General features: G+C 69.8%; 50 protein-coding genes, 1 tRNA gene and 1 pseudogene (2 of these 52 running past the window's edge). 26 read left to right on the top strand and 26 right to left on the bottom strand.

From position 1 onward, the window contains the following. Positions 1–1,431: the 3' portion of a non-homologous end-joining DNA ligase gene (gene ligD / locus GIY23_RS19520; RefSeq protein ID WP_154077985.1), read on the top strand. 159 nt of this gene lie to the left of the window's left edge; only the last 1,431 of its 1,590 coding nucleotides appear in the window; its start codon lies beyond the left edge, outside the window; it ends in the stop codon at positions 1,429–1,431. 66 nt (positions 1,432–1,497) lie between these two features. After that, positions 1,498–1,572: transfer RNA gene (locus GIY23_RS19525), tRNA-Val, on the top strand. A gap of 282 nt (positions 1,573–1,854) precedes the next feature. Here the strand turns inward: GIY23_RS19525 and GIY23_RS19530 are convergent. Then, positions 1,855–2,958 carry an alpha/beta hydrolase gene (locus GIY23_RS19530; protein ID WP_154077986.1) on the bottom strand — a complete coding sequence of 368 codons (1,104 nt, stop codon included), beginning with the start codon at positions 2,956–2,958 and terminating at the stop codon, positions 1,855–1,857. A gap of 214 nt (positions 2,959–3,172) precedes the next feature. On the opposite strand from GIY23_RS19530, the gene GIY23_RS19535 reads away from it, so the two are divergent. The 3 genes from GIY23_RS19535 to GIY23_RS19545 all read left to right on the top strand — a co-directional run bounded on the left by GIY23_RS19535 (position 3,173) and on the right by GIY23_RS19545 (position 6,319). Then, entirely contained in the window at positions 3,173–3,739 is a 567-nt protein-coding gene (locus tag GIY23_RS19535) for a TetR/AcrR family transcriptional regulator (RefSeq protein WP_187351944.1), read from the top strand. 396 nt (positions 3,740–4,135) lie between these two features. Continuing rightward, positions 4,136–5,701, top strand: a complete 1,566-nt coding sequence (locus tag GIY23_RS19540) for an SLC13 family permease (protein WP_154077988.1) — start codon at positions 4,136–4,138, stop codon at positions 5,699–5,701. Positions 5,702–5,755: 54 nt separating this feature from the next. Beyond that, positions 5,756–6,319 (top strand): GNAT family N-acetyltransferase, encoded by a 564-nt coding sequence (locus GIY23_RS19545; protein WP_154077989.1) that lies wholly within the window; start codon positions 5,756–5,758, stop codon positions 6,317–6,319. 46 nt (positions 6,320–6,365) lie between these two features. Here the strand turns inward: GIY23_RS19545 and GIY23_RS19550 are convergent, their stop codons facing one another. Further along, complete coding sequence (locus tag GIY23_RS19550) at positions 6,366–6,584, bottom strand: DUF4177 domain-containing protein (protein WP_228717398.1); 219 nt, start codon at positions 6,582–6,584, stop codon at positions 6,366–6,368. A 62-nt stretch (positions 6,585–6,646) separates the two neighbouring features. Next, positions 6,647–7,027, bottom strand: a complete 381-nt coding sequence (locus tag GIY23_RS19555; protein ID WP_154077990.1) for a VOC family protein — start codon at positions 7,025–7,027, stop codon at positions 6,647–6,649. Between the two features lie 540 nt (positions 7,028–7,567). Between GIY23_RS19555 and GIY23_RS19560 the strand changes: the two genes are divergently transcribed. Further along, on the top strand, positions 7,568–8,602 hold the full coding sequence (locus GIY23_RS19560; RefSeq protein WP_228717399.1) for an MBL fold metallo-hydrolase: 1,035 nt from the start codon (positions 7,568–7,570) through the stop codon (positions 8,600–8,602). Positions 8,603–8,888: 286 nt separating this feature from the next. After that, positions 8,889–9,323, top strand: coding sequence for an acyl-CoA thioesterase (locus tag GIY23_RS19565; protein WP_228717400.1), 435 nt, complete (start codon positions 8,889–8,891; stop codon positions 9,321–9,323). On the opposite strand, the gene GIY23_RS19570 is transcribed toward GIY23_RS19565, so the two are convergent. Further along, positions 9,324–9,626 (bottom strand): SH3 domain-containing protein, encoded by a 303-nt coding sequence (locus GIY23_RS19570; RefSeq protein ID WP_228717401.1) that lies wholly within the window; start codon positions 9,624–9,626, stop codon positions 9,324–9,326. A gap of 522 nt (positions 9,627–10,148) precedes the next feature. Here GIY23_RS19570 and GIY23_RS19575 point away from each other — a divergent pair. After that, complete coding sequence (locus tag GIY23_RS19575) at positions 10,149–11,369, top strand: MFS transporter (protein ID WP_154077992.1); 1,221 nt, start codon at positions 10,149–10,151, stop codon at positions 11,367–11,369. A 154-nt stretch (positions 11,370–11,523) separates the two neighbouring features. On the opposite strand, the gene GIY23_RS19580 is transcribed toward GIY23_RS19575, so the two are convergent. After that, the gene (locus GIY23_RS19580) at positions 11,524–12,744 is read right to left on the bottom strand and encodes an NADP-dependent isocitrate dehydrogenase (RefSeq protein ID WP_154077993.1); all 1,221 of its coding nucleotides are present in this window, start codon (positions 12,742–12,744) and stop codon (positions 11,524–11,526) included. A gap of 234 nt (positions 12,745–12,978) precedes the next feature. Between GIY23_RS19580 and GIY23_RS19585 the strand changes: the two genes are divergently transcribed. The 5 genes from GIY23_RS19585 (at position 12,979) to GIY23_RS19605 (ending at position 16,557) form a co-directional block, all read left to right on the top strand. Next, the gene (locus GIY23_RS19585; protein ID WP_154077994.1) at positions 12,979–13,668 is read left to right on the top strand and encodes a DUF3800 domain-containing protein; all 690 of its coding nucleotides are present in this window, start codon (positions 12,979–12,981) and stop codon (positions 13,666–13,668) included. Between the two features lie 134 nt (positions 13,669–13,802). Beyond that, the gene (locus GIY23_RS19590) at positions 13,803–14,636 is read left to right on the top strand and encodes a metal-dependent hydrolase (RefSeq protein ID WP_154077995.1); all 834 of its coding nucleotides are present in this window, start codon (positions 13,803–13,805) and stop codon (positions 14,634–14,636) included. A 106-nt stretch (positions 14,637–14,742) separates the two neighbouring features. Beyond that, the gene (locus GIY23_RS19595; RefSeq protein WP_154077996.1) at positions 14,743–15,120 is read left to right on the top strand and encodes a hypothetical protein; all 378 of its coding nucleotides are present in this window, start codon (positions 14,743–14,745) and stop codon (positions 15,118–15,120) included. A 158-nt stretch (positions 15,121–15,278) separates the two neighbouring features. After that, positions 15,279–15,461 (top strand): DUF1918 domain-containing protein, encoded by a 183-nt coding sequence (locus tag GIY23_RS19600; protein WP_154077997.1) that lies wholly within the window; start codon positions 15,279–15,281, stop codon positions 15,459–15,461. 241 nt (positions 15,462–15,702) lie between these two features. Further along, complete coding sequence (locus GIY23_RS19605; RefSeq protein ID WP_228717402.1) at positions 15,703–16,557, top strand: DUF4253 domain-containing protein; 855 nt, start codon at positions 15,703–15,705, stop codon at positions 16,555–16,557. 391 nt (positions 16,558–16,948) lie between these two features. On the opposite strand, the gene GIY23_RS19610 is transcribed toward GIY23_RS19605, so the two are convergent. The 4 genes from GIY23_RS19610 to GIY23_RS19625 are packed head-to-tail and all read right to left on the bottom strand — an operon-like array spanning position 16,949 to position 20,381. Next, complete coding sequence (locus GIY23_RS19610) at positions 16,949–17,248, bottom strand: DUF3017 domain-containing protein (protein ID WP_154077998.1); 300 nt, start codon at positions 17,246–17,248, stop codon at positions 16,949–16,951. Positions 17,249–17,271: 23 nt separating this feature from the next. Continuing rightward, positions 17,272–18,123 carry a bifunctional methylenetetrahydrofolate dehydrogenase/methenyltetrahydrofolate cyclohydrolase gene (locus GIY23_RS19615; RefSeq protein WP_154077999.1) on the bottom strand — a complete coding sequence of 284 codons (852 nt, stop codon included), beginning with the start codon at positions 18,121–18,123 and terminating at the stop codon, positions 17,272–17,274. A 6-nt stretch (positions 18,124–18,129) separates the two neighbouring features. Beyond that, positions 18,130–19,134 carry a DMT family transporter gene (locus GIY23_RS19620; RefSeq protein ID WP_187352211.1) on the bottom strand — a complete coding sequence of 335 codons (1,005 nt, stop codon included), beginning with the start codon at positions 19,132–19,134 and terminating at the stop codon, positions 18,130–18,132. Continuing rightward, positions 19,131–20,381 (bottom strand): MFS transporter, encoded by a 1,251-nt coding sequence (locus GIY23_RS19625; protein WP_228717403.1) that lies wholly within the window; start codon positions 20,379–20,381, stop codon positions 19,131–19,133. The genes GIY23_RS19620 and GIY23_RS19625 overlap by 4 nt, the downstream gene beginning before the upstream one ends. 365 nt (positions 20,382–20,746) lie before the next feature. Here GIY23_RS19625 and GIY23_RS23255 point away from each other — a divergent pair, with 365 nt between their 5' ends. Next, positions 20,747–23,794 carry a TNT domain-containing protein gene (locus tag GIY23_RS23255; RefSeq protein WP_187351945.1) on the top strand — a complete coding sequence of 1,016 codons (3,048 nt, stop codon included), beginning with the start codon at positions 20,747–20,749 and terminating at the stop codon, positions 23,792–23,794. 53 nt (positions 23,795–23,847) lie between these two features. On the opposite strand, the gene GIY23_RS19635 is transcribed toward GIY23_RS23255, so the two are convergent. Both GIY23_RS19635 and GIY23_RS19640 read right to left on the bottom strand, forming a co-directional pair. Beyond that, positions 23,848–24,489 carry a pentapeptide repeat-containing protein gene (locus tag GIY23_RS19635; protein ID WP_228717404.1) on the bottom strand — a complete coding sequence of 214 codons (642 nt, stop codon included), beginning with the start codon at positions 24,487–24,489 and terminating at the stop codon, positions 23,848–23,850. 254 nt (positions 24,490–24,743) lie between these two features. Further along, complete coding sequence (locus tag GIY23_RS19640) at positions 24,744–25,205, bottom strand: universal stress protein (RefSeq protein WP_228717405.1); 462 nt, start codon at positions 25,203–25,205, stop codon at positions 24,744–24,746. Between the two features lie 55 nt (positions 25,206–25,260). Between GIY23_RS19640 and GIY23_RS19645 the strand changes: the two genes are divergently transcribed. Then, positions 25,261–26,526, top strand: coding sequence for an ArgE/DapE family deacylase (locus GIY23_RS19645; protein ID WP_154078003.1), 1,266 nt, complete (start codon positions 25,261–25,263; stop codon positions 26,524–26,526). Between the two features lie 95 nt (positions 26,527–26,621). Here GIY23_RS19645 and GIY23_RS19650 read toward each other — a convergent pair whose 3' ends face one another. The 12 genes from GIY23_RS19650 to GIY23_RS19705 all read right to left on the bottom strand — a co-directional run bounded on the left by GIY23_RS19650 (position 26,622) and on the right by GIY23_RS19705 (position 42,954). Further along, positions 26,622–26,837, bottom strand: a complete 216-nt coding sequence (locus tag GIY23_RS19650) for a hypothetical protein (protein WP_154078004.1) — start codon at positions 26,835–26,837, stop codon at positions 26,622–26,624. Between the two features lie 11 nt (positions 26,838–26,848). Next, positions 26,849–27,040, bottom strand: coding sequence for a hypothetical protein (locus tag GIY23_RS19655; RefSeq protein WP_154078005.1), 192 nt, complete (start codon positions 27,038–27,040; stop codon positions 26,849–26,851). Positions 27,041–27,540: 500 nt separating this feature from the next. Further along, on the bottom strand, positions 27,541–30,843 hold the full coding sequence (locus GIY23_RS19660) for an error-prone DNA polymerase (RefSeq protein WP_154078006.1): 3,303 nt from the start codon (positions 30,841–30,843) through the stop codon (positions 27,541–27,543). After that, positions 30,840–32,435, bottom strand: coding sequence for a DNA polymerase Y family protein (locus GIY23_RS19665; protein WP_154078007.1), 1,596 nt, complete (start codon positions 32,433–32,435; stop codon positions 30,840–30,842). The genes GIY23_RS19660 and GIY23_RS19665 overlap by 4 nt, the downstream gene beginning before the upstream one ends. Then, positions 32,432–33,178 (bottom strand): hypothetical protein, encoded by a 747-nt coding sequence (locus GIY23_RS19670; protein WP_228717406.1) that lies wholly within the window; start codon positions 33,176–33,178, stop codon positions 32,432–32,434. Before GIY23_RS19670 ends, GIY23_RS19665 begins: the two co-directional genes overlap by 4 nt. Before the next feature lie 390 nt (positions 33,179–33,568). After that, positions 33,569–35,149 (bottom strand): bifunctional phosphoribosylaminoimidazolecarboxamide formyltransferase/IMP cyclohydrolase, encoded by a 1,581-nt coding sequence (gene purH / locus GIY23_RS19675; RefSeq protein ID WP_154078008.1) that lies wholly within the window; start codon positions 35,147–35,149, stop codon positions 33,569–33,571. Beyond that, positions 35,146–35,793: a phosphoribosylglycinamide formyltransferase gene (gene purN, locus GIY23_RS19680; RefSeq protein WP_154078009.1), complete on the bottom strand. Its 648-nt coding sequence runs from the start codon at positions 35,791–35,793 to the stop codon at positions 35,146–35,148. The genes purH and purN overlap by 4 nt, the downstream gene beginning before the upstream one ends. 112 nt (positions 35,794–35,905) lie before the next feature. After that, entirely contained in the window at positions 35,906–37,411 is a 1,506-nt protein-coding gene (locus tag GIY23_RS19685) for a cell division protein PerM (protein ID WP_154078010.1), read from the bottom strand. A gap of 168 nt (positions 37,412–37,579) precedes the next feature. Continuing rightward, positions 37,580–38,749: a DUF5336 domain-containing protein gene (locus GIY23_RS19690; protein WP_154078011.1), complete on the bottom strand. Its 1,170-nt coding sequence runs from the start codon at positions 38,747–38,749 to the stop codon at positions 37,580–37,582. Positions 38,750–38,977: 228 nt separating this feature from the next. Further along, complete coding sequence (sucD, locus tag GIY23_RS19695; RefSeq protein ID WP_154078012.1) at positions 38,978–39,862, bottom strand: succinate--CoA ligase subunit alpha; 885 nt, start codon at positions 39,860–39,862, stop codon at positions 38,978–38,980. A 3-nt stretch (positions 39,863–39,865) separates the two neighbouring features. After that, entirely contained in the window at positions 39,866–41,035 is a 1,170-nt protein-coding gene (sucC, locus tag GIY23_RS19700; RefSeq protein WP_154078013.1) for an ADP-forming succinate--CoA ligase subunit beta, read from the bottom strand. Between the two features lie 158 nt (positions 41,036–41,193). Further along, positions 41,194–42,954 carry a hypothetical protein gene (locus tag GIY23_RS19705; protein ID WP_154078014.1) on the bottom strand — a complete coding sequence of 587 codons (1,761 nt, stop codon included), beginning with the start codon at positions 42,952–42,954 and terminating at the stop codon, positions 41,194–41,196. Positions 42,955–43,622: 668 nt separating this feature from the next. On the opposite strand from GIY23_RS19705, the gene GIY23_RS19710 reads away from it, so the two are divergent. The 3 genes and pseudogenes from GIY23_RS19710 to GIY23_RS23145 all read left to right on the top strand — a co-directional run bounded on the left by GIY23_RS19710 (position 43,623) and on the right by GIY23_RS23145 (position 45,199). Then, positions 43,623–44,339, top strand: a complete 717-nt coding sequence (locus GIY23_RS19710; RefSeq protein ID WP_228717407.1) for a M23 family metallopeptidase — start codon at positions 43,623–43,625, stop codon at positions 44,337–44,339. 123 nt (positions 44,340–44,462) lie between these two features. Continuing rightward, positions 44,463–44,669, top strand: a pseudogene (locus GIY23_RS23140) (class I SAM-dependent methyltransferase); the annotation flags it as partial. Between the two features lie 188 nt (positions 44,670–44,857). Continuing rightward, positions 44,858–45,199 (top strand): hypothetical protein, encoded by a 342-nt coding sequence (locus GIY23_RS23145; RefSeq protein WP_228717760.1) that lies wholly within the window; start codon positions 44,858–44,860, stop codon positions 45,197–45,199. 240 nt (positions 45,200–45,439) lie between these two features. Here the strand turns inward: GIY23_RS23145 and pcrA are convergent, their stop codons facing one another. Continuing rightward, on the bottom strand, positions 45,440–47,848 hold the full coding sequence (gene pcrA, locus GIY23_RS19720; RefSeq protein WP_154078016.1) for a DNA helicase PcrA: 2,409 nt from the start codon (positions 47,846–47,848) through the stop codon (positions 45,440–45,442). Positions 47,849–48,007: 159 nt separating this feature from the next. Between pcrA and GIY23_RS19725 the strand changes: the two genes are divergently transcribed. Beyond that, positions 48,008–48,670 carry a DedA family protein gene (locus tag GIY23_RS19725; RefSeq protein ID WP_154078017.1) on the top strand — a complete coding sequence of 221 codons (663 nt, stop codon included), beginning with the start codon at positions 48,008–48,010 and terminating at the stop codon, positions 48,668–48,670. A 276-nt stretch (positions 48,671–48,946) separates the two neighbouring features. Beyond that, positions 48,947–49,231: a chorismate mutase gene (locus GIY23_RS19730; RefSeq protein ID WP_154078018.1), complete on the top strand. Its 285-nt coding sequence runs from the start codon at positions 48,947–48,949 to the stop codon at positions 49,229–49,231. A gap of 92 nt (positions 49,232–49,323) precedes the next feature. Here the strand turns inward: GIY23_RS19730 and GIY23_RS19735 are convergent, their stop codons facing one another. Further along, positions 49,324–50,634, bottom strand: a complete 1,311-nt coding sequence (locus GIY23_RS19735; RefSeq protein WP_154078019.1) for an MFS transporter — start codon at positions 50,632–50,634, stop codon at positions 49,324–49,326. A 27-nt stretch (positions 50,635–50,661) separates the two neighbouring features. Continuing rightward, positions 50,662–51,456 (bottom strand): 3-hydroxybutyrate dehydrogenase, encoded by a 795-nt coding sequence (locus GIY23_RS19740; RefSeq protein WP_154078020.1) that lies wholly within the window; start codon positions 51,454–51,456, stop codon positions 50,662–50,664. Positions 51,457–51,604: 148 nt separating this feature from the next. Here GIY23_RS19740 and GIY23_RS19745 point away from each other — a divergent pair, with 148 nt between their 5' ends. From GIY23_RS19745 to GIY23_RS19770, 6 genes are all read left to right on the top strand, one after another. Beyond that, entirely contained in the window at positions 51,605–51,925 is a 321-nt protein-coding gene (locus GIY23_RS19745) for a hypothetical protein (RefSeq protein ID WP_154078021.1), read from the top strand. Between the two features lie 155 nt (positions 51,926–52,080). After that, positions 52,081–52,827 (top strand): PIG-L deacetylase family protein, encoded by a 747-nt coding sequence (locus GIY23_RS19750; RefSeq protein WP_154078022.1) that lies wholly within the window; start codon positions 52,081–52,083, stop codon positions 52,825–52,827. A 40-nt stretch (positions 52,828–52,867) separates the two neighbouring features. Continuing rightward, positions 52,868–54,031 (top strand): hypothetical protein, encoded by a 1,164-nt coding sequence (locus GIY23_RS19755; RefSeq protein ID WP_154078023.1) that lies wholly within the window; start codon positions 52,868–52,870, stop codon positions 54,029–54,031. A 160-nt stretch (positions 54,032–54,191) separates the two neighbouring features. Further along, on the top strand, positions 54,192–54,944 hold the full coding sequence (locus GIY23_RS19760; RefSeq protein WP_154078024.1) for a hypothetical protein: 753 nt from the start codon (positions 54,192–54,194) through the stop codon (positions 54,942–54,944). 448 nt (positions 54,945–55,392) lie between these two features. Beyond that, positions 55,393–56,847 carry a serine/threonine-protein kinase gene (locus GIY23_RS19765; protein WP_154078025.1) on the top strand — a complete coding sequence of 485 codons (1,455 nt, stop codon included), beginning with the start codon at positions 55,393–55,395 and terminating at the stop codon, positions 56,845–56,847. A 173-nt stretch (positions 56,848–57,020) separates the two neighbouring features. After that, on the top strand, positions 57,021–57,671 hold the 5' end (the start) of the coding sequence (locus tag GIY23_RS19770) for a serine/threonine-protein kinase (protein ID WP_154078026.1). Its footprint extends 852 nt past the window's final position; 651 of the gene's 1,503 nt are visible here — the first part of the coding sequence; its start codon is at positions 57,021–57,023; its stop codon lies off the right edge, out of view.

The raw sequence follows: 57,671 nt of genomic DNA on the forward strand, positions 1-57,671 counted from the left end.
GAACTCGACGGTGTCCTGGTGAGCTGGGCGGTGCCGAAGGGGCCGACGCTGGATCCGAAGGCCCGGCATCTCGCCGTGCACGTCGAGGATCATCCGCTCGAATACGTCGAGTTCGAGGGCACCATCCCGGCGGGCGAGTACGGCGGCGGCGACGTCATCGTCTGGGACCACGGCACGTGGGAACCGGTCCAGACCGACGACCCAGCAGAGGCGATCGCGGACGGCAACCTGCATTTCGACCTGTTCGGTGAGAAGCTCGCCGGGCGTTTCGTCCTGGTGCGCAAGGACAATTCCGGCAAGGAACAGTGGCTGCTGCTGCACAAACAGGACGAGCACGCACAGTCCGGATGGGATGCGGAGCAGCATCCGCTGTCGGTGAAGAGCGGCAGGACGAACGAGGAGGTCGCCGCCGCCCCTGAGGCGATATGGCGCAGCGATCTCCCGGCGACCGAGGCGGAAGTTCCGGTGCGGCCGCGACGATGGACCGGGCCGACCGACGACGAGATCGCCGCACTCGACGCCCTCGGTGGTCAAGGGCGCTGGCGGCTCGGCGAGCACGAGCTTCGGCTCACCAACCTCGACAAGGTCCTGTTCCCGGCGCGCGACGGCGAGGAACCGGTCACCAAGCGCGAGTTGGTCCGCTACCACGCACTGATCGCGCCGCTGATGCTGCCGTACCTGGCGGGACGACCGCTCAACAGCCACCGTTTTCCGGACGGTTCCGGGGAAAATGGCTTCTGGCACAAGCAGGTTCCGAGCCATGCACCGGAGTGGCTCACGACGTGGCGCAACGCGGACGCGGACCGCGGTGAGGCCGAGCGCTACATCGTCGCCGACAGCGCAGCGACCCTCGTGTGGCTCGCGAACTACGGCGCGATCGAACTGCACGCCTGGACCTCACGCACCGACAACGTGGAGTGCCCCACTTGGGCCCTGTTCGACATCGACCCAGGGCCGGACACGAGCTTCGACGACGTACTCGCACTCGCCCGACTGCACCGAACCGCGCTGGACCACCTCGGCGTGCAGGCCCGTCCGAAAGTCACCGGTCAGCGCGGCATTCAGATCTGGGTGCCGATCCGGCCGACATACACATTCGCCGAAACACGGTCGTGGACGGAAAAGGTCTCCCGCGCGGTCGGCCACACCATGCCCGACCTGATCAGCTGGAAGTGGGAGAAGAACGCACGCGGCGGTCTCGCCCGCCTCGACTACACGCAGAACGCGCGGAACAAAACCCTCGTCGCCCCGTACAGCGCCAGACCACGTCCGGGCGCACCGGTGTCGGTCCCGCTGGAGTGGGACGAGCTGGACGACCCGGAGCTGCGGCCGGACCGGTGGACGATCCGCACCGTGCTCGACCGCGTCAGCACCGTCGGCGACCCGTTCGCCCCGCTGCTCGAGGTGGAGCAGGAGCTGCCGCCGGTGTGAGCCGAGGGGGTCCGAACGCCGCCCGGACCGTTCGCTAAGCTGTCCCCGCAACGGCACGGCCGTTCGGCGCGATTAGCTCAGTGGGAGAGCGCTACCTTGACACGGTAGAGGTCGCTGGTTCAATCCCAGCATCGCGCACCATTTTTTTTGCAGGTCAACGATCTCGGTGACCTGATCGCGGCCGGATACGTGTTCATTTGACCGTGGGACGTGCTGCAAATCAGCGGTCCTCCGGAGCGGGCCTGGTGGGGTCGTGTTGGGTTTTGTTTTTCGCGCTGCTTCCCGCGCCGGTGATTCGGTGCGGTTGATCGTCAGCTGACCGGCCCCCGTATCACGGCGGAGCCCGACGATTCTTGGTCGCGTGCTGACGGGCGCGGATTGCGTTCTCGTGAGCTGGGAAACGGGCTGGTTCCGACTCTTCGCTCACCGCGTGCTCGGGCCGAACTGCGTTGCCAGGAATGCGGTCTGGTCTCGTACCGCGCGCTCGAACAGGTCGCCCACGTAGATGTCGAAGTGGTCGCCCTCGTAGCGGCCGACCTGGACGTGGTCTTGCCCGGCGGCGAGCCGGGCTGTGGTGTCGGCGGGTGCGGCCCTGTCGTCCTTGCACACGCACAGCAGGGTGGGTGCGGTGATTTTCGGCAGGTCTTTTCCCGGCCGGTACAGCGGTAGCCACAGTGCCAGCCGGGCCGCGACCCCGTTGGCGCTGTCGGCCCCGCCGTCGGTCCCTTTGAGGACGCCCCAGAGAGTGTCGCGACCGACCCCTGTGTCGGCAGGCCGGAAGGAATCGTCACCGGTCTCGATGTTCTTCGACAGGCCCCTCCCCAGCGACGACATCTTGGTCACGGCCGCGGAAGTCCAGGGGGAGAGCCGGGTTCCCGGGGGCAGCAGCCGCGAGGCGTCGGCGATCGCGGTCGGCGACACGAGGTAGGCGGGCATCCACCACACGCCCACCACCGGAGCGAGCACCGGCTTCGCGCCGAACAAGGACCCCACGGTGTCGAGCATCCCGGCGGCGATGAGCCACAGCATGCTCAACGGTGAGCTGCGGAGGCGTGAGAACAGCGAAGCCGGACCGTCGGTGAACGGGCACTGGGCCACCACGGCGGCCAGCTGATGGTCTTCACTCGCAATCCGCAGCGCGTGTCCTCCGCCGAACGAGGTTCCCCACGCCGCGATCCGATCGGTGTCGACTCCCGGCAGCGACCGGCCGTAGGCCAGTGCGGCTCGCCAATCGTCGAGCTGATCATTGATGTCGAGCAGCTGCCGAGGCGAGCCCTCGCTGGCCCCCAGGTACCGGTAGTCGAACACCAGCACCATCCACCCCTGCTCGGCGAACCGCTCCGCGAACGCGTCCAGCCGCCACTCCCGCACCGCGCCGAGTCCGTGTGCCATGACCACCAGAGGTCGCAATCCGCTCGCTTCGGCAGGGGCGCATAGCCACGCCGCGCACTGCTGGCCACCGGACTCGAACCAGACGTCGCGCCGCACGGTGGCAGCGCCCGGTTTCTGCCCTGATGTCGTTTCCATCGCCATCCTCCTCAACGGCCCCCACCTGTCTCTTGATTGCCATTCAAGATCGAGCGCGAGGCTACGATCCTCTTGAATGGAAGTCAAGAAGTGCGCTCGGGACCTGCGCCCGGTGTCGTCAGCGGGTGCCGTGACGCGAAACCGGCGGGGTTCCTCCTGCTGCTCCGTGAGGCGGAGAGTTGGCGGGTTCTTGAACACCTGCCAAGATGCCGGGATGGCTCGTAACCGCCGCCCGGTCCCCAAGGAGCAGAAACGCGACGAGCTGCTGGCCGCTGCAGCGCAACTGCTCGTGCTCGACGGCTACGAGGCCACCTCGATGAGCCGGCTCGCCCAGTACGCCGGTGTCGCCCCGAACACGCTCTACTGGTACTTCCGCGACAAGGACGAACTGCTCGTGGCCGTCGCCGACCGCTATTTCCAAGCGCTCCTGCACGAGCACGCCTCGCTGGCGGACCGACCGCTCGCCGAGCAGTTCCGCTGGTTGATCGAGAGGCTGCGGCCGGTCAAGCACCTGGTCGCCACGGTGCATAACAGGGTCGCCGTCTCGGAGTCAGTCCGCGAGTGGCATACCGGCTTCCACCGGAGCTTCGAGGACCTCTTCGAGCGACAACTCGCCAACCCGCTGGCCGCCGAGCACCGCACCGCGGAATTCGCTGCCGCGACCTTCGTCCTCGAAGGCGCGATCACCCACAGCATCGACGAGGCCACCACGGACCAACTCTGCAAGATCACTGCCGATCGCCTGCACCGGGCGGCCGAGACGAAGATGAACGCCACCTAGCCTCGATCTTCGTGACGCCGGGTAGGCGGTGGCGAGTCGTTGGTGTTGGAGTGTCCGGCGGTGGCGGGTTTCCAGACGCGGGTGCGGAACCCGGGCCCGTGGGACCCGACGCCACCCGACCGCGTCGGGCAGCCCAGCACGCCCACCACCCACCACACCACTGAACATCGTCAGACCGAACCGCTCACGCCCCCCGTCACCCCCCGCAGGGTCAGCGAGGCTGGTGCCGCGAACACGCACGCGAAGCAGCCGCCACCGTTGTCTCCAGCCGAGAGCAACCCCAGCCTCCCGATGGCGGCAACCAGAAGACCACCCCAAGCCCCTCGCCTCGGGTTGTGATTCGGTGGCGTGCTGGTTACCTTGATCGACACTTTGCGGTCGCGGGAGGCGGATGTCATGGCGGACGAGTTCACTCGGGGGAAGACATACCGCAGCCTGGACGAGCAGTTGGAACGGCTGACGCCCTCCGAGGAACGGTTCGAACGGCGCAGGCGGACCATCGGCCTGTTCCTCGGTCCTGTGCTCGGCATCCTGTTCCTGTTGTTGCCGCTGGGGCTGACGCCGCCGCAGCAGAGCCTCGCCGCCATCATGATCTTCACGATCGTCTACTGGCTGACCGAGGCGATTCCGATCCCGGTGACCGCGATCGTGGCCATGTCGTTGTGCGTGCTGCTCGGCGTGGCTTCGGTCGACGACGTTTTCGAGGCTTTCGGCAGTCCCACACTGTTCGTGTTCATCGGCGCGTTCATCATCGCCGAAGCCATGACCACGCACGGGCTGGACCGGCGGTTCGCGTTCCGGGTGCTGTCGCTGCCCGGCGTGAGCGGCTCGACCTACGGCGTCATCATCACTTTCGGTGCCATCGCAGCGGGTCTGAGTGCGTTCATCTCGAACACCGCCGCGGCCGCGATGCTGCTGCCGATCGGTCTCGGCATGATGAACGCGCTGTCCGGGCTCATCATGGATCGCACCGGCGAATCCGATCCGACACGACTTCGGTTCGGCACGGCCCTGATGCTGATGATCGCCTACGGCGCGAGTGTCGGCGGGCTGATCACGCCGATCGGCAGCCCGCCGAACCTGATCGGCATCGGATTCATCGAAGAGCAGACGGACACCACCATCTCGTTCTTCGAATGGACGGTCACCGCGCTGCCGATCGTGGCGGTCATGTTCGTCGCCCTGTGCGTCATTCTGATCGCGCTCAACCGCCCCGAGATCCACAAGATTCCCGGCGCCGCCGACTACATCGCCGACGAACGCGCGAAGCTCGGCAAGATGTCGACGGGCGGGCGGAACACGCTGATCGTGTTCTTCCTCGCGGTGCTCTTCTGGATCCTGCCGGGGCTCGTCAACCTGATCTTCGGCGAGGACTCGGCGATCTACACGGCGTTGAGCGACCGGCTCGACGAAGGTGTCGTCGCGATTCTCGCCGCGGGCCTGCTGTTCATCCTCCCGATCAACTGGCGCGAGCGTCGCTTCACGCTCAACTGGAACCAGGCCGTCTCGATCGACTGGGGCACGATCCTGCTCTTCGGCGGCGGCATCGTGCTCGGCTCGCTGCTCGACGACACCGGCCTGGCCCAGCGGATCGGTGAGGGCATGGTCAACGCGCTCGGCGTGTCCAGTCTGCTGTCCATCACCATCCTGTCGGTGGTCATCGCGGTGCTGATCTCGGAAACCACGTCGAACACGGCCAGCGCGGCGGTCGTCGTGCCCATCGTGATCCCGATCGCGGTGGCGGCAGGCGTCAGCCCCGTCATCCCGGCGATCGCGGCCACTTTCGGCGCCTCCTACGGCTTCATGCTTCCGGTGTCGACGCCGCCGAACGCGATCGTGTACGGCTCCGGGCTCATCCCGATCACGAAGATGCTGCGCTCGGGCGTGGTCTTCGACTTCGTCGGTATGATCCTGGTCGTCGTCGGTGTTTCCCTGATGGCACAGGTGGTGGGCATCGTCTAGCCATCGTCTCGCCGACCTCGGACACACCCTTGGGGCCGGACCGAGAAGAGCGAGATGATCGACACCGTCGAGCCGATCAAGACCGAGCGTCTGCTGCTGCGGCCGTTCACCGACGGCGACGAGGACGACATGTTCGCCTTCGAGTCGCTGCCCGAGGTGGCCCGCTACCTGTACAACGAGCCACGCACCCGCGAGGGCAACGCCACCGAGCTGGCCGTTCGCATGCGGCAGACGGGGCTGGGCAAGGAAGGCGACACCGTCGTCCTCGCGATCGAGCTGGCGGGAACGGTCATCGGCTACACCCTGCTGAGCTGGCTCAGCGAGCAACACGAACAGGGCGAGTTCGGATACGTACTACACCCTGATCACCACGGGCGCGGGTACGCGTCGGAAGCCTCGGTGGAGATGCTGCGCCTCGGCTTCGAACAGCTCGGGCTGCACCGCATCGTCGGTCGCTGCGACGCGCGCAACGCGGGCTCACCCCGGCTGATGGAGCGCCTCGGCATGCGCCAGGAAGCACACTTCGTCGAAGCGGAGATCTTCAAAGGCGAGTGGGGCGAGGAACTGCACTACGCCATGCTCGCCCGCGAGTGGCAGAACTCCCCCTGGGCTTCCTGACCGCGTGACCCGGCTCGGCCGAGTCGGTCACGAACAGCGCTCAGTCTCAGGCCTGGCGTTCGAAGGTGACCAGCAGGCCCTCGACGCCGCCAGGGCCGAGTCGGCCCTTGACATCGGCACCGGTGATCGCTTTGAGCTGCCAACCCTTCGCGGCGTGCTCGTTGAGGACGCCCTCCAGCTTCTCCCCGGACATCTTGCCACCGAACATCTTCTCGCGAAGCTCGACGACCTTGTACTCGTACGCCACGACTTCCCCCTTCGACACCCGGTCAACGGTCCGGCGGCGCGCCGGGTTCCCAGGCGCCGCCTCAACGTTCGGCGGGCAGCTCAGGGCCACACCGCTCCTCTGTTGCGGCACAGGCAGAACGGGTGTCCGACGGGATCGGTGTAGACCTGCCAGCCGTAGCCCTCCGGTCCGACGAAGTTCTGCTGGAACGTCGCGCCGAGGTCGGTGACGCGGCGCTGTTCCGGCTCGAACTCGTCCACCTCGAAATCGAGGTGGTACTGCTTGGGGTGCTCGTTGCTCGGCCAGCTCGGACGGCGGTAGTCGTCCACTCGCTGAAAGGCCAGCTCGACCTCGCCGAAGACGATGCTGGCCCAGTCGTCGTCGCTGCCTTCAGCGACCTCACGGCCCACCACTTCGGCGTAGAACGCCGCCAGCTTCATCGGGTCCGGGCAGTCGATGATGAAGTCGGTGAGTTTCAGCATCCGCTGATCGTGCCACGGCGCAGGCGCAAGCCGAAGTTGTTTTCGCGCGTCGTGGCCGTCCTGGCGTGACGGCGGGAGTCTTCGAGCAAGGCGAACTCGCCTGAAAAGATCACAGCACCGGCGACATGACCGAGTCGGTCAGGGGCCATCCGGGGCTATTCGCCGGTGAGTACGGCAAAGGACGCGCCGCTGCTGATCTGGCCTCGGGCATGCGTAAGGCCAGGGTCCCGGTCTGCCCCAGGTGCACCTGGCCTTGCGACTCGCCCGACACCCACGGTGCCGAACTCCACGAGAAGGATCACGCGTGTCGACGTCGGGGTACAGCCGAAACCACCGACACCGGGGGCACCGCGGGCAAGCTGTGTGACGACCAGATGCAGGACCAGGACTCAGCACCCCGGGACTCCGGCGAGCTCGTTGGTGGTGGTTGTACGGAGGTTGGCGAATCGGTGTGTCGTCCGGGTGGCGTTCGCCCTGGCGTGACCACCGGGGGTTTCGCGTATCGTGTCAATATTACTGTCACGAATCCGGGAGGTGTGCGTGGCGAGTGTCGACGTGGCGCAGGGGCGGCACGACTGGCTGAACTCCGGTGCTTTCGAAGTCGCACCCGGGGTGCATCGCATCCCGCTTCCGATGCCCGGCGACGGCTTGCGCGCGGTGAACGTGTACGCGATCGAGGACGGCGACGGGCTCGTGCTCGTGGACTCCGGCTGGGCCAAGCCGGAAGCTCGCACCGCGCTGGAGTCCGCGCTGGCGGAGCTGGGCCGCGAACTCGGTGACGTGCGCAGATTCCTGGTGACCCACGCGCACCGGGACCACTACACGCTGGGCGTCGAGCTGCGCCGGACACTCGGCGTCCCGGTCGCGCTCGGTGCGGGAGAGCGAGCATCCCTGGACATCCTGCTGGCAGGCACCCACGACCGGCAGCTGTCCCAGCTGGACCGCAACGGCGCCGCCGAACTCGCCGACCTCATCCGGTCGTCGCTGGACACCGAAGCCGAACCTCCCGGGGAGGACTTCGAGCGCCCGGACGAGTGGCTCGAAGCCGACACCGAAGTCACACTCACCGATCGCACGCTGCGGGTGGTCCCCACACCGGGACACACCCGTGGCCACGTCGTGTTCGTCGACGAGCGGAACTCGCTGCTGTTCGCCGGGGACCACGTGCTCCCGCACATCACCCCGTCCATCGGGCTGGAAGCGGCACGAACGGCCTTGCCGCTCGGCGACTACCTCGACTCGCTCCGCCGTGTGCGCGAGCTCCCGGACATGCGGTTGCTGCCCGCGCACGGCCCGGTCACCGACAGCACGCACTCCCGCGTGGACGAGCTGCTCGCGCACCACGAGCAACGGCTCGAGGACACAGAGGGAGTCGTCCGGGACGGAGCCGAGACGGCACGCGACGCGGCGGGCGAACTGGGCTGGACCCGCCGTGATCGAGCGTTCGCCGATCTCGACGTGTTCAACCGGATTCTGGCCGTCGGCGAGACGGGAGCACACCTGGACCTGCTGGTCGCCCGCGGACGACTGCACAGCTCCATCGTGGACGGTGTCGCCAGATACCGAACGATCTGACGGCCGCGGCCTCAACACCGGATCGCACGTCCTGCCACTGGACAACACCTGCGGCCGTCCTGATCGCACGGATCAAGGGTCGCCGTCAGAAAACGGCGCCAGCCGTTTCCTACCACCCACGCAGACCGACCACCGGCGGGTTCTCAGGTCGTGCCTGGCGAGGACAGCGTCGACGTGGTGTAGGGCCCTACATGATGTCGACGATCCCGCAGCCAGGCACGACCTGAGGTTCCGCTACCCAACCACCTACGCAGACCGATCCGCGCGCCCTCATAGGATGCCCGGCGTGGCTGACTTTTTTGATGTTGCACCGACACGCGCCGAGTTCACCGTGCTGCGTCCGATCACGACGCGGTGGGAGGACAACGACGTCTACGGCCACGTCAACAACGTCGTGCACTACTCGTGGTTCGACACCGCCGTGAACGGCTGGCTCATGGAGGCCACCGGCACCGACATCCGCGAGCTTCCCGCCGTCGGCCTGGTCGCCGAGACGGCGTGCCGCTACCTGTCGGAGCTGAGCTTCCCCGACCGCGTCGAGGTGGGTGTGGGGCTGGAGCGGCTCGGCAACTCCAGCGTCGTCTACCGGCTCGCCGTGTTCGGCAACGGCAGCGAGCAGCCCGCCTCGATCGGGCGCTTCGTGCACGTCTACGTCGACCGCGAGACCCGGCGGACGACGCCGGTTCCGGAGCCGATTCGCACCGCCCTCGCGCGGCTCTGATCACGGGCAGCTGCTGTCCGGCTCGGCGACGAGGAACTCCTGAGCCGCCCAGCGGCCCGTACCCAACTGCCGGAAACCGTGCTGCTCGACCGGTTGCGCGGTGACCGCCGTGTTCTCGGTGAGCCGGTCGACCGTGTCGAACTCGGTGCCCGGCCCGGAGCGGACGTTGAGCACGTCGGCGGAGACTTCGAACCGGCACGGCTGAACCGGTTCCGGCTCGCTGTCGGCGGGACGGCCGAGGAGGTAGATCACGCCGAGGAGTCCGGCCCCGGCGAACAGGAACGGACGCGGAACTGAGATCACGAGAACCTCCGGGCTCGGGTGCGTTCCGTCGAGCTCACTGTCCGCACCGACACCGCCCTGGCGAAAGCCGAACCACCCGCCTGCGCCGTGTCTTCGCCAGTGCGGGCGTCGCCCACCCGATCGTCGTGCGCGCCGAGTGACCGACGCCCCCGCATGACGTACCGCATGCGCCGGTGAACTCCTCAGTAGGTTTTGCTCGGTGGCTCGGGTAGCGGAACCTCAGCGCCCTCCACTGCGGGATCGCTTTCTCGAGTAGCCACCTACGCCACGAAACCGCTGTCCCCGCGAGGAGGACGCGGAGAACCCGCCGGTGGTCGTGCTGTGTTCGTGGTGACCGCTCATTTCAGGAAGCCCTTCAAAGGTGCGGATTGATCTGCGTGGCTGGTCGGAGTACGTGGCGAGAAACCTGGCGTCGCGGTGTGACCGACCCCGTCGCATGACGTACCTCATGCGCCTTAGACCTTCGTCCTGCTAATGATTAGCCTGGCTAACGGAATCACCGAAGCGTGGAGGAGCGTGCGCATGAGCGGCGGAGACGTCCGGCTGCTGGACGTGTTCAAGAACCAACCGAAGGCCGTCTGGATCACCGCGTTCGCGGCCGTGATCGCCTTCATGGGCATCGGGCTCGTCGACCCGATCCTGCTGTCGATCGCCGAATCACTGAACGCCGGCCCCGAACAGGTGACGCTCCTGTTCTCCTCCTACCTCGGAGTGCAGGTCGTCGCGATGCTCATCACCGGCGCCTTCAGCGCACGGTTCGGCGCGAAACGGACCGTGGTCACCGGCCTCGCGCTCATCGTCGTCGCCACCGTCCTCTGCGCCCTCGCCGGTTCGATCACCGAACTCGTCGCGCTGCGCGCCGTGTGGGGGCTCGGCAACGCCCTGTTCATCGCGACCGCGTTGTCCGTCATCGTCGGCGCGGCCAGCGGAGGCCAACAGGCGGCGATCCTGCTCTACGAGGCGGCGCTCGGGATCGGCCTGTCCACCGGACCGTTGCTCGGCGCGATGCTCGGCCACCTGTCCTGGCGCGGCCCGTTCGCCGGAACCGCCCTGCTCATGGGGGTCGCACTCGTCCTCGCCGCCGGGTTCCTCCCCGACGACGCCAAGGACGGGACGCGGCGCACCCCGGTCAAGGTCCTCGATCCGCTCCGCGCACTGCGACACAGCGGCCTGCTGCGGACCTCCGTCGGCTCCGCGCTCTACACCGCCGCGTTCTTCGTGGTCCTGGCGTGGTCGCCGTTCGTGCTCGAATACGGTGCGATCGCCATCGGGCTGGTGTTCTTCGGGTGGGGCCTGTGCGTGGCCGCGGCAGGCGTCCTGCTCGCGCCCAGGGTCGCCGCCCGGTTCGGCGAGACCGGCGGAACGGTGCTCGCGGTCCTGCTCTACGCGGCGTTGCTGGCCCTGATGACCGTCGACTCGAAACCGCTGATCGTCGCCGCGATCATCCTCAGCGGTGTGGCGTCCGGGCTGCTCAACACACTGTTCACCGGAGCGGCGATGAGCATCAGCTCCGCGCCGCGCCCCGTCGCCAGCGCCGGGTACAACTTCTGCCGCTGGCTGGGCGGCGCCGTGGCGGCCACGCTCGTCGGACACGTGGCCGGCTGGTTCGGCTCGGTTCAGGCGCCGTTCGCGGTCAGCGCGGTGCTGTGTCTGCTGGCGGCGGGGCTGCTCTCGCTCGGACTCCGCGAGCGCGACCCGCACACCGTCCCGGAGGAAGCCGCGGTCGTCGGCGACGAGTTCTGACGTGAGGCGAACGACACTCTCGCCCCACAACACGAGGCGAACGGCACTCTCGCCTCACCAGACGAGGCGAACGTGCCGTTCGCTCCAGGGCATGAGGTGGACGGCGTCCTGAGCGGGACGCCGTCCACTCCGCCGCACGAGCGTCAGGGCAGGCTCAGCCCTGGGCCATCTTCTTCTGCAGGTTCTCGTCCAGCGACGCCAGGAACTCCTGAGTCGTCTGGTAGCCCTGGTCACCGCCGACGAGCAGCGCGAGGTCCTTGGTCATCTTGCCGCTCTCGACGGTCTCGATGACGACCTGCTCCAGCTTCTCGGCGAAACCGATGAGGTCGGCGTTGGAGTCCAGCCGGCCGCGCTGGTGCAGCCCGCGCGTCCACGCGAAGATCGACGCGATCGGGTTCGTCGAGGTCGGCTTGCCCTCCTGGTGCTGCCGGTAGTGCCGGGTGACGGTGCCGTGCGCGGCCTCCGCCTCGACCTTGCCGTCCTCGGTCATCAGCACCGAGGTCATCAGGCCCAGCGAACCGAAGCCCTGCGCGACCGTGTCGGACTGGACGTCGCCGTCGTAGTTCTTGCACGCCCAGACGTAGCCGCCCTCCCACTTCATCGCGGTGGCGACCATGTCGTCGATGAGCCGGTGCTCGTAGACGAGACCCTTCGCGTCGTAGTCGGCCTTGAACTCGTTCTCGAAGACCTCCTCGAACACGTCCTTGAACACGCCGTCGTAGGACTTGAGGATCGTGTTCTTGGTGGACATGTAGACCGGGTACTCGCGGTCGAGGCCGTAGCGGAACGAGGCCCGCGCGAACTCCTCGATGGAGCGCCGGTAGTTGTACATGGCCATCGCCACGCCACCGTCGGTCGGGAACTGCGCGACCTCCTGCTGGATCGGCTCGGAGCCGTCCTGCGGCGTGTAGGTGATGGTCACCGTGCCCGGGCCGGGAACCTTGAAGTCCGTGGCCTTGTACTGGTCGCCGTGGGCGTGACGGCCGATGACGATCGGCTTCGTCCACGTCGGTACGTAGCGCGGGATGTTGGAGATGACGATCGGCTCGCGGAAGATGACGCCACCGAGAATGTTGCGGATGGTCCCGTTCGGGCTCCTCCACATCTTCTTCAGTCCGAACTCCTCCACGCGGGCCTCGTCCGGGGTGATGGTGGCGCACTTCACGCCCACGCCGTGCTTGGCGATGGCGTTCGCGGCGTCGACGGTGACCTGGTCGTCCGTGGCGTCACGGTGCTCGATGCCCAGGTCGTAGTAGTCGAGGTTGATGTCCAAGTACGGGTGGATCAGCTTGTCCTTGATGAAGGACCAGATGATCCGGGTCATTTCGTCGCCGTCGAGCTCGGCGACGGTGCCCTGGACCTTGATCTTGCTCATGTGGCGGGGTGCTCCTCTCACGAGAATGCAAGCGGTACAAGCGTACTGCTAGCGCCTCCGATTGTGCCGCGCCCCCACGGCTCCCGTCAGTACCTCCGGCGCAACTCACCCTCGCCGCACCCACTCGGACGAGCGGTCCTAGGCTCGCCGCACCGAGTGATCTTGAGGGGAGTCGAATGGCGACCGGACCGACGCACGCCATGGTTCGTCGGCGCCGCGTCGTAGAGTGCCGCCGTGTCCACACGGCTGTTCTACGTCGACGATTCCGGGTCCGAGCAGACCGGCATCGCAGTGTACGGCTGGGTCGAGCTGGCTGTGCCCGACTGGAACGGCGTGCTGCGTGGCTGGCTGGACTTTCGTCACGAGCTTTACAGCACCCTCGGCATCCCCGCCGACTACGAGCTGCACGCCACGAAGTTCGTCGGCGGCCGCGGCCGACCCACCGGCACCGCCTGGGACGAGGTCAAGTCACACCGCGCGGTGGTCATGGGCCAAGCCCTGCGCGTGTTGGCCTGGTTGCCGGGCCTGTCGGTCGGTGCGGTGTACCGCCCCACCCCGCCCGGGACCAAGTACTACCTCAGCAAGGCGCACGCCTACGCCGAGCTCATCCGCCGCCTGGACGCACGCCTGGGAGCCGACCACGAACACGGGCTGCTCATCATGGACGGGGACGGTACCGACCCCACGTATCGGCTTGCGCACCGCGAACTCAAGCTCGACACACGCCAGCTGATCGAGGATCCGCTGTTCGAGGGCTCGCACCACAGCCAGTGGGTACAGATGGCCGACCTCGTCGCCTACACCGCCTACATGCACCTGGCGCGCATCCCCACCAAGGAACGCACCTGGGGTTGGTGGCGCGACTTCCTCGCCGCCGCAGCCGTGACCGGGCCGAACCCGCAGAACCTGCACGACCCCCAGTAAGAAGCTAGACCGGCACTTCCACGTACGTGGGGCCGGTCCGCACCACGCAGTATGACACGCCGACATGTCCGGACGCCACAGCAACCGCCCGGGCCCCGCCTGGACAGGAACAACGCCTTCTTGAAGGGAGACGAATGGCGACCGGACCGACGCACGCTATGACCGGCCTCGCGGCGTGGGCGACCGTGACCGCGCTCGCCGACACGCACGCGATCGGCCAGATCTCGGCGAAGACGTGGATCGTCGGCGCGACCCTCGCCTCCGGCGCGGCACTGCTCCCGGACATCGACCATCCGTCGTCCACGGTGGCGAGAACGTTCGGCGGCCTCTCGCGGGGCGTCTCCGGGCTGCTCTCCGGCATCAGCGGGTTCCTCTACCGCCTCACCCGCACCAGCAAGGACACCGACCGGTCCGGCACCCACCGGGGGTTCACGCACACCGTCGTGTTCGCCGTGCTCATGGGTCTCGGCACCACCGCGATCGTGCAAGCGGGCGAGAGCACCGCCATCGGGATCCTGATGTTCGTCTTCGCCGGTCTCGCCGTGCGCGGCATCATGCACGTGTGGCATCCGAGGCAGGACGCCCTGCTCATCACGATCGTCTCACTCGGACTGACCTTCGCGTGCCTGCGCTGGGCCGGCGATCAACCGACCGACGCGGCGGCCTTCGGGGTCGCGGTCATGGTCGGGTGCGTCGCGCACTTCGTGGGCGACGCGATCACCGAGCAAGGCTGCCCGATGCTGTGGCCGATGCCGCTGGGCGGCAAGACCTGGTTCCCGGTGGCGCCGCCGAAACCGCTGCGGATGCGCACCGGCGGCAAGGTCGAGATGGTGCTCGTCGGCCCCGGGCTCACCCTCGTCGCAGCCGTACTCTCCACGGTGGTGCTCTTCCGCATCGGAGCCGCGCCGTGGCTCGCCCAGCTCGACCTACCACCGGAGGTCATGTCCTGGATAGCGCCTTCTGCCTGAGCCGAGCGCGGCCATCCCGGTTACCCAGCGTTGCGCCGAACGGTGCTCGGTACGGTGAGCGCACTCGACGCCGCCCCGAGGCGTCCCCTGACTCTCCGGAGGAGACATGCGAGCCCGCAAGCAGCTCGTCGTGTTGGCACTGGCGTTGCCGCTGACCGCCGGAGTCGCCGCGTGCGGCTCCGAAGCCCAGCAGACCGCCGACACGGCACAGACCTGCCTGGAAGCGACCCGCATCGCGAACTTCACGCCCAACTGGAACGACGCGGAACAGGCGAAGACCGAGGCTCAGCAGAAGGCGGACGAGGTCGCCGGGCTCGCCGAACAGGCGGGCGACGCGACGATCCGCGAGCACCTCACGAACGTGCAGAACTCGCTGCAGAAGGTCGCCGACGGCCAGGTCAAGGCCGAGGAGACCGGTGCGTGGATCCAGGAGCAGTACCGGAACTACGAAGCACTCACCGCCGCCTGCACCGGCGGAGGCTGAGTCCATCCGGCCTCAGAGTGCATTGTGGGAACTGGGTAGGTGGTCCATAACCGCCGCCCCAGTTCGCGCCTCGCGGCGTTGGATCCCACGTCCGCGTGAGGCGGGCCCCACAGCCGGTCCGCACCCTCTACCCTGGCCGCACCGGGGAGGTGAGGGGCGTGAAGGCAACCGTTGGCGACCAGCTCCACGTACACGGCCGCACCGTCGGCGAATACGACCGCACCGGCGTGATCCTCGAGGTCCGCGGGGAGGACGGCGCCCCGCCGTATCTCGTGCGTTTCGACGACGGCCACGAACGCCTCGTCTACCCCGGTAGCGACTCCGAGGTCGAGACCGGCTGAAGCCGTACCCACCGCGCCGGAACTCGGCACGGTACCCCGATGGCCTGCGCCGACGTGCGCGATCATCCACACAGGACGCCACTTCGCACGGTCGTGTCGATCACTCCGCGGGCACCCTTTACAGTGTGCAGTGCGCCGCGTCGCCCTCGCTGCCCCACCGAGCCACCCGCAGCCCGGCGCGGGCGTGCCAGGACCTCGGCGCGGCTGGAGACGACCGGCACGGGTGCGAGGAGGCGGTGACGTGCTGCAGGAAGGTCAACAGACCGACGAGCCACAGGACCTGACGGTCCTGTTCACCGAAGGCTCCGTCGCGCACACCCCGGCGGTGCCGCTGCCGGCAGGCGAGATCCTCACCGAGCAATCGGCTCGAACCGGTGGCGCCCCCGAGGCGCAGGCGCTGTGCTGGATCAGCGACGACGTGCCGTCGGCACGGCTGCTCGCCGCGCTGCGCGCCGACCATCGGCGCACCGGGCTGTGGCCGCTGCTGGTCGTCGACGACGACGAGGTCTACGGCGATCGCTGCACGGTCGGCGTCGTCCCTCCCGAGCCGATCGAGCACGTCGACCGGTGGAACGCCGCGGACGTGATGAGCCGGATCTGGAACGGACTGTGCCAGGCCGACAACGACCTCGGGCCCGCCTACCCCCCGGAGACGCTCCAGCCGTTCGACGAAGTCTGCCCGGGGCTCGCCATGTCCGGGAACCTGTTGGCGGACCCGGACATTCTCGCCAATCAGCAGGCGCACCGGTTCGTCGACGAGTCGACGCGGCTCGCGCTGGTCCCCGTCGACCGGGGAGCCGACGCGCTCACCACGCTCGGCTGGTCCGGGGCGGCCAACCACGTGTCCCGCACCGCGGGTCTCTCGGCGATGCTGCGCAGCTGGGAAGAGCGTTTCGGCGCCCGCATCCTGCGGCTCGGGCCGGATCGGCTCGACGTCAGCGTCGCCGCGCCCCCGCAGGAAGGCGCGCACGCCGCGGCCGTGGCCGCCGAACACTGGACGTTCTGCCCCGACCGGGTCCTGCAGGACGCCGACGGCATCGGTGAGTACGCCACCGAGATCCGCGGCAGGCGCACCTGGTCCTTCTGGTGGGAGTGACGCGTTCCGAGGGTGTGCGGGTTGATGTGCGTGCGTGGTTCCGTGGCGGAACCTCACCTCGCGGCCTGCTGCGGATCGTCGACATCGAGTAGCCACCTACACAACGTCGACGCTGTCCCAATCAGCTACGAGGTGAGAACCCGCCGCCGGTGCCCGGCCTGCGTAACCGGTGGAACGCTTTCGTCGTGTCGTGTCAGCGGCGGAGCCGCTGAGCAGTCACCACGCACGCACCCCGACCACCCGCGGGTTCTCAGCGCCCTCCTCGCGAGGACAGCGGTTTCGCCGCGTAGGCCGCTACTCAAGAAACCGATCCCGCAGCGAGGAGGGCGCTGAGGTTCCGCCACGGAACCACCCACGCAGACCAACCCCCGCGCCCTTCAAGCCGGGAAGGTCAGTCGAAGTCGAGGGGGCCACCTTCGATCGTGAAGGCCAGAAAAAGCACCAGCGTACCGAGGCCCGAGTACAGCAGGATGTCCACGGCCCGGCTGCGAATGCCGAGCAGCCCGACCTGGTCGGGGGAGAACACCGCCCGCAGTACCGCCGCGAGCACCAGCGCACCGCCGAGCAACGTCGCACCCTCGCGCCAGTGCTGCATCGCCACGCGCAGGAGCGCGACCAGCACCACGAAGGCGACGACACCGAACGGCACGTGCACCGCCGCGCGTGCTCGCCGGTCGGAGCGCTCGTTCACGACGCCACCTCTCCGCACGTGTGTCAGGACGCCCGCTCGGCCGCCTCGACGACGTTGGTCATCAGCATCGCCCGCGTCATCGGCCCCACACCGCCCGGGTTCGGCGAGAGGAATCCGGCGACCTCCGCGACGTCCGGGTGCACGTCCCCGGCCAGTGCCCCGTCTTCGGTGCGGGAGACACCGACGTCCAGTACGGCGGCACCGGGTTTGACCATGTCCGGCATCACCAGGTGGCGCACGCCGGCGGCGGCGACGACAACGTCCGCGCGGGCGATCTCGGCGGCGACGTCCTTCGTGCCGGTGTGGCACGAGGTGACCGTCGCGTTCTCGCTGCGGCGTGTCAGCAGCAGACCGATCGAGCGGCCCACGGTGATGCCGCGGCCGATCACGGTGACGTTCGCCCCGTTGAGCTCGACGTCGTGACGCCGCAGCAGTTCGATGATGCCGCGCGGAGTGCAGGGCAGCGGCGCGGCCTCGTTGAGCACCAGCCGCCCGAGGCTCACCGGGGCGAGGCCGTCGGCGTCCTTGGCCGGGTCGATGCGCTCCAGCAGCGGGCCGGTGTCGAGCTGCTTCGGCAGCGGCAACTGGACGATGTAACCGGTGCAGGCGGGGTCGGCGTTGAGCTCGTCGATCGCGGTCTCGACGTCGGCCTGCGTGGCGTCGGCGGGCAGGTCCTTGCGCAGCGAGGTGATGCCGACCTTCGCGCAGTCGTTGTGCTTGGCGCGAACGTAGGAATGCGAACCGGGGTCGTCACCGACGAGGACGGTGCCGAGGCCGGGCGTCCGGCCTTGTTCGGCGAGTGCGGCGACCCGCGGTCGCAGCTCGTCGAAGATCGCGTCCTTGGTGGCCCTGCCGTCCAGCATCGTCGCGCTCACGATGATTCATCCTCGCAGACTCCCCGCGGAGGTACCCGTGCCGGTCCTCGTCGGCTCGGGTAGCACGGCCACCACCACGGCCAGGAACGTCAGGCCGATGCCGACCAGTGTCGAGGTGTGCACCACGGTTCCCGGTGCCGGCAGGAGCAGGTCGAGCAGCAGGGCCCCGCTGAGCTGTCCGGCGATCATGGCCATGCTCAGCAGCAGAACCCCGGTGTAGCGGACGAAGACGACGGCGCCGCCGATGACGAAGATCCCGATCGGGCCGCCCACGTACAGCCACCACTCGCCCGGCAGCGGGTTCGGCGTCGCGCCGGTCGCCAGGTGTGCGCCGAAGGCGAGCACCAGCGCGGCCGTTCCGACCGCGAAGTTCACGGTGGTCGCCGACACCGTCGAGCCTGCCGTGTAGCGCACGCGTCCGTTCACGGCCTGCTGCCAGGCGATGCCGACACCCGCGAGTGCGGGCAGCAGCACGAGCCAGCTCGCCCGGCCGCCGTCCAGTTCCGCGGAGACCGCGATGACCACCGAGACGATCGCGAGCCCCGCACCGGCGAACCGGGTCACGGTGACTGTCCGGGGACCTCCCGGTCCGAGGCCGAACCGGTCGACGACGAGTCCGCTGGTGACCTGTCCGGCGACGACGCCGACCGTGAACAGCGCGACCCCGAGCATCCCCACGGTGGAACTCTGCGTGAACACGAGGAATCCGCCGCACACACCGCCGAGGCAGTGCCACGGCCGCAACCCGCCTCCGGGCTCGCGTACCTCTGTCACCAGTCGTCGCATGCCCGCGCGGGCCGACGGCATCGCGAGCGAGAGCACGATCAGGACGATCAACCCGGCGGAGAACGAGACGACGGCGGCGGCGAGCCCGTCACCGAGGCGAGTCCCGAGGGTCCCGTTGATCCGGGACTGGATCGCGAGGATCAAGCCACAGCCCGCCGCGCCGACCAAGCCGAGCGTGCGACGGACCGGGGTCTTCTGCTGCGTGGTGTCGGCCGGACTGGTCACGGGGTGACAGTGTGCTCCTGCGCGGGCCCGCCCGGCGAGGTCGTGAGGTTGTGAGCTTCGTTGTTGTGAGCTTCGTTGCGGTGCCGCAGTACGAGCAGCGCGGCGCACAGCACGAACAGCGCGGCCGTCCCGGCGGCGGCAGCGGGCCCGGCGCTGTCCAGCCATGCGCCCGCGATCGGCGACGCGGCCGTGGCGCCCGCCGTCGTCGCGGTCGTGAACCAGCCGAACGCCTCCGTCCTGCGGTGCACCGGAACCGTGTCGGCCAACCTGCTGTTCGCCGCGGCCAGCGTCGGCGCGATCGCCGCCCCACCGAGGAAGAGGATCACGCAGACCACCCACGGCTCACCGGTCCCGGCGACCGGCGGCAGCGCCGGAACGAGCACGACCAACCCGGCGGCGGAAGCCAGGGCTCGCCGCCACAGTCTCGGCGCGCCGCTCCGGCCGCCCATCACGAGCCCACCGGTGAGCGACCCGAACGCCCACACCGCGGCGAGCACGCCTGCGAGCGCAGGCTCACCCCGCTCGCGAGCCCAGCCGATCATCACCAGGTCGGTCATCACGAGACCAGCGACGAGCAACGCGCCGAACACGAGCAGCGCCGCGAATCCGGGCGTCGTGAACAGACTCGACGTCGTGCGCCTGCCGGTGTCGGTGTGCTGCTCGTGGACGGTGTGCGCGAGCCCGGACCTGCTCAGCACCACTGCGAAGGCGGCCGCCCCGACGGCTGCGGTTCCCGCGCACGCCAGACCGGCCACCACCGGCCCCGCGAACGCGATCAGGAACGCCACGAGCACGGGCGCGACGATGAACAGCAGCTCCTGCAGGGTCGCCTCGATCGCGTACGCCGCTTCCCTCGCCTGGCGACCGCAGATCTCCGGCCAGATCGCCCGCATCACCGGGCCGACCGGCGGCAGGAACAGTCCGGTGATGGTCGCGACCGGCGCCAACGCGGGCCACCACTGCGGGTCCAGTACGCCCGGCTGGGCGAGCAACGACAGAGCGGCCAGGCCCGTCGCGTGCACGCTGACCGTCTTGAGCAACAGCTTCGGCCGCGACTGCCGGTCGGCGGCACGCCCACGCAGCGGACCCGCGATGCCCTGCCCCACCAGCATCGCCGCACCGAGGACGCCACCGGTGACGTACGCGCCGGTCCAGTCCGCGACGAGGAACGTCAGCGCGATCGGCACCGCAGGCAGGTGCAGGCGCCCCAGCAGCCCGAAAGCCATGAGCCAGGCAGCGTTCGGCACCTCGGCGAGCAGGCGTTAGGGGCGGAGCACGGTTCTCACCCTGCGCTCGACGCCGTGGCGCTGACCAACTCTTTTCCGGCGCCGCACGACCGCCGACATCGACCACCCGACCGGCTATGATCTCTACCACTTCACGCGCGCGAGGGGCTGCGGAAGTCGCCCTGGACGAGTGATGTTGCACAGCACGATCCGCGGGCAGGCTCTGCAGCGGATCACTACCGGCCCCGAAGGCCACGGACGGACATCCGGGTCACCCCGAACGGATACCGTGCACGGCACGAGGGGCCCACAGCGCGTCGCACGTCGAGTAGCGTTCCGGCGGGGTGGGATCGGTGGACCTGGTTGAGAGGGGGAGGATGTCACCCATGTCGCGTCCGACAGCGATCAGTCCGGAAGAGCAGGAACAGACAGCCCGCAGGATCGGCGTGCTGTTGTTGCAGGCGGCTCCCGAGAACTGGCAGCAGATCACGGTGGAGTACCGGGCGACCGGCGAGTACCGCGACCTGCTCGGTGAGGTGACCACGGGAGAAGGCGGTACCCACCCGTGGGAGCCGCCGGAAGACCTGCACGGCATCTTCGAGCAGCTCCGGGACGGGATGTACCGCCCGGACGTGGGGACGTGGCTCAGTGCCCTCTACGTGGTGGAGCGCCCGTCGAGCTACCGCATCGACATCAACTTCGACACCGAGCCGCAGTGGCGGCAGCCGCTGCCGCGCGCCGCGTACGCCGACGAGCTGCGTCGCTACCCGCGCACCGACGACAACGTTCCGGAGTGGATGCGCGAGAAACTCGACGGCGCCCCTTCTCCCGCCGAAGCCGCCGCGGCACCGGGCCCCGAGAGCGCCGCGGCCCCGGCTTCCGGTGCCGCCGTCACCGATCAGACCACTCCCGGGCTCTCGGCACCGGCCGCGCTGCGCACGGCCGAGGTCTTCGAGGGACGTGACGAGCAGGGACGACCGGTGATCGACCGACGTGAACCGATCCCCTCCGGCGAGGTCGCCGCGCTGCGCCAGTACCTCGAAACCGCGCCCGTGGTGCACACGAGCGACGCGACGGAGGACGAACTCGACGCGGAGGCGGGCGACGCCGTGCCGCCCACGTGGCACACCGACGGCACCTGGGTGTGGTCGGCGGCGGTGCCGTACTACTTCGCGCAGTACGGCGTGCCCCCGCAGGACGAGCTGATCGGCCACGCCCGCTCGCGCGGCTTCGCGCTGCCCGAACTCACCGAGGCGACCCGCCAGGCGGCGGCGGAGCAGGCCGCGGCGGCCGCCCCCGCGCCGCCGGTCCGGGCCGCCTCGCCGGACCAGGCCGCGCCGATGGCCGAGCCCACCGGTGCGGACGGCGGCTCCACCGCTGGTATGGCCGCGGGTGGTGTCGCCGCCGCCGGAGTCGGAGCGGTCGCTGCCGGTGCGGCTTACGCGGGTGCGTCGGATCGGGGCGAGCCACGCCCCGCCTCCTTCGACGACCGGAATCCTGCGAACGCAGATCCGGTGAACACGGCCTCGGACGACGGTGCGAACCACGCGGTCGCGCAGGACGACGCGATGGACCGCGGGTCCGCCGACAGTGGCGTCCCGGCGAGTCCGGCCTTCATGGGCACCGGAGCCCCACATGATGGTCTCGCCACTGGGAACCCGGACGCCGGCCTCGACACCGAGGAGCCCGACGCGGGTGGTGCCCTCGGTAGCGAGGAAGAACTGGCCGAGCGCGATCAGCCCGAGAACGAGGTCGAGGCCGCGTTCGCGCGCCTGCACGACAAGCTCGCCGAGCAGGCGGTTCCCTCCGAGACTTACCGGCTCGGCAGCCACGATCCGAGCGCCTGGTGCCTGATCCGCGACGACCTCGACTGGATCGTCGTCGGTCCTGCCGACGACCGGGGTGAGACGCGGTTCTCCCGTGCCGACCAGGCAGCCGCCTTCCTCCTCGGCAGCGTCCTCATGTCGCCTGCGGCCACTGCGAGCGACGAGCTCGACAGCGAACCCGACGACCTCGCCACGCCGGAGTCGGACGCAGGACATGACACAACCGCGCCGGCGGACACCGCGGAGTCCGGTAGCACCACCGCCGCCGAACCCGCGCTCGCGGAAGCAGCCGTCGATACGGACGATCTCGACTCGAACGGTGCCGAATCCGGCAGTGCTGAATCCGGCAGGGCCGGTGTGGCCGGCGCTGGCCTCGCCGCTGCGGGGCTCGCCGGAGCCGGTGTGGCAGGCGCTCGTTACGGCAGTGCCGAACCGGACGGTCCGGAATCCGACCGTGCCGACCAGTCGGGAGTCGATCAAGCCGGGGTCGAAGAGCCCGCCGTCGACCAGCGTGAACCCGAACGGCCCGGTGTCGAAGCACCCGCGAACGAGGAGCCGGTCTCGGAACCTGTGCGGGAACCCGCCGCAGCGGATGCCGTCCCCGCGTCCGCCTCCGCCACGGCCCTCGACGCCCGCTCCGACGCGGTTCCCGGCGACCCCGAGCCCGTCGGGACGTCGGCCACCACGGCCGATGCCGACGAAGCGGATCCCGGCCAGAGCCTGTCCGGTCTGCCGCAACGCACCCCGCAAGCCCCGCCGCAGCCGACCGGTGGGCACTTCCTGTTCACCGCGAACCAAGACCCGGACGTCGAGCGTCCGAGTGATCTGCCCCCGGCTCACCCGGACGGCACCACGGTCGGTCCGCACGACGACGACACGACGCGCCGTCCGGCCCCGTCGTCCGGTGAGGACGCCTCCGCGCCGGGCGCACAGCAGGACGTCGCGGGCGGCCCCGGTGGTCTGCCGAAGCGTCAGCCTCGGGGTGAACGCCCGCAGGCTCCGCCGCAGCCGGGGCCCGGTACTCCGGCGCAACCGGGTCCCGGTGGCCCCGGCCCGGCCGGGGGCGCGGATCGCCGTCCCGGACCGAGCGGTCCCGGTATGGCTCCGCCGCCCGGTGCGGTTCCGCCGCCGCCTGCCGCGCAGCGTCCGCCACACGGCGCGCCGCAAGGTCCGCCCCCGGGCGCTCCGTACGGCGGACCGCAGGGTTCCCCGCAGCAGCAACCGGCTCAGCAGCCGGTCGGCAATGCGCAGCAGATCCAGCCGTTGCAGGGCGAACCGCCGTTGACGCTCTACCGGGACCGCAGGCCGATCGTGCTGCAACCGGGAACCGACATCGACCGCTTCGGCGATGCCGCGGGCAACGTCACCTACGCCATCCGGACGCCGTACAGCCGTCGCTCGCTGCCCCCGCAGTGGTCGTCGCGGCCGTACCACGCCTTCCGGGTGCAGCGGCCGATGCACGTGCTGCGCGGCACCGCCGTGCCGTGGTTCGAGCAGCCCGGAGGCGGAACGGCGTTCGTGCTTCCCGGTGCGATCAGCGACCTGATCACCGACGGCACGATCGTCGAGCTACAGGGTCCGGACGCGCAGCGCCCACCGATGGAGTGACCGACAGATCGTGACGGGGTCCCCGGGATGTGTTCCGGGGACCCCGTCGTCCATCAGTCCACGCGCAGTCCTCGGGCGACCGCGTAGGCGACCGCGGTCATCTCGTCCACCCGCACCTCCGAGAGCACGGCTTGCACCAGTCCGTCCGCGTCGATGCGGGCGCCGCGCAGGTCGGCCCGGTCCAGCCGCGTTCCGAGTAGTCGCGCGCCACCGAGGTCGGCCTCGCGCAGGTCGCAGTCCCGCAGGTCGCCGTCGCTGAGATTGGCTTCCCGGAAGCGGATTCCCCGCAGGTCGGACCCGGTGAGCACGACACGCCCCATGCCCACGAGCGTCAGATCCGTCTCCCGCACGGTCCACGGCCGGATGCGACAGTCCACGAAGCTGGACCCGAGCAGACTGCATCCGTCCCATGTGGATCCGATGAGCACGGTGCGATCGAAGGTGCAGGAACGCAGTGCCGTCGCCCGGTGCGCGGACTCGCCGAGATCGGCGCGGCGGAACGTGCAGTCGGTGAAGACGCAGTTGCGGGTGCGCAGGCCGTGCAGGTCGGCATCGGTGAAGTCGCACTCCCGGAACTCGGTGTCCTGCCACTCCTGATCGACGAGGACCGCGTCGGCGAAGTCCTCACCGACCACGAGCTCGGTACCTTCTGCGCCTGCCGTGTCGCGTGCGCCTTCTCCGCTGCCCTGTTCCACCCTCGGCACGGTCCCATATCGGCCCGGCATTCAGGCTGACGTGCGAAAGGGTCAGTGCCTGTCTGTGCTCTTGTTCTAATGCCCGTCAGGGCATGGTCTCGCGTGCTCAGTCCGGGCACGGTGAGGGGCTCCGGCGTGGAGTTCGCGCCTCGCAAGGCAGGGGTTCTCGCCGCGTACACCTGAGGACCCCAACGCCGCGAGGCACGAACTGGGACGGCGGCACCGGACCACCCACCCGAGTTCCACAATGCATCTCAGGGAACCACGACGACGGGCCGGACGGCTTCCACGACAAGAGTGGCGGGGACGGTCCCCAACAGGCCCCCGCGCCGCCGCGAACGCCCGACCACGATGAGGTCCGCGCGGTACTGCTCGGCGACCTGCTCCAGACCGACCGCAGGATCCCCCCGGTGGTGCACGAAGTCCCAGTCGACGTCGATGCCCCGCAGGTAGTCCACGACCTCGTGCCGCAGCTCCTCGACGAGACTCTCGGCCGCTTCACTGGCCACCGCGACCCCCATCGGTGACCAATAGGCGACCCCACCGACGGTCTCGACGAACACGAGCACGAGACGGGCGTGATCGCGCCGTGCCAGCCCGGCCGCCCATGCCGCGGCGTGGAAACTCGCCGGACTCCCGTCCATCCCGACGACGATCCCGCCGAGCCCGTCCTTGCCCAGCTCGAAGCTGTGTCGTGTGTAGTCGTCTCCGGCCACGCGTCGAGGGTAGTGGGCGCGCCGCTCGCGCTCCGGGCGGTGCGACACTCGGCGCGTGAGCAGCTCACTCGAACAGCGTGTCCTGGACGCCGTGGACCTCGACGAGATCGTCGCCGACCTCGCGGAACTCGTCGCCATCCCCAGCGTCGGCGGTAGCCGCGCGGAGGCGGAAGTGCAGACGTGGTGCGCGGACCGTCTCCGCTCGCTCGACTTCGAGGTCGACCACTGGCGCGTAAACCTCGCCGAGCTCACCGCACAGCCCGGATTCCCCGGGCAGGAGGTCGAACGGGACGAGGCGTCCGGCTGCGTCGGGGTGCTCGGTGGCACCTCGAGCGACCCGGCGCTGGTGTTCTGCGGCCACACCGACGTGGTCCCGCCCGGTGACCTCGACCGGTGGCCCGACCGCGACCCGTACACGGTGCGCGCCGACGGTGACGTCCTCGCCGGGCGCGGCACCTGCGACATGAAGGGCGGACTCGCGGCGGTGTTCGGGGCGGTGAGCGCCCTGCGACGCGCCGGAGTTCGCCCGGCACGCCCGCTGGCCGTGCACACCGTCGTCGGCGAGGAGGACGGCGGTCTCGGTGCGTTCGCGACGCTACGGCGCGGCCATCGTGGACAGGCGTGCGTACTGGCGGAACCGAGTTCCGGCACGATCGTCGCCGCCAACGGCGGATCACTGACCTTCCGCCTGGAGGTCACCGGCCACAGCACCCACGGCTCCACCCGCACCCGAGGCGTCAACGCGGTCGAGAAGCTGGCCGAGCTGTTGCCAGCGTTGCGCGACCTCGAAGCACGACGGAACGCGAACCCGGATCCGCTGCTCGCGCACCTCGACGTGCCGTACCCGCTGTCGGTCGGCTCGGTCCGCGCGGGCGACTGGGCGAGCACCGTGCCCGACCTGGCGGTCGCCGAGGGCCGCTACGGCGTCCGCCTCGACGAGGACCTCGACACCGCACGCAAGGAGTTCACCGACGCCGTCGAACACGCGTGCGCGCGGGACACGTGGCTACGCGAGAACCCGGTACGCGTGACTTGGCCGGGCGGGACGTTCGCGAGCGGCCGGCTGCCAGCCGGACACGACCTCCTGAACAGCACCGTCGGTGCCGTTCAGGACGCGGGTGGCCCCCCACCTCCAGTACTCGGCGCCCCGTACGGAACGGACCTACGGCTCTACGCCGCGGCCGGCGTGCCGACACTGCAGTTCGGCCCCGGCGACATCGAGTACGCGCACTCCCACGACGAACACGTCACGCGCGGGGAACTCGAACACACCGCCCGCACGTACGCCCTGCTCGCCCTCCGCCGATGCGGCGCTGCTTGAGGAAGGGTTTCGACGTCGAACCAGTCCGCACCGGTAAAGCGGGTGATACGCGGGAACGTCGACCGTTCTGGACGCGGCCGACGTGCGAGTTGCTGTTACCCGGACGGCGGGGTGTGTCTGCGAGAAAATCGGTTGGTGAAGTACAGCACTGCCCAACCGATCAAGAACAGCACCAGCAGTGCACTCGCCAGCAGCCACGTCATCCCGACGCCGTCCCGCAGGGCAAACACCAGACACATCAGCAGCGTCAGCCCGAGCGCTTCCCAGAATGCGGCCTGTCCAGGCGAGACTCGTGCAGCTTCGCGTGCCATGTTCTGACCGTTCAGCGCTTCGGGCCGAGCTGCACGATGATCCAGATGACGGCGCCGGCGACCTCACCGCTGATCTTGCGCGCTACGGGCTTGCTGATGAACGGCAGTACGCCGGTAATGCAGCCCGCGCAGGCGTCGACGATGAGGTCCGTTGCCTTGCCCCACTCGTTGTTCGTGACGTAGTTGGTGATCTGGCCGATCACGGCCCCGGTCAGCGATCCCCACGCGCATGCAACGCGGCCACGACGGCGGCGGGAAGGGCCTTGGCCGACGGTCCTTCGACCTCTGCGTGCGCCTGGCCAGCCCGTCACGCGGTTTCAGCGTCGAACTCGGTCACTGCTTCACTCATGGGAGGTCCTCCCTCATTACTGTGCTTCCCCAGTCGTCCCCATCGAACACCCCGGGTCGAGTTCAAGATCGACCTCTGATCAGCAGAGTGCCAGACCACCCCCACCGTGCGAGGGCAATCACACATGTTGCTCCAAGCCCAGGGGATTCGATTGAGGGGCCGCGCGTATTGACACGACGGACGCAGCCGGACCACCGGCGGGTTCTCGGCGTCCTCCTCGCGAGGACAGCGGTTTCGCTGCGTAGGTCGCTACTCGAGAAACCGATCCCGCAGCGAGGAGGGCGCCGAGGTTCCGCTACCCGACCCACCGAGCAAACACCTGCTGGACAGAAGAACTCGACAGCCGGCCGTAGGTCAGTGGAAATCCCGGGAGGTGGAAGGGACACGCATGTCGAGGCGCTGGAGTCGGTCGGCGCGGAGGTTGACCACCCCCTCGGACTTCTCCACCACGCCCCGCACCAGCAACGCGGCGCTCGTGCGGGCCACCTTGCGGTAGCGGGACCACAACCCCGGCGAACACACCACGTTGACCATGCCGGTCTCGTCCTCCAGGTTCAGGAACGTGATGCCACCCGCCGTCGCCGGACGCTGCCGATGTGTCACCGCACCACCGACCAGCACCCGATCCCCATGCTCCACTTCGGACAGTCCCCATGCGGGAACCACACCCAGGTCGTCGAGCCTCGACCGCAGGAACTGCACCGGGAAACTGTCCGGCGACACCCCCGTCGCCCACACGTCCGCCGCCGCCGACTCGATCTCGTCCATCCCCGGCAACGCAGGCGCCGAACCCGACACCGTCGTCCCCGGCAGCCGGTCCGGCCGGTCCTGCGACGCCGCCGCCGCGTTCCACAACGCCTCCCGCCGGGACAGCCCGAAACAGTCGAACGCCCCCGCCGTCGCCAACGCCTCCATCTGCGCCGCCGTCAACCGCACACGACGGGCCAGATCGGCCATGCTCTCGAACGCGCCGTCCTCGCGGGCCGCCACGATCCGCTGCGCCTGCTCGTCCCCGACGAGTCGCACCGAGGCCAGCCCGAGCCGCACCGCCCTGCCTCCGGTGCTCGCCGCGTCCGGCTCCAGATCGGCCTGCACCCGGCTGGCGTTGACGTCCGGGCCGTGCGCCCGCACACCGTGCCTGCGCGCGTCGGCCACCAACGACTGCGGCGAGTAGAACCCCATCGGCTGTGCCTTGAGAAGCGCCGCGCAAAATACTGCCGGATAGTAATACTTGAACCAAGCACTCGCGAACACCAGCAGCGCGAAGCTCAATGCGTGACTTTCCGGGAACCCGTAGTTCGCGAACGCCAGCAATCGCTGGTAAATCCGTTCGGCGAGCTCGCCGTCGATGCCGTTGGCCGCCATCCCCTCGAACAACCGCCCACGCAGCCGCTCCATGCGTTCGGCGGACCGTTTCGCCCCCATCGCCTGCCGCAACTCGTCGGCCTCCGACGGACTGAACCCGGCGACGTCGACGGCGAGCTGCATCAACTGTTCCTGGAACAACGGCACCCCGAGCGTCTTCTCCAACGCAGGCCGCATCAACGGATGCTCGTACTCCCAATCCTCCTCCCCGTTGCGGCGCCGGATGTAGGGATGCACCGAGCCGCCCTGGATCGGGCCGGGCCGGATCAACGCCACCTCCACCACCAGGTCGTAGAACTCACGTGGACGCAACCGGGGCAACGTCGCCAGCTGCGCGCGACTCTCCACCTGGAACACCCCGACCGCGTCGGCGCGGCACAACATCTCGTACACCGCCGCGTCGTCCAACGGGATCCGGCCGAGATCGACCTGGAGATCGTGGTGCTCGCGGGTGAGCTCGATGGCGTAGTGCAACGCGGACAACATGCCCAGCCCGAGCAGGTCGAACTTGACCAGTCCGACGGCCGCGCAGTCGTCCTTGTCCCACTGCAGCACCGTCCTGCCGGGCATCCGCGCCCACTCCACCGGACACACCTCGCTCACCGGCTGATGGCAGATCACCATGCCGCCGGAATGGATCCCCAGGTGCCGGGGGAATCCGAGCAGCTCGGCGGAAAGTTCCCGCACGTGCTGCGGGATGTCGGTGTCGTCCGGCAGCGGCCCCCAGTGTTCGATCTGCTTGCTCCACGCGTCCTGCTCGCCCGGCGAGTGCCCGAACGCCCTCGCCACGTCGCGCACCGCCGACCGGGGGCGGTAACTGATGACGTTGGCGACCTGCGCGGCGTGCCTGCGGCCGTACTTCTCGTAGACGTACTGGATGGCTTCCTCCCGCCGGTCCGACTCGATGTCGAGGTCGATGTCCGGCGGCCCCTCCCGCTCCCGGGACAGGAACCGTTCGAACAGCAGCCGGTAACGCACCGGATCGGCGTTGGTGATGCGCAACGCGAAACACACCGCCGAGTTCGCCGCCGAACCCCGTCCCTGGCACAGGATTCCCGCCGACAGGCAGAACGAGACGATGTCGTGCACCACCAGGAAATAGCCGGGGAAGTCCAACTGTTCGACGAGGGCCAGTTCGTGCTCGAGCTGCCGGTAGGCGTCCGGGCTCTCGTACGGTGCGCCGTAACGCTCGGCCGCGCCCCGATAGGTCAGCTCCCGCAGCCAGCTCGCCTCGGTGTACCCGGCGGGGACGTCGAACGGCGGCAGATTCGGTGCCATCAGCCGAAGATCGAAAGCGCACTCCCCGCCCAGCTCCGCAGCGCGCTGCACCGCCCCCGGGTAGCGGGCGAACAGTTCCGCCATCTCCGCGCCGGAACGCAGATGGGCACCCGACCACGCTGGCAACCAGCCGTCCATGTCGTCGAGACTGCGGCGCGCCCGGATCGCCGCGACCGCACCGGCGAGCCGTTGCCGCTCCGGCCGGGCCAGGTGCGCGGCCGTCGTCGCCACAGTGGACAGACCGGCTCGCGCGGCGAGTTCCGCGAGGGCGTCGTTGCGTTCGGTGTCCAACGGCATCCCGTGATCGGTCAGCTCCACCGCGACGTTCTCCCGGCCGAACAACCCCACCATGCGGTCCAGTTCCGCCCGCGCCGCGTCCGTACCGCCCGCCTCCAACGCGGCTCGGACCGGGCCCTTGCGGCACCCGGTGAGCACCAGCCACTGCCCCGCCGCCTGCTCGGCGAGACCGTCCAGGTCGTAGTGCGGGCGGCCTTTCTCGCCGCCGTCGAGGTGCGCCGCACTGATCGACCGGCACAACCGGGCGTAGCCGTCCGGGTTCCGAGCCAGGACCAGCAGATGCCGCGAGTCCACATCGGGCACTCCAGCCCGCTCCTCGGACCTGCCTGCGCCCGGGGCGAGTCCGAGCTCCGAACCGAACACGGTGCGGACACCGTGCTCGGCGGCCGCCTCGGCGAACCGCACCACCCCGTGGAGACCGTCGTGATCGGTCAGCGCGACCGCCTCCAACCCCAGCCGGACCGCCTCGGCAGCCAGCTCCTCCGGATGGCTCGCACCGTCGAGGAAACTGAAGTTCGAGTGCGCGTGCAGCTCGGCGTACGGGACCGTCGCCGACTCCGGTTCCTGCGACGGCGCCGAGTAGGGCGCACGGGTGCGGGTCCACGCGGGACTGTCGCCCCCGTCGCCGGGGAACTGTTCGTCACGCGACGAACCCGGACGGCCGGACAGGGCCCTTTCCAGCTCCGACCAGCTCTGCTTCGGGTTGAACCAGCTCACCGGTACACCCCCTGCACCCACCAGCGTTCCCGTTCGAACACCACCAGCAGCGCCGTCTCCCCCTCGCCGGACTCGTCGGCGTCCTCCTCGGCGAGCACCACCTGCAACCGGGCCGTGGTGCGGTCGCGCTCCCACCAGCGTTCGGCCAGCGGCCACGGCCCCGCCCACCGAGACACCGCGCGGGTGCGCCCCGCGGACGTGACACGACACGGCAACGCCGTGAGGCGGCCCCGGTCGGTCAGGCCGATCGAACACCCCTCCCCATCGAGCACGTCGGCAGGCCACGGCTCCTCCGGCACCAACGACGGCGACGGGGCAGGCACCCTCCCCGGCCACGGCAGATCCGGGTCCCGGCTCGGGCTCCGCTCGTCACCCCACGGCACCAGACGGACCCGGTCCCGAACGTCCCGTCCGCCGTCGAGGACCCCGGTGAGGACAGCGTCCGGCCCGAGCATCCCCTGCACCCGCACGAACGCGCGGCTCGCGCGAGCATCGGCATCACCCGTGGCGGAACGCATCAGGTCCAGCTGCAGCCCACCCGCGTCGACCACCTCGTCCGGGAACAGCGACAGCTCCACCACCCCGGCCGTAGGCCGCTCCGCGCCCCGTCTGCCGTGCAACCACCCGTCGAGTTGCCAGCGCACCCGGTCGGCGGTGCCGGTCGGGGTGAGGGGTTCAGCGCAACGCCACACCCGGTGCAGCTCCTCGTCGTTCTCGGTGCGCGCGGAGATTCCCAGCCGAGTGCACGCCCACCCCACAGCACCGAGTGCGTGATGCAGCCGCTCGGCGATGCCTTTCGCCACGAACGCCGCGGCGTCGACCCGGTCGAGCGGCGGGTCGAGCTTCTCGGTGACGGCCAGATCGGGGCTGGGTCGCCGCCGCGACGGCGGTCGCTGCTCGGCGCCGCACGCCGCTCGATGGGCCGTGAGCGCCTCCGCACCGAACCGGGTGGCCACCTCGGACGAAGGCAGCGCCGCGAAAGCTCCGAGCGTGCGGATTCCCAAGCGTCGCAGGAGATCCACCAGATCACGATGGTCACTTCCCGCGCTGCCGTCCGGTTGGTCGACCTCCGCGACGCCCAACGGAGCGAGGAACTCGCGGCTGCCTCCCGGAGCGACGACGGTGCCGCGCCGGGCCGCGAGAATCGCGGCGAACATCCCGTCGGCGACGCCGACCTGGCACTCCTGGCCGGTGCGGGCGGCGACCTGGTCGAGAAGCCGCTCCGCCGCCGCACTCTCGGAACCGAAGTATCGCGCGGGCCCCCGGGCGGGGACCGCGACGAGCCCGGGACGCACCACCTCGACCCCGGGCACCAAGTCCTCGACCGCTGCGGCGACGGGTTCGAACAGACGCGCGTCCCGGTCCGGATCGTGTTGGCACACCACGAGTTCCGGGCAGCGCCCCTGGGACTCACGACGACGCATGCCGCGCCGGACACCGGCCGACCGTGCCGGGCCGGTGCACGCGACGACCCGGTTGGCGTCGAAAACCGCGGCAGGGGTCGAGTACGACAGCTCGGCGGCGGTCATCGCGGCGACGACCGGCCAGTCCGGGCACCACACCACGATTCTGCGTACGGCGTGCGTGTTCATCCGACTCGCCCCGGGACCGAGTGCAGCGTCGGACGGCTCGGGACTTCGTGCGCGGCGGGACTGTCCGACGCGGATGAGTCGGGTACCGCGGTGACGCCGCTCCGGTTCGGCAACAGCAGCCGGCAGGAACGTGGCCGGGCCGCCGCTCCCCGCCCGGAAGCACGGATCGTCACCTCCCGGCCCCGCAGTGAGCCGTTCCCGCGTTCCGGACCGTGCCAGCGCGCCCGGGCGCAGTCGAGCCGGACGTCGGCTCCCGGCCAGTCCCGGAACGGCAGCAGCACCCCACCGCGATGCCGGGCTCGGGCCGACAAACGGCGGGCATCGGAGTCCGGGAACCGGGCGGTCGGGCCCACCACTACGAGATCCACCCCGTCGAGCAGGGCGGCGATCACGTTCACCGCGTCGCCGCCAGGATCCGGGACGAGCGCAAGCCGCGAGACCTCGACCCCGGCCTCCGAGGCCGCGATCATCCCCAACCCGGGAAGCCCGATCACCGCGGCCCAGGAACCCTGTTCCGTGGCGTCGGCGAGCAAGGCGAGCAGCAGTGCCGTCGACCCGTGTACCGCCACCGTGCTGCCGCGGCGCAAGCCCGACCACGGCAGCACGGTGGCGAGTTCCGCCCGCGTCGGCAGCACCTGTCCCGCAACAGGTGTTGCCTCGCCCACCTCGGTGGCCGGGACGACCGCGGACACCCCTGCCGCGCTCGGCCCGTCCAGCGCCACCAGTGATGCGCTCGCGGACATGCTCTCTCCCCACCTGTCGTGCACCTGCCTGGCCCCGGTCCGGGCAGGCACCGCCGTGGGGAGACAGCGGCGTGGTCTCGCTACGCCTACGCCAGCGCAACGCGACCGGTGAAGTGGCCGACCCCCGACGGCAGCCACTCCGACCTCCGACTCCAGCCCGAACAACCCTGCGGCAGTCGAACTGAAGTTCGAACGAGTTCAGTTAACCCCAGCGCAGCCACCCCCGTCAAGAGATCATCGAACTCCAGTTCGACACTCCTGAGTTCGGCCCCCCCCCAGCCCTGCGGGGTGGCAAATTCGCGCGAATTTGCCACCCCTCTGTCCACAGGGGGAGGGAGTTGTCCACAGGGGGAGGTGCGGTGGGGTGAGGCTATGGGGTGCTGGGTGGGGTCAGTGGGCGAAGTGGCGGGTTCCGGTGAGGTACATGGCCACACCCGCCTGCTCCGCCGCCGCGACGACCTGCTCGTCCCGAACCGACCCGCCGGGTTGGACGACGGCGCGCACTCCGGCTTCGGCGAGGACCTCGAATCCGTCCGGGAACGGGAAGAACGCGTCCGAGGCGGCGACGGAACCGGTGCCCCGGTCTCCGGAACGAGTGACCGCGAGTCGCGCGGAGTCGACGCGATTGACCTGCCCCATACCCACACCGACGGTCGCACCGTCGTGGGCGAGCAGGATCGCGTTCGACTTCACGGCACGGCAGGCTCGCCACGCGAACCGCAGATCACGCAGCGTCGCTTCGTCCGCGGCCTTGCCGGTGGCCAGCGTCCAGTTGGCCGGGTCGTCGCCCTCGGCGTCGATGGCGTCCGAGCCCTGCACGAGGACACCACCGGAGATGGCCCGCACCTCCACCCGGCCGGACTCGGGCGGCTGAGCGGTGAGGAGGCGGACGTTCTTCTTGCGCTGCAACACTTCCACGGCACCCTCGGCGTAGCCGGGTGCGACGACGACCTCGGTGAACACTTCCGCGACCTGCTCGGCCATCGCGACCGAGACCTCACGGTTCACCGCGATCACGCCGCCGAAGGCGCTGACCGGGTCGCATTCGTGGGCTTTGCGGTGGGCTTCGGCGACGTCGGCACCGAGCGCGATGCCGCAGGGATTGGCGTGCTTGATGATCGCCACGCACGGATCGTCGTGGTCGTGCGCAGAACGCCACGCCGAATCGGCGTCGACGTAGTTGTTGTACGACATCTCCTTGCCGTGCAGCTGGGCGGCGGCCGCGAGCCCGGTCGCCTCACCGCCCGAGACGTACAGCGCGGCGGGCTGGTGCGGGTTCTCGCCGTAGCGCAACGCGGAGCGGCGTTGCCAGGTTTCGCCCAGCCAGCCGGGGAACGTGGCACGCTCGCCGGTGGCCTGGTCCTCTTCGGTGTGGCCAGTCATCCAGGAGGCCACCGCGACGTCGTAGGAGGCGGTGTGCCGGAACGCCGCTGCGGCGAGTTCGGCCCGCTCCGGCTGGGTGAAGCCGCCGGCGCGGACCTGTTCGAGCACCCGGTCGTAGCGGTTCGGCTCCACGACGACAGCGACGTTGGCGTGGTTCTTCGCCGAGGCACGCACCATGGCGGGCCCTCCGATGTCGATCTGCTCGATGACCTCGTCGGGACCTGCCCCGGAGGCCGCGGTCTGCACGAACGGGTACAGGTTCACCACAAGCAGGTCGAACGGCGCGATGTCGAGTTCGTCGAGCTGGTCGGCGTGGGTCTGCTTGCGCAGATCGGCGAGCAGGCCCGCGTGCACCCTTGGGTGCAATGTCTTGACCCGGCCGTCGAAGGCTTCGGGGAATCCGGTCAGCTCCTCCACCGGCGTGACCGGCACCCCGGCGTCGGCGATCGTCCGCGCCGTGCCACCGGTGGAGACGATCTCGACGCCGGCGGCGTGCAGACCCGTGGCCAGTTCCAGCAGGCCGGACTTGTCCGACACACCGATCAGCGCGCGGCGCACCGGCTTGCGGTCCTGTGAATTCGAGCTCACGGGATACTCACCTTTCGTCCCTGCACGGTCCAGCCGTGCCGTGCCAGTTGTTCCAGAGTGTCCACGAGCAGTCGCCGTTCGACGGCCTTGATCCGCTCGTGCAGGCTCGCCTCGTCGTCGTCGGGCAAGATCGCCAGGGGCTCCTGCGCCAGGATGGGCCCCGTATCGACACCGGCGTCCACGACGAACAGCGTGCAGCCGGTGACGCGGACGCCGTACTCCAACGCGTCGCGCACACCGTGCATCCCCGGGAACGCAGGCAGCAACGACGGATGGCTGTTGAGGTAGCGGCCGTCGAACCGCGCGAGGAAATCGGCTCCGACCAGCTTCATGAACCCGGCCGAGACGACGAGGTCGGGTTCGTACTGTGCGCACGAGTCGGCCAGCGCCTGGTCCCATGCCGCGCGGCTCGAATACTCCTTCAGTGCCTGGGTGAAAGTCGGCAGGCCCGCGCGTTCGGCGCGCGCGAGCCCTTCGACGTCGGGGCGGTCGGAGCCCACGGCGACGACCCGCACCGGGTGGTCGGGCCCGTTCGTGGCGTCGAGCAGCGCCTGGAGGAGAGTGCCGGAGCCGGAGACCAGCACGACGACCCTGGCAGGGCGGTGGGCACTCCGGGAGACCGGACTCGGCTCACGCGTGTTCAGTACTCACTCCTGATCTCCGCTGGTCCGCGCCCGGGGGACGCGATCTCACCCAGCAGAGTAGGCGTCACCGTCACCGGCGACACCGCCAGGGCGCCGCCGAGTGGCACAACACTCACCGATCGTCGTCGTCCCGCCGCCTCGGCCACGCAAGCTCGGGGTCTTCCTCCGCGGCCTCCAGGTCGGCGAGGTCGTCGTCGAGGGGGTCGTGCTCGGGGGCGGCGACCTCCGGATCTTCGCCGTCGGCAGCCGTGTCGTCCGGCACCTGCTCGGTCGGGTCCCCGCCCTCCTCCGGTACCGCATCGTCATCCGGTGCTTCGTCGTCCAGGTCGGCATCGACGAGGTCCGGGTCCGGCACTTCCGAGTCGAGGGTGCCGTCGCCATGCGGTTCCTCCGGCGCCGTCTCGGCCCCGCTCGACGATCCCTCGCCCTCGAGGGGCTCGACCCCATCCGGCGCTGCGACCTGCGCACGAGGACCGAAGAGCCACGAGACGAGCGCCCCGGGAACGGCCAGCCAGCCCACCGTGGCGAGCGCGGCCCACCCGGCGTGCATGCTCACCGGCTCGAAGTCGGCACCGCCGAGTCGCCCCCCGGTGAGCAGCGCGAGGCACCCGACCGCCGTCGCGACCACGGCCGCGCCCGCGAGCACCGCCGAGATCCTCGGCACCACCGCCTCGTCGGCGTTCCGGCACCACCACCCGAGCAGCGCACCCACCACCACGGGGACCACGAACACGGCGAACCACCACAGCGCGCCGGTACTCGCCGGCAGTGCGGCGAACAACGGCAGGTCGGGGACGGGGCCGGTCCGGACGCCGAACGGCGAGACCTCGAGCGCCCCGACCGAGAAGCCCGGCCCGACGACGAACGACCATGCGGCGAGCATCGCGTTCGGCAGGTACAGCAGGGAGACCACGATCATGCCGAAGCCGTCGCCCCACGAGGGCGAGGCCGCGAACAGCTGGGACGCCGACAGACCGAGCCCGCTGAGGAACACGAGCGCGGCGAGCATGGCCACGACCAGCAGGACGCGGACACCGAGTTCGATGCCGGTCCACACCGGCTCGCTCACGCGGGACCACACGAGCGTGATCAGCCCGCTGCGATCGGCCATACCGAGGCCCGCGGCGGTGGTCGCCGTCAACCCGCACCACACGAACGCGTCGAGCGGGACTGCGACTACCGAGCCGCCCCGGACCAGCACGGCGATCACGGCGCCTGCCGTGGCGTGGACGACGCCCATCACGAGGATCACCCGCGCGGTCTGCGCGGCACTACGAAGCTGGGCCCGTCGGGCGAAGCCGGAGCAGGAGGCGGCGATCAGCAGGACCACGAACGCCGTCGGCAACAGAGGCAGCACGTCGAGCGGTGCCCCGGAGATCGACAGCGGCACCTGGTGCGCGGCGAGCCACGCAGGCAGTGCGGCCAGCAGTACTGCGGGCAACGAGAAGTCACCGCCCGCCGTGGCCATGACGGCGGCGACGACGCCGGCCAGCGCGAGGTATCCGGCGGTGACCACCGCGCCGACCACGGCCGCGAGCAGCAGCCATCGCGTACCGGTGTGTCGAGTCCCGGTGGCCCGCTCAGCGAGGGTGTGAGGGAGGTTTCCGAGCGCGGTCACCCGCTGAATGTCGCATCGCCATGCGTCCGATCAGGGGCGGACACACCGCGTCGTCGTCTGATCGAGGGAAGACGTCCTCGACCACGGCGAACTGGCTTGTGGCTCAGAAGGCGTCTGGAAACTGGCTATGTGCCCGTAGGGCACACAAGCCAGTTCCCAAATGCACTCTCAGTGATTCCCGGGATGCGGCATCTGCCGAGTCCCGCCCGGACCTCCGGACCGTGCCGATCCCTGCTGGTCGAGCCCCTCGGAGGTGTGCTGGGTGTTCGGCGCCGAGGGCAACCGCGCCGGCGGGCCCTGCGTGGACGACTGCGGGCCCGAACCCTCCTGGGCGTTCGGCTCCTGCGGCGACTGCGACTCGCGTTGCGGTGTCTGGGCCTGGGAGGACTGCTCCGAGCCTGCCGGATTCGACGTCGTGCGCCACGACGCGACCTGGGCACGATCCGAGCGAACCAGTGCCTGCCACGGGTCGTCGTCCCGGCCCGCGCTCGTCTCGTCGGCCGGCCTTTCGCTACCGGCCGTACTCGCCGCGGACGGCGTTCCGGTGTCCCGCTCGGAGGCCGACGACTGCGTTTCCGCAGCCTGTTGTGGCCCGGTGTGCTGCAATCCGGACTGCTGCGCGCCGGATTTCTGTGCTCCGGTCTGCTGCGCGCCGGAGTGGGCCTGCCACGGATGCGCCTGCCGCGCTGCGTCCGGGCGGGCCGGTTGTTGACCGGGCGCCGCCGGAACACCGTGCGGCACGTCGGCGGCCGGACCCCATCCGGGCTGCCCAGCGCCGCCGGGCTGGTGCGCCGGACGCGGGTTGTTCCACGGCGGCGGCGGGGGTGGCCGATGACCGTCCGGACCGGGAGGCCCCGGTCGTGGCTGCCCCATCGGAGACGGCATCTGCGGGCGCGGTGGCGCCTGCGCGGCGGGCGGCGCCGCCCCGGGCAGTTTCACCGCCCCGGCGTCGGCGAGCAGCACTCCGGCGACGCCGGCGAGCTGCGCCACGGCCAGCACCGTGATCACGATGACCAGCGCGGTCGCGCCTCCGCCCATCACGATCTGCAGCAGCGCCAGCGCGGCGAACACCGACAACGGTGCGGCGATCGTGAACGCGGGGAACCGCACCGGTCCCGGCAACAGGGTGAGACCGGCCAGCGTTCCCGAGCCGATCAGGCACAGCCCCGGAAGACCGCCGAGTGCGGCAGCACCACCGGCGTCGAAGAATCCCAGGAGGTAGGCGAGCAGCGCGGTCCCCGGGACGGCGAAGGTCAACAGCCGTCGCGTGTCCTTCCGTGCGGTCGGAGCCGGCGGAGGCGGGGCGGGACGCTGGGAAGATCCGTTCGGGACGGACATTGCGAGGACTCCTAGACGTGCAGGACGGGGCTGTCCGGGCAGGCTGGCGGAAGGACGGTCCGACCGGACGGGGCGGTCGGATTCGCGGCCGCCGGCCACGCGCGACCGTACCGGACCGGCACCGCACTCCGATCTCGTTCATGCATACCGCATCCGGGGCCCGACGCGACGTGGGGCCGGACACCCACCTCGGTGTCCGGCCCCGACGACACATGATCGAACCGGTGATCAGCCCTGCACGATCTGGCGCATCAGCTGCGCGGTCTCGCTCGGCGTCTTGCCGACCTTGACCCCTGCGGCCTCCAGCGCCTCCTTCTTCGCCTGGGCGGTGCCCGACGAGCCGGAGACGATGGCACCGGCGTGGCCCATCGTCTTGCCCTCGGGGGCGGTGAAGCCCGCGACGTAGCCCACGACCGGCTTGCTGACGTTGGCCTTGACGTACTCGGCGGCCCGCTCCTCGGCGTCGCCGCCGATCTCGCCGATCATCACGATCGCCTCGGTGTCCGGGTCGTTCTCGAACGCCTCGAGCGCGTCGATGTGCGTGGTGCCGATGACCGGGTCACCGCCGATACCGACGCAGGTCGAGAAGCCGACGTCACGCAGCTCGTACATCATCTGGTAGGTCAACGTGCCCGACTTCGACACGAGGCCGATCTTGCCGGACTCGGTGATGTCGGCCGGGATGATGCCCGCGTTGGACTTGCCGGGCGAGATCACACCGGGGCAGTTCGGCCCGACGATGCGAGTCTTGTTCCCGGTCGCCTGCGCGTGGGCCCAGAAGTAGGCCGAGTCGTGCACCGGGATGCCCTCGGTGATGACCACGGCGAGCCCGATCTCGGCGTCGATCGCCTCGATCACGGCGTCCTTGGCGAACTTCGGCGGGACGAACAGCACCGAGACGTCGGCGCCGGTCTTTTCCATGGCCTCCTTGACGGTGCCGAAGACCGGGAGCTCCTTGCCCTCGATCTCGACCGTCTGGCCCGCCTTGCGCGCGTTGACACCGCCGACGATGTCGGTGCCGGACTTGAGCATCCGCGCGGTGTGCTTGGTCCCCTCAGAGCCGGTGATGCCCTGAACGATGACCTTGCTGTTCTCGTTGAGGAAAATGGCCATCGTTCACGCCCCCGCAGCCGCGAGCTCGGCGGCCTTGTCGGCCGCACCGTCCATCGTGTCCACCAGCGTGACCAGCGGGTGGTTGGCCTCGGCGAGGATCTGCCGCCCCTCGGCCACGTTGTTGCCGTCCAGTCGGACGACCAGCGGCTTGGTCGCCTCGTCACCGAGGATCTTCAGCGCCTGCACGATGCCGTTGGCCACGGCGTCGCAGGCGGTGATGCCACCGAAGACGTTGACGAACACCGACTTGACGTCGTCGTCGCCCAGAATGACGTCCAGACCGGCCGCCATCACCTCGGCCGAGGCGCCACCGCCGATGTCGAGGAAGTTGGCGGGCTTGACGTTCTTGTGCGCCTCGCCCGCGTAGGCCACCACGTCGAGCGTCGACATGACCAGACCGGCACCGTTACCGATGATGCCGACCTGCCCGTCGAGCTTGACGTAGTTGAGGTCCTTCTCCTTGGCCTTGGCTTCCAGCGGGTCCTCGGCCTGGGCGTCGACCAGCTCGGCCTGCTTCGGCTGCCGGAACGCGGCGTTCTCGTCCAGCGTGACCTTGCCGTCGAGCGCGATGATCGTGCCCTGGGGGTCCTTCACCAGCGGGTTGATCTCGACGAGGGTGGCGTCCTCGGCGACGAAGGTGTCCCAGAGCTGGACGATGACGTCGACGCACTGGTCGGCGACCTCGGCCGGGAACTTCGCGGCCTCGACGATCTCGCGCGCCTTGGCCGCGTCGATGCCCTTGATCGGGTCGATGGCGATCCTGGCGAGCGCCTCGGGCTTGGTCGCGGCGACTTCCTCGATCTCCATACCGCCCTCGACCGAGGCCATGGCCAGGAAGTTCCGGTTGGCGCGGTCGAGCAGGATGGAGAAGTAGTACTCCTCCGCGATGTCGGATGCGCTGGTGACCAGCACCTTGCGCACCTCGTGGCCCTTGATGTCGAGACCGAGGATGGCCTCGGCCTTGGTCTGGGCCTCGTCGGGGTTCTCGGCGAGCTTCACGCCACCGGCCTTGCCGCGGCCCCCGGTCTTGACCTGGGCCTTGACGACGACGGGGCCACCGAGTTCGGTAGCAGCTGCCTTCGCCCCTGCGGGGTCGTCAGCCACGGAGCCGGGCAGCGTCGGCACGCCGTGGGAAGCGAAGATTTCCTTCGCCTGGTACTCGTACAGGTCCACTCGAGTCTCCTGCGACGTCAGTGTCGGACGTGGTGACGATATCGACCTGCGACGACGCTTGGGCCGGCGCCTCTGGTGTCGTCCCTCACCCAGTGTCGGCGGTCACGCGCCGCGCGCCACCCAGTCGTGGCTTTTCGGGCAATTCCGGCGCCAGCGGGCTACTCCGTCGATTCAGGAGACCTCGCGGCGAAGAACGCGCCGACCACCAGCACCCCGGCGCAGGCGAGCCCGCACCAGAGGCCGAGCCCGGCGGACGAGGCCTCCGCACGGCCTGCGGTGAGCGGCAGTTCGAGCACCCGCACGGCCACGACGAGCACTGCCCCGCTCAGCAGCGCAGCTGCACGGGAGGGACGGCACACCGTGGCGAGAGCCACCGCGGCCAGGACCGCCACGAGCCCCAGGAGCAGCCCCCACGAGGTCGTCCCGACGTCGTGGAACAGCCCCGGCGGAGAGTAGTCGGGCGCCGTGAGCACCGGGAACGCGAACGCGAGGACGGCCAGCACTGCGGCGGGAACCGCCACGAGCAGCATCTCCGTACGCACCCGCACCTCGGTGAGGTCGACGTCGTCGCGCTCGACGCCACCGGCGAGCGCACCGAGCACCGCCGCGGTGGCCGCGAACACCAGCGCCGCGACGGCGGCCCATGCGCCTGCGCCCATTCGGGCACCGTCGACGGAGAGGGCAGCGAACACGGTGTCCAGGGAGGCAGCAGCCGCGAGCGGCACGACGGCGGTCCCGACCACCAGTGCCGGTCGCAACCACAGCGCTGCTCTCGGCATCGCCACACCCGCTGCGAGCAGCGCGAGCACCACACCCGCAGGCAGCAACGGACGAGCGGGATACGAGGACGGGGCGTCCGCGGAATCAGGCAGGGTGATCTGCGGCAACAGCGCGGCGGCGACCGCGAGAACCCCAGCGAGCATCCCGGCCGCCGCGGCGAGCCGGAGCAGTCGCGCCAACGCGGGCAACCGCACCTCGGTCTCGTCCGAGCTCGCCGTACCCGTCCATCGAGCCAGTGCGGCGAGCGTGAGCGCGGCGAGCACTCCGAGCAGCGGTCCCCAGCTGAAGCGCACGTCCGACATGAACGTCACGGCCAGCAATGGGGCCAGCGACACGGGCAGGACACCGAGTCCGAGCCCGAGCAGACCGCCCCGCACGACGTCGGGATCCGCGGCCGTGGCGGCGAATCCACCCGCCACGGGCACGGCGACCGCCATCAGGAAGCTTCCGACGAGGACCGCTGTCGGGGCGGTCACGTCCAGCGCGGACCGGGGCAGCAGGTAGGGATTGTCGGACTCGAACGGCATCAGGGTCAGCCCCACCGCGGCGACGACGGCCGCGAGCAGCACTACGGCGAGCAGGCCTTGTCGGTGCGTCACGGTGCCGTCCGACGAAGCGCGGGACTCGGCGGTACGGACGATCCAGCGCAGCACGAGCACGCCGGCAGTCGCCGACGCCACGTGTGCCGCCAGCAGCATCCACGTTCCCGCCGACGGCTCCAGCGGCTCGAGAGTGGACGTGAGCAGGAGTTCCGGCCGGGCGGCGCGGCCGGCGTCGACGAGAAGCTGGGTGTCCAGGACGAACCGTCCGGGCGCGAGCACGGCCGGTCCGAGCAGGACGGCGGCAGCGGTGGCACGCCGCCCACCGCGCTCGAACCACCAGGCCAGCACGGGGGCGATCGCCGCGAGCAGCAACAGCACCGGCCACGACAGGAAGGCGGGCGCCGCGACGGGCGAGACGACCCCGACCAACGGAGCGAGTCCGATCAGCACGGCGCCGAGGCCCGCGAGCCCGAGCGCGGCGCGGAACGACCCGGCCCCACTCTCGGCCGAGGGTGCAGGACCCGGCGGCATCGCTTGCGCAGTCGCCGTCGGAGCCGGAGGCCTCGTGGGACGCGGGGTTTCGGGGCTGGCACTCACCGCGCCGACGCTAGCAACCGGGAGATCAGGCCCACGGCCACCGGTCGGCCGGAGATCCGCGGCGCGCAACATCACAGCGGTCACGCTGTTGCGACGGTCACAGTGTGCGACCGCACGAGGCTTCACACGAGAGCGGACAGCGAACGCGACCCGGCTCCACGGCCACCCGAATGGCCCAGCCGCGCAGCCGCCGACACACCAGAGGGGATATGTGACACAGAACACATTCGCTCGTTTTGGTGTCCCCCTGTCCGGATCGCACCGCCGAACCTCACCCGAATGGAGCGACAACCCGACCCACGTCTCCGCTGGCAGTGCCCCTCGGTGACTCCCGGGATCGCCCGATGCTCACCCTCCGCACGCACTCCCCACAGCGGTTGACGATCACGGATTGTCGACACTCTGTCACTGATCGGGATTTGCCCCTAGGGGATCTCCCTCGTTACTGTCCCCCAGTCCGTTGTCACGGTCAGATCACGAATGCCGGTTCCCCGACCGGCCCCGGAAACCCCGTCCGGCCCCGCGTGATCGGACTCCCCCGAAACGGAAGGGCGACAGTGTCTCGACTCCGCTCCCCGGGCGGCAAGCACCCCACAACCGCACGCGATCCGCACGGCGAACAACGCCACGAGCGCGGCCAGCACCGCGTCTCCGCACCCTCGACGGTCATGCGCGGCCGCATCGTCGTCGCAGCGGTCGCCGCCGGAGCGTTCGCCGCCGCAGGCCAGTCCATGGCCGCCGGCGAGACCGACTCCGGCTACGACGACTACACCCCGCTCGCCTCCGGTCAGGACGCCGCCGCGTCCTTCGGCGCCGTGGCCAGCTCGGGCACCGGCGGCCCGGCACCGGCACCCGAGGTGCTGCCCGTGGCGCAGCCGGCCAACGGCGACGCGGAGATGGAGAAGCTCAACAAGAGCACGCGCATCGCCGAGGAGCGCGCCGAAGCCGCCGCCGCCGAAGCGGCCCGTATCGCCGCCGAGGAAGAAGCCAAGCGACCCAAGATCGTCTCCCCGGCCGAGGGCACGTTCACCTCCGGGTTCGGCGGCCGCTGGGGCAGCACCCACTACGGCCTCGACATCGCCAACTCCATCGGCACACCGATTAACTCGGTCATGGACGGCGAGATCATCGAGGCGGGCAGCGCCAGCGGCTTCGGCCAGTGGGTCCGCGTCCAGCACGACGACGGCACGATCACCGTCTATGGCCACGTCGACACGATCACCGTCGACGAGGGCGACACCGTGGAAGCGGGCGAGCAGATCGCCACCATGGGCAACAAGGGTTTCTCCACCGGTCCGCACCTGCACTTCGAGGTCTGGAACGCCAGCGGCAAGAAGATCAACCCGAAGCCCTGGTTGGACGAGCGCGGCATCTCCCTCAGCTGAGGCGCCGCCACACCGCCGTCGCCTCTCGACCCTGTGTAGCGTCGTGGTCCACGGACCGCGAGGTCCACAGGGTCGGGGGTCGCGATGGAACAGAAGGTGTCCCTGTCGGGTGCGCCGGAGACCATGCTCGGCACCCTGTACCTGCGCGCGAAAGCGGGCACGCTGGCGAATCCGGTGCTCGTTGACCGGCACGCGGCAGCTGCCGTCGAACGCCTCGACTACGACTTCGGTCGGCTCCGGCTCGACAACCGGGACCCCAACACGGTCGCGATCCGCGCCGTGTCGATCGACCGTCGAGTCCGCGACCTCGTCGCCGCGCGCCCCGACCGCACCGTGCTGCACCTCGGCTGCGGCCTGGACACCCGCGTGTTCCGTCTCGACCCGCCGCCGACCGTCGCAGGCTCTTCGGGCAGCAGCGTCCGCACCACCACACGGTCCCGACCTCGGTCACCGATCCGAAGCTGCTGGAACGGATCCCGGACGACAAGCCCGCACTGGTCGTCGCGGAGGGGCTCACGATGTACCTCACCGAGCAGGACGGACTGCGACTCCTGCGACGCATCGTCGAGCACTTCCCGTCCGGTGACCTGCTCTTCGACGCCTTCAGCCGACTCAACGTCCGGCTGTCGAACCGGCTCAACCCGATCGTCACCCGCTCCGGCAGCTCACTGCGCTGGGGCATCGACGACCCACACCAGCTCGAACGCCTCGTTCGGGGACTCGCACTCGTCGAGGAGTGGCCGTACACGTCCGCACCCGAACTCGCGCGCTACTCCAGGCCGACCCGAACCGCGCTGACGGTGCTCGACACGTTCCGCACCACCCGCAGACTCGGCAGGCTCCTGCACTACCGATTCTGAGCGGAGAAGTTGCCGCTCAGAGAGCATCTGGGAACTGGCTTTTGTGCCCGTAGGGCACGCCTCATACGTGCTCAGCCTCGACAGGGTGAGGGGCTCCGGCGTTCGGAGTTCGTGCCTCGCAAGGCAGGGGTTCTCGCCGCGTACGCGTGGTACTCACGAGGACCCCACCGCCGCGAGGCACGAACTGGGGCGGCGGTACCGGACCACCCACCCCAGTTCCCACATGCGTTCTCTGGGGTTTCAGAGCTTGGTGAGCGGGACGCTGCCGATGAGCATCAGACGCACCGTGCCCGCGGCGCCGAAGTCGATGGTCGCGGTCGCACGCGGCCCCTCGCCCTCGGCCGAGACCACGGTGCCCATGCCGTACTTGTCGTGCGTGACCCGGTCACCCGCTTCGAGCTTGATCGCGACCGTGTCCTTCCAGCCCTTCGCCGGGGTGCTGCGCATGCCGCTCTCCGCCACCCGCGCCTGAGCCGAGTCGGAGCCACCCCGGTCGAAGCCACCGCCCCGGCCGCCCCAGGTGCTGCGGACCTGCGGCGCCGACCGCTCCGGCTCCACCCGGCGCCAGTCGAGCAACTCGTCCGGAATCTCGGTGAGGAACCGCGAGGCCGGGTTCGTCATCGGCTGTCCCCACGCCGAGCGCATCAACGCCCGCGACAAGTAGAGCCGCTGCCGGGCACGCGTGATGCCGACGTAGGCGAGGCGGCGTTCCTCCGCGAGCTCCACCGGATCACCGAGGGCGCGCATGTGCGGGAAGATCCCGTCCTCCCAGCCGGTGGAGAACACCACCGGGAATTCGAGCCCCTTCGCGGTGTGCAGCGTCATGAGCGTGACGACACCGTCGCCGGACTCCGGCAGCGAGTCGGCGTCGGCGACCAGCGACACCCGTTCCAGGAAGGCCGACAACGAGTCGTCGGCAGGCAGGCCGTCCCGGTCCTCGTCGGAGACCGGCACCTCCCCACCTTCGCTGGTCTCGGTCGCACGGCTCGACTCCGGCGAGCGGGTTTCGGTGAACTCCCGTGCCACGGTCACGAGTTCGGTCAGATTCTCGACCCTCGTCGCGTCCTGCGGATCGTCGCTGGCCTCGAGCTCACCCCGGTAACCAGTGCGTTCCAGGATCGTCTCCAAGACCTCGGCCACGTCGTACTCGGCGGCCACGTCGTTGAGCTCGTCGAGCAGCTCCACGAACGAGCCGATCAGTCGCTGGGCACGCGTGTTCAGCTGGGTGACCTCGCCCTTGGCCGCCCGGCGCAACGCGGTGTGGAACGAGACGCGCTCCTGCTCGGCGTGCGCGGCGACCACGGCCTCCGCACGGTCGCCGATCCCGCGTTTGGGCACGTTGAGGATCCGGCGCAGGCTCACCGTGTCGTCCGGGTTGTCGAGAACCCGCAGGTAGGCCAGGGCGTCGCGCACCTCGCGGCGCTCGTAGAACCGGACGCCGCCGACGACCCGGTACGGCAGACCGAGCCGGATGAAGACCTCTTCGAACACACGCGACTGATTGTTCGTCCGGTAGAACACGGCGATGTCGTTGAACGTCGCCTCGCCGTCGTCGACGAGGCGGTCGATCTCTCCCGCGACGAACGCGGCCTCGTCGTGCTCGTTGTCCGCGACGTACCCGACGATCGACGCGCCGTCGCCGGAATCGCTCCACAGCCGCTTCTCGCGACGGTTCGGATTACGCCGGATCACCGCGTTGGCCGCCGAGAGAATCGTCTGCGTGGAGCGGTAGTTCTGCTCCAGCACGATCGAGGTGGCCTGCGGGTAGTCGCGCTCGAACTCCTCGATGTTGCGGATCGTCGCGCCACGGAACGCGTAGATCGACTGATCCGCGTCGCCGACCACGCACAGCTCGGCGGGCTCGACGCCCGATTCCGTGGTCCGGGTTCCGACGAGCTCGCGCACCAAGGCGTACTGGGCGTGGTTGGTGTCCTGGTACTCGTCGACGAGGACGTGCCGGAATCGGCGACGGTAGTACTCGGCCACGTCCGGGTGCTGCTGCAGGAGCTCGACCGTGCGCATGATCAGGTCGTCGAAGTCCAGCGCGTTCGACTCGCGGAGTCGCCGCTGATAGGCCGCGTAGACCTGGGCGACCTTGCGTTCCATGTCGTTGCCCGCCCGCTCGGCGGCGTCCTCGGGCGTGAGCAGTTCGTTCTTGAGGTTCGAGACGTGGATCGCGAGCGTGCGCGCCGGATAGCGCTTCGAGTCGAGCTCGTGATCACGGGCGATGATCGTGATGAGCCTGCGCGAATCGTCGGCGTCGTAGATGGAGAAGTTCGACGACAACCCCACGGTCTTGGCTTCGCGGCGCATCACCCGCACGCACATCGAATGGAACGTCGAGACCCACATGGCCTTCGCGCGCCGCCCCACCAGGGCCGCCACCCGTTCCTTCATCTCGGCGGCGGCCTTGTTGGTGAAGGTGATCGCCATGATCTGGCCGGGGTGGGCGTCGCGCTCGGCGAGCTGGTAGGCGATGCGATGGGTGAGCACCTTCGTCTTGCCCGACCCGGCCCCCGCGACGACGAGCAACGGAGCCCCGGTGTGCGTCACGGCCTCCCGCTGCTGCGGGTTGAGCCCGGCGAGCAGGGACTCCGAGTCGTGGGAGGGCCGATCGTCGCGCTGGGGGAGGTCGAACAGGGTGCTCATCGCTGCACAACGTTACCCGCCGGGGCCGACATCGTTCCCGCGCACGGCCGGGGCGTCGGCAGGCCACGAATCCGGGGCGAGTTCCGGGATCTCCCCGACTCGCAGGCGCCCTCCGCCGCCCACACTGGTCGGCGGTGAACAACGACTGGGGGTGTCGGAATGACCGTGATCGAGCAACTCGACGCGCTCGTTCTCGATCTTCTGGACAGTGCGTCGGCGATCGGCCCGACGGCCTGTCTGGTGGTGCTGTTCGTGGTGCTCTCGCTCGAGGCGTCGCTGTTCGTCGGACTGTTCGTCTCCGGCGAGATCGCGTTGCTGGTGTCGGTGGGCGCGTTGGGCGAGCGATGGGCGGTGCCGATGCTGCTCGTCGCGGTGCTCGCGAACACGGTCGGACAGGCGGGCGGCTACGGGATCGGCCGTGGCGTCGGCCCGTCGCTGCAGCGCAGCTGGGCGGGACGCAAGATCAGTGCGAGTTCGTGGGACACCGCGCACGAAGTGCTCCGCGGCCGGGGCGCGCGTGCGTTGCTGACCACGCGGTTCATCGCCTTCGTGCACGCCGTGGTCCCGGCGGTGGCCGGCATGCTCCGAGTGCCGTTCGCGCGGTTCATGGTGATGGCGGTGGCCGGCGCGACCGCCTGGGCGACAGTGCACACGAGCCTGGCGCTCGCGTTGGGGCAGGCCGCACGCGCGATCGGGTATAGCTGGACGGCGGTGGTCGTCACAGTCGTGGCCGCAGCCGTCTCCGGAACCGTGCTGTACCGCTCGGTGCGCCGGGTCGACCGAGAGAAGTCCGCTGAACAGCCGGAACCCGCCCGCCCCTGAAAGGGCATTGGAGAACTGGCATGTGTGCCCGTAGGCACGGTCTCAGCTGCCCAGGTCCGCACTGCGGGACACACCGTCCGGCTGTTGGCGAGGCGAATTCGGGCTGTGGCACACTGGACGACGTGCTGACGCAGACCTTCGAGTTTTTCTACGGGCCCGGACTCCGGCGCCCGTGGTCTGCATGAGCTGACACGACTACCCCGCCCCGGAGTTGCGACCCCGGGGCGTTGTCGTTCTCGGGTCACGGCAGGGGCCGACCCATCGGAGGCACTCCAGATGAACACGACGGTGGACGGCGACCAGGACCGGTCCGAGCCCGAAGGCTCGATCGGTGGCCTGCGCGAGGAGATCGACTACCTCGACGCCGAGATCCTGCGTCTGGTGCAACGTCGCGCCGAGGTCTCTCGGCAGGTCGGCGAGGCCCGGATGGCCTCGGGCGGCCCGCGCATCGTCTACAACCGCGAGATGGACGTCCTCGCCCGCTACCGTGCGCTGGGCCCCGAAGGCCGTGAGCTCGCGATGATCCTCCTGCGCCTCGGCCGCGGCCACCTCGGCCGCTGACCGCCGGGGTGGCAAATTCGCGCGAATTTGCCACCCCTCCATCCACAGGGGGTGGGAGTTGTCCCCACTGGGTCGGGTGGAATCCGGGCGAGTCACTCGTGGGCGGCCATGTCGCGGTCGCGGGTTTCGGGAGCGAGGACCACGGCGACGATCGTGACCACCGAACACAACGCTACGTAGATCGCGATCGGCAGCGGTGAGCCGAACGCGGCGAGCAGCGCGGTGGCGATCAGCGGCGCCACCGATCCCGCGACGACGGACGCGAGCTGATAGCCCACGGACGCACCGGAGTAGCGGACGCGGGTGCCGAACAGCTCGGAGAAGAACGCCGCCTGCGGCCCGTACATCGCACCGTGGAAGATCAACCCGACCGAGGTCGCCAGGGTGATGAGCCCGAACGACTCCGTGTCCAGCAAGCCGAAGAACACGAACGCCCACAGTCCGGTGCCGATCGCGCCGATCAGATACACCGGGCGCCTGCCCACGCGGTCGGAGAGCGTTGCCCACAACGGGATGCTCGCGAAGTGCACCACCGCCGCGATCAGTGACGCGTTCAGTGCCAGCGACCTCGGCATCTCCAGGTAGGTGGCCACGTAGGTGAGCACGAACGACGTGACCATGTAGTACACGACGTTCTCGACGAACCGGGCTCCCATCGCGGTGAGGACCTCGCCGCGATAGTGCTTCAGGACCTCCAGCAGCGGCGGCGTGCGCCCGCCCTGCTCGTCGATCTTGCGTTGCGCCTCGAGGAACAGTGGGGACTCGGCGACCGCGAGCCGCACCCACAGGCCGACGAGGACGAGCACCCCGGAGAGCAGGAACGCCACACGCCAGCCCCAGGCCAGAAACGCCTCTTCCGACTGCACCGCGGCGAGGACGGCGAGCACGGCCGTGCCGCACAGGTTGCCCAGCGGAACGCCCGCCTGCGGCCAGGACGCCCAGAATCCGCGGTTCTTCGCCGAGCCGTGTTCGGAGACGATGAGCACCGCACCGCCCCACTCGCCACCCACGGCGAAGCCCTGCACGAGGCGCAGGAACGTGAGGATCAACGGCGCGGCGAGGCCGACGGAGGAGTACGTCGGGAGGAACCCGATGAGAAACGTCGCCCCGCCCATCATGACCAGGCTGATGACCAGCAGCTTCTTGCGGCCGAGCTTGTCGCCGTAGTGGCCGAAGACGATGCCGCCGAGCGGGCGGGCGAAGAAGCCGACGGCGTAGGTGACGAACGCGAGCATGGTGCCGACCAGCGGGTCCGCCGCCGGGAAGAACAACGTCGGGAACACCAGCGCGGCCGCCGAGCCGTACAGGAAGAAGTCGTACCACTCGATGGTGGTTCCGACGAGGCTCGCGGAGACGACGCGGAGTCTGCTGGATCTCTTGGCGGTGGGGTCTGCTGCGGTCATGTCGCTCCTCGGTGACGTGCCGGTCGGTCAGTGCGCGGTCCAGCCGCCGTCCATCGGCAGCGAGGTTCCGGTGATCGAAGCGCTGCCCGGGCCGCACAGCCAGATGGCGAGTTCGGCGACCTCCTCCGGTTCGACGAGACGTTTGACCGGCGTCCGTTCGAGCAGCACGTCCTCGATGACCTGTTCCTCCGGGACACGGTGCAACCGGGCCTGCTCGGCTACCTGCGTTTCCACCAGCGGGGTGCGTACGAAGCCGGGGTTGACGCAGTTCGAGGTCACGCCGTGGCGCGCGGCCTCGACGGCGACGGTCTTGGACAGTCCCTCGAGCGCGTGTTTCGCGGCGACGTAGGCGCCCTTGTAGGGCGACGCGCGCAGCCCGTGCGCGGAGGAGACGTTGACGATGCGTCCCCATCCCTGTTCGTACATGCCCGGCAGCGCACTGCGGATGATGCGGAACGGAGCCTGCACCATCAGGTCGAACATCATCGAGAACGTGTCGGTCGGGAACCGGTGCACGGGAGCGACGTGCTGCACCCCGGCGTTGTTGACGACGATGTCGACGTCGGTGCCGAGCTCCCCGGCGGCGTCGAGGTCGCAGAGGTCGACGACCCTGGGGGTGCCGCCGATCTCGGCCGCGAGCGACTCGATGGAGTCGGCGACCTTGTCGACGAGCACCACGTGGGCACCCGCGTTCGCGAGTCCCCGCGCGATGGCGTCGCCGATGCCGCTGCCCGCTCCGGTGACGAGTGCGCGCCTGCCCCGCAGGTCACCTCCACCGGCGAGCCCGGTCGAGGCGCGGTCGACGCCAGGTCGATCTTCCATAGGCATCGAAACTAGAGGTGATGCGGATCTCAATCCATACCCGGACCGCAACCATTTCCCTGCCCCGTGGTTCGCGCCCCGGTCGGCGAACCGAAATCGGGGACATCCCGCATACCCCTACCGCCCCGAATCAGGGCAGACTGGACACATGTTGGGTGGAGTTGTGGATCTGATCGCGTTGGTCGTCACGCTGGTCGCGTTGCTGGCCGCTCTCGGGCACGGCGGGTATCTGGCGTTGTTGCAGTCCTCGGCCAAGCAGCGTCCGGGCGGGCAGCCCGCGGTGGAGTTCGCGAAGAAGCGGGCCCCGATCGCGGGAGGCGCGCTCGCGGTCGCGTTGCTGGCGTTGCTCATCCAGACAGGGGGTGTGCCCGCCGACATCTTCGCGATGCTGCTCGGCGGTGGTGCGGGAGCCACTTCGGTCGCGGCGCTGCAGACGACGCAGAAGCGCTTTCGCACGGGCGAGTACTGACCGACCCGGGACAGGACGACCTCGACCGGGCCGCGCCGATCGAGTGACCTCATGATCATTCGATCCGGCGGGCGCCCGGTCGCGCGCCATGACGTCACGTGACTGAGCGACCCCGGAGAGCCACTTCGTTCGAGCGACAACTACCCTGCACGGTCATGCGGACCTCACCGAAGATCGCCTCCGATGTACGGCAGGTACTCGTGGTGACCGCACATCCCGACGACGTCGACTTCGGCACTGCAGGGACCGTCGCGTCCTGGCGAACGGCAGGCGTCGGCGTCACCTACTGCGTGTGCAGCTCCGGCGAGGCCGGGGCGACCGACGGGCTGGGCGGTCACCAGCTCACCCTCGACGAGATGCGCACGCTGCGTGAGAACGAACAGCGGTCGGCGGCCCGTGCCGTCGGCGTCGACGACGTGCGCTTCCTCGGTCACCCCGACGGCAGGCTCGTCGCCGACCTCACGCTGCGCCGCGACATCACGCGTGTCATCCGCGCTGTGCGGCCCGACCGGGTCGTCGCACACTCCCCCGAGATCAACTGGGGACGGTTACACGTGTCGCACCCCGATCACCGGGCGGTCGGCGAGGCGACCGTCGCGGCCGTGTACCCGGACTCGCGCACTCCCCTGGCCCACCCCGAACTGGTCGAGGACGGCCTGCAGCCATGGACCGTGCACGAACTGTGGCTGACAGAAGCACCCGATGAGCGGATCAACCACGCCGTCGACGTCACCGATCATTACGAGGCGAAGCTCGCGGCGCTGCACGCACACCACTCGCAGACCGCGCACCTCGACGGCCTGGGGTCGATGATCCGTGAGCACCTGCGCAGCAATGCCGAGCAGCACGGCCTGTCCTCCGACCGGTTGGCGGAGGCGTTCCAGGTCGTGAGCACGGCCTAGGTTCCCCTGCACCGCCGAGGGCGGCAGAAAGTCGAGACCGATGTACCCCGGAAGGACGAGCTGGTCCGGACAGATCGAAAGCCCGCCGGGCCGCGACGATCGAGCCGCACCGCAGCGCGCCCGGCCGGAGGCACCCCGTGCGCAAGCAGGCCGTCCGGAAGCACGCCGGGCGGCCTCCACCGCGCTACCCCGCGCGATGCCACCGGAGGTGCCGCGCCAGCCGACCTCACAGGACGTGCCCCGTACGGCGGGCCGCCACCTCCCTCGCACGGTGCCGGATGACGCGCACCGCACCGATTCGCGCGCCGTGTCCGATCACGGGCACCGCATGGTCGGCCCCGTGGTGCTCGGCAGCCGACAGGAGGACCGCGCGACGGATCCGCTCTCGGACACGGATGCCTACGGTGGGCTGCACAAGTTCGACCTGGGCATGGTGCCTGCGTCGGTGACCCCACCGCCGACCTGGCGGCGAGCAGCGTGGTTCTCGATCGGGTCGGCGGCCGCCGCATTCAGCGGTCTGGTCCTCGCCACGTTCGCCCTCGTCGACACGACCCACGTGCGGAGTCTGGACTTTCCGGGCTTCCCGCGTGGCGGGGAGTTCCCGCCGTTCCCTGGAACCGGGTACACGTCCGAGGAGCAACAGGAAGCTCTGCCCTGGGCGCCGAGTTCGACGACGAGTCCGTCGGAACCGGTACGCCTGTCCCCCGGCCCGAGCTCCGCAGGAGCGCCCGACTTTCCGGGAGCACCGGGAGAGCCGAACGCACCCGGGACGCCGGAGACCCCTGGGGCACCGGAATCCACCCGCCCCGACACCGGTGGTCCCACGACGGGCCCGAGCGAGCCCGGGGAGCCGACGGCACCTCCGTCGTCCACGTCCCCGACGACGGAATCGTCCCTGCTGCTGTTCAGCAGCCAGGCGATGCGCGAAGCCTCGGCCGAATACTTCTCGGCGATCAGTGAACTCGACCTGCCTCGGGCCTACGAGATGACGGGCGGCGACCTGCGCGACGAGGGCTACGACTCGTTCGCCGCCCGGTACGCCGACGCGATGGCGATCGAGGTGCGGGCCGTCGAGTACCGCTCGACGAGTACGGTCACCACCTTGCGGATCACCCGCGAGGACGGCTCGGAAGTGACTCAGCGCCGCGAACTCCGCTTCACCAGGGAAAGTGACCCGAAGGTCCGCTCCGACGAGGAAGCGTGATGACCGGCCGTAGGGTGCGCCGCCGTTCGGGCGGTCGCCGCGCCAAACGAGACCGCCCGTTCAGGTGAACTCTTCCGGTTTGGGTGTCTTTCACGGCTCTCGCGGACTTGGGTGATCGGTGCCCACCCACGATCACGCACCGGCGACCAGAGGAGCACACGTGCAGGACCGCCCCAGCGGCAAACGGCGATCCCGTGGGGGCGCGGTCACGGTCCCGCAGCTGCTCCAGCGCAGGCCGGGTTCGCTCCGTGGGGCCGATTTCGACCTCGACCCGGACGATCCGTTGGTCGACGGCGCGTCCGCCGGCCGGGTGCCCGCGCAGCGCTCGCGAGCCGTAATGGGCGTCGTCGCGGTGGTGCTGCTACTCCTGGTGTCGGTCGCGGTGTCGGTGGTCACCGCCCGCGCGACCTCGGCGGGACCGCCGCCTCGCGCGGTCGCGTCGGCTCCGATCTCCGGCGTGGACGCACTCCGCCTCGACCTTCTCCGGCAGGCGCGGTGGCCGTTCCACGACCTGCGCGACCGCACCGTCGGCGACCCACGGGTCGGCAGCCGGGGGCAGGGCCACGCGCACGATCCGGGTGCGGCGAACCCGGCCGCGGGCAGCGCCGACTCCGCTCGGGCGCTCGTGGCCGAGTTCTACCGGCTCATGGACACCCGGCCGCAGCGAGCACTGGACCTGGTCGCACCGGAACTGCTCAACGGCGAGCGTTCCCTGATCCTCGCGGCCTGGGAGCCGAGCTCCGTCCGTGTCCAGCACCTCGACGTGCGGTCGGCGAACTCGGTGGTCGCCGAGATCGGCGTCGACCACCCTGGCGGTCACACCGCGCTGCGCCATCGGCTCACCGTGGAGGAAGGCGCTCGACCGCACATCCTCGCGATCGACCTGCTCACCGCGCGGCACCACGGGCGTTGAACACCCCTCGGACAACGATGCGGCAACGACCGGGTGGCCATCCCGGGTCGTCGGGCCTGCCCGGGCGAACCACTACGGGTCCCGCACGTGTCGTCAGCGACCGGGCACGCCGCGTGCCCCAATTCCGCACACAGTGACCTTCAACAGGACAAACAGCCGATATCGGGGCCGTGTTCCGGGTGGCGCAACGCGCGACCGAGTCGCCCCGGAGGAATCTTCGCGAATCTGCCGACTTCGTACGTGGGCCACATCGACGTCGGCTAGGCTTCCGGGGCACGGTCGAACAGGGCTGCGAGCCAACCTCGACCGTGCTGAGAACGTGTCAAAGTCGGAGGGCTGACTCGGCCTTCTGACATCCGCCGATGTCCGGCGGCAGCCAGGGTCCGGGATCGTGTGATCCCGGCACGAGGGGCCGGGCGGGCATCGAGAGCAGTACGGGGAGACGTCGGTGAGCGACGAAGGTCGCCTGGTCGCCGGACGCTACCGAGTGCAGCGACGCATCGGCAGTGGCGCGATGGGCGTGGTGTGGGAGTGTGTCGACGAACGCCTGCACCGCACGGTCGCGGTCAAGCAGTTGCTGTTGCAGCCCGGTCTCGATCCGGGTGAAGCAGAGGAAGCGCGGCAGCGGGCCATGCGGGAGGGCCGCATCGCGGCACGCCTCCAGCATCAGCACGCGATCTCGGTGTACGACGTGGCAGAGGACAACGGCCAGCCAGTTCTGGTGATGGAGTATCTGCCGTCGACGAGCCTCGCGGCGATGATGTCCGAACACGGGCCGCTGCCTCCTCGCGAAGTGGCGCGGATCGGTGCTCAGGCCGCGGCCGCGCTCGGTGCCGCCCACTCGGCGGGCGTCGTGCACCGCGACATCAAACCGGGCAACATCCTGCTCGGTGACGACGGCACGGTGAAGATCACCGACTTCGGTATCTCCCGGGCGCAGGGCGACGTGACGGTCACCAAGACCGGCATGCTCGCGGGCACGCCCGCGTACCTCTCGCCGGACGTGGCGATGGGCCAGGAGCCGACCGGTGCCTCGGACGTGTTCTCGCTCGGCGCGACGCTCTACGCGGCGATCGAGGGTCGGCCGCCGTTCGGGCTCAACGAGAACACGCTCGCGCTGCTGCACGCGGTCGCGGCAGGCCGGGTCGACCCGCCACAGACGGCGGGGCCGATGTACGAACCGCTGATGGCCATGTTGCAGGCCCGCGTCGAGGACCGTCCCGACATGGCACAGGTCCGGGACATGTGCCTGGCCGCCGCGGACGGCCAGGCGGTGACCTCGGTGCCGTCGATGGCGGCCCCGATCCCGCCCGCCTTCGACCCGAACGCGACCACCAGCGCGCCGGACCTGCAGCCGACGGCGATGGTGGGCCAGCAGCAGGACGGCACGGCGGTCGCGCAGACGCCGTACGAGGAGGACCCGTACGGCGCGGACTACGCCGACACCTCCTACATGGGCTCCGACGATCGCGGTGACGCGGCGCTGGACGCTCCACGTCGCAGCAAGCGGCCGGTCGTCCTCTCCGGTATCGCGTTGGCGGCGGTCGCGGTGATCGCGGTGCTGTTCACGTCGGCGATGCTCGGCGGGAACACCCCGCCGCCGAACACCACCGGCAACGAGCAGACCCAGGCACCGGCACCACCGCCGCCACCTCCTCCGCCGCCGGCACCGACCTCGGAGGAGACGACCACCACGACGCAGGAGACGACCACCACCGAGGAAACGACCTCGGAGGAGACGACCACCACGACCGAAGAGCCGACGACCACCACCGAGGAGCCGACGACCACGACCGAGGAGACGTCGTCCTCCGAGGAGACGACCACCACGGCACCGCCCGACGAGGGTGGCGCCGGAGCCCCCGGCGACAACGCCGGCGGTGGCTCCCAGCCGACGAGCTGAGGTCGTCCGAGTCGCGCGACACGAGGGGCCGGTGGGACACGTTCCCGCCGGCCCCTCGTCTTGCCTGGTGACGACCGGCGGACCGGTGGCTGATCGACGCCCAGTACCGTGGAGGCCGACGTGTGCGGGACGCGCCCGCACCACCGAGTCGCAGACACCGCCAGGAGTCGCCTGTGAGCGCCGAAGGACGTTTGATCGCGGGCCGGTACCGATTGCAGCAACGGATCGGTAGCGGCGCGATGGGCATCGTCTGGCGCGCGGTTGACGAACGGCTGCACCGCACGGTGGCCGTCAAGCAACTGCTGCTGCAGGCCGGCTACACGGCGGAGGAGACCGAGGAGGCCCGGCAGCGCTCGATGCGCGAAGGCCGGATCGCGGCCAGACTGCAGCATCAGAACGCGATCGTGGTCTTCGACGTCGCCGAGGACGAGGGCCAACCAGTTCTGGTGATGGAATACCTGCCCTCGCGCAGCCTCGCCTCGGTACTCGAGGAACACGGGCCGCTTCCGCCGCTGGAGGTCGCCCGGATCGGCAGCCAGGTCGCAGGGGCGTTGTCCGCCGCGCACATGGCGGGCATCGTGCATCGTGATCTCAAGCCCGGAAACATCCTGCTCGGCGACGACGGCGTCGCGAAGATCACCGACTTCGGCATCTCCCGGGCGGTCGGCGACGTCTCGGTCACCAAGAGCGGCATCCTCGCGGGCACTCCCGCCTACTTGTCTCCCGAGGTCGCGCTGGGTCGCGATCCGGCACCGGCTTCGGACGTGTTCTCGCTCGGGTCGACGCTGTACGCGGCGGTCGAGGGGCAGCCTCCGTTCGGGGTG

The organism is Allosaccharopolyspora coralli, assembly GCF_009664835.1.
GTDB lineage: Bacteria > Actinomycetota > Actinomycetes > Mycobacteriales > Pseudonocardiaceae > Allosaccharopolyspora > Allosaccharopolyspora coralli.

Excerpts from the sequence above, each read along its gene's own strand:
- GIY23_RS19530 (WP_154077986.1), bottom strand. The coding sequence starts at position 2,958 with ATGGAAACGACATCAGGGCAGAAACCGGGCGCTGCCACCGTGCGGCGC.
- GIY23_RS19535 (WP_187351944.1), top strand. The coding sequence starts at position 3,173 with ATGGCTCGTAACCGCCGCCCGGTCCCCAAGGAGCAGAAACGCGACGAG.
- GIY23_RS19540 (WP_154077988.1), top strand. The coding sequence starts at position 4,136 with ATGGCGGACGAGTTCACTCGGGGGAAGACATACCGCAGCCTGGACGAG.
- GIY23_RS19545 (WP_154077989.1), top strand. The coding sequence starts at position 5,756 with ATGATCGACACCGTCGAGCCGATCAAGACCGAGCGTCTGCTGCTGCGG.
- GIY23_RS19555 (WP_154077990.1), bottom strand. The coding sequence starts at position 7,027 with ATGCTGAAACTCACCGACTTCATCATCGACTGCCCGGACCCGATGAAG.
- GIY23_RS19575 (WP_154077992.1), top strand. The coding sequence starts at position 10,149 with ATGAGCGGCGGAGACGTCCGGCTGCTGGACGTGTTCAAGAACCAACCG.
- GIY23_RS19580 (WP_154077993.1), bottom strand. The coding sequence starts at position 12,744 with ATGAGCAAGATCAAGGTCCAGGGCACCGTCGCCGAGCTCGACGGCGAC.
- GIY23_RS19590 (WP_154077995.1), top strand. The coding sequence starts at position 13,803 with ATGGCGACCGGACCGACGCACGCTATGACCGGCCTCGCGGCGTGGGCG.
- GIY23_RS19595 (WP_154077996.1), top strand. The coding sequence starts at position 14,743 with ATGCGAGCCCGCAAGCAGCTCGTCGTGTTGGCACTGGCGTTGCCGCTG.
- GIY23_RS23255 (WP_187351945.1), top strand. The coding sequence starts at position 20,747 with ATGTCGCGTCCGACAGCGATCAGTCCGGAAGAGCAGGAACAGACAGCC.
- GIY23_RS19650 (WP_154078004.1), bottom strand. The coding sequence starts at position 26,837 with ATGGCACGCGAAGCTGCACGAGTCTCGCCTGGACAGGCCGCATTCTGG.
- GIY23_RS19665 (WP_154078007.1), bottom strand. The coding sequence starts at position 32,435 with ATGAACACGCACGCCGTACGCAGAATCGTGGTGTGGTGCCCGGACTGG.
- GIY23_RS19670 (WP_228717406.1), bottom strand. The coding sequence starts at position 33,178 with ATGTCCGCGAGCGCATCACTGGTGGCGCTGGACGGGCCGAGCGCGGCA.
- GIY23_RS19690 (WP_154078011.1), bottom strand. The coding sequence starts at position 38,749 with ATGTCCGTCCCGAACGGATCTTCCCAGCGTCCCGCCCCGCCTCCGCCG.
- sucD (WP_154078012.1), bottom strand. The coding sequence starts at position 39,862 with ATGGCCATTTTCCTCAACGAGAACAGCAAGGTCATCGTTCAGGGCATC.
- GIY23_RS19710 (WP_228717407.1), top strand. The coding sequence starts at position 43,623 with ATGCGCGGCCGCATCGTCGTCGCAGCGGTCGCCGCCGGAGCGTTCGCC.
- GIY23_RS23145 (WP_228717760.1), top strand. The coding sequence starts at position 44,858 with ATGTACCTCACCGAGCAGGACGGACTGCGACTCCTGCGACGCATCGTC.
- pcrA (WP_154078016.1), bottom strand. The coding sequence starts at position 47,848 with ATGAGCACCCTGTTCGACCTCCCCCAGCGCGACGATCGGCCCTCCCAC.
- GIY23_RS19725 (WP_154078017.1), top strand. The coding sequence starts at position 48,008 with ATGACCGTGATCGAGCAACTCGACGCGCTCGTTCTCGATCTTCTGGAC.
- GIY23_RS19730 (WP_154078018.1), top strand. The coding sequence starts at position 48,947 with ATGAACACGACGGTGGACGGCGACCAGGACCGGTCCGAGCCCGAAGGC.
- GIY23_RS19735 (WP_154078019.1), bottom strand. The coding sequence starts at position 50,634 with ATGACCGCAGCAGACCCCACCGCCAAGAGATCCAGCAGACTCCGCGTC.
- GIY23_RS19740 (WP_154078020.1), bottom strand. The coding sequence starts at position 51,456 with ATGGAAGATCGACCTGGCGTCGACCGCGCCTCGACCGGGCTCGCCGGT.
- GIY23_RS19745 (WP_154078021.1), top strand. The coding sequence starts at position 51,605 with ATGTTGGGTGGAGTTGTGGATCTGATCGCGTTGGTCGTCACGCTGGTC.
- GIY23_RS19750 (WP_154078022.1), top strand. The coding sequence starts at position 52,081 with ATGCGGACCTCACCGAAGATCGCCTCCGATGTACGGCAGGTACTCGTG.
- GIY23_RS19755 (WP_154078023.1), top strand. The coding sequence starts at position 52,868 with ATGTACCCCGGAAGGACGAGCTGGTCCGGACAGATCGAAAGCCCGCCG.